A 57,671-nucleotide genomic window follows, 5' to 3' on the forward strand; every position below is an offset into this window, starting at 1 on the left:
CTGGATTACGTGCGATCCGCTGCAGAGTCGATCGTTCCCTGCCTGAAGCCGGGAAATTTGGTCATCGTGGAATCGACGGTGCCGCCGAACACGATCGAACGGTTCATCATACCGATTTTGGGCCAAGCCAAGCTGGAGATCGGCAAACAGTTGTTTGTCGCTTACTCGCCCGAACGCGTCTACCCCGGAAACATATTGAGCGAACTCGTCGGCAACGATCGGATCATCGGCGGAGTCGACGGAGAATCTTCGCGAAAAGCGTTGCGGCTGTACAGCCGTTTCGTCCGGGGAACGATTCATACGACAGACGTCGGAACGGCAGAGCTGGTAAAATTAATGGAAAATACGTACCGCGACATCAATATCGCCTTCGCCAACGAAATGGCGCGAGTCGCCGAGACAGTCGGTGTCGACGTATGGGAGGCGATCCGGCTAGCCAATACGCATCCGCGGGTGCATATGCTGAAGCCCGGACCCGGTGTCGGGGGACATTGCATCGCCGTCGACCCGTGGTTCATCGTCGCCGGCGCGCGAGGGCAAGCGCCGCTCATCTCGCTGGCCCGGACGATCAACGACGGTACGCCGATGCATATCGTCCGGTTCGTCGAATCGATCGTCGCCGGTATAGACGAACCGGTCGTAACCCTTCTCGGGCTATCCTATAAAGGCAATAGCGACGATACAAGGGAAAGTCCGTCCCACGCGATCGGCGCCGCCCTCGAACGGAAAGGCTATTCGCTCAAACGATTCGATCCATACGTCCGGTCAGGCATTATGGGAAATATGGGCAGCGCATCCGAAGCGGCGGAACGATCGGATTGTCTCGTTCTGCTGACGGATCACGACCAGTTCCGCGACCTGGATTTTGGGCAGATCGGGGACGTCATGCGAACCCGTCTCGTCCTCGATACCCGCAATTGGCTCGATGCCGGACAATTGGCGAAACTCGGCTTCACTTGCTACCGCATCGGCACGCCGATGATCGGTTCCGTAGCGGAGCGTGGTTCCGATGAATAACGATCCGTCGGCGACGTACACCCAAATCGTGGAGCAAATCGGCCTCCTGCCGCCGCAGCCGTCGAGCCATTGCGGGCGGCCGGAAATCGTTGTTGCTTGTATTCTGGATCAATTCAGTTTCGAGTGCTTCAAATACGAATGCACGCTCGTTCAGCTGAATATTATGCATTGGCGCGCGCAACTGGACGCGGCCCGTCCGCATTTCGTATTGGTCGAGTCGGCTTGGCACGAACCGGGTTGGGGAATATTCGGCTGGGATAACGCGATAGACATGTACGAAATCGGCAAGCTTGTGCGCTACTGCAAGGAAGCCGGCATTCCGACCGTTTTTTGGAACAAGGAAGATCCCGTCAATTACTTCAACTTCATCGGAACCGCCAAACGGTTCGACATCGTCTTCACGACCGACTCGAACTGTTTGAAGCCGTACCGGAAGGCATGCGGACATTCCCGCGTGTTCAGCTTGCCTTTCGCGGCGCAACCCGCCATCCATAATCCGGCGGGAGCGGACTACAGCCGGAAGCGGAATGTCGCCTTCTCCGGGACGTATTACAAATCCAGCTGGTATCCGGAGCGGGAGGCCGATTCGCAAATCGTGCTGAAGCCGGCTCTGCCATATGGCCTTCATATATACGACAGGCACGGGCAATTGCCCGACTACGAGTTTCCGGAGCTGTACAAAGCGCATATCGTCGGCTACTTGGATTACGCGCAAATGGTCAAAGCCTACAGGCTGTACAAAATTTATTTGAACGTCAATTCCGTCAAATACAGCCCGACGATGTTTTCGCGAAGAGTTTACGAATTGCTGGCCTCCGGCACGAACGTGATCAGCTCGTATGCGCTCGGCATCGCGGAGATGTTCCCCGGCATCGTTCCCATTGCGCAAACCGAGGAGCAGACCGCTTATTTTCTCGAAACGCTGCTCCGCAATAAACGCTCATCGGAGAAGTTAAGCTTGCTCGGTCTCCGGGAAGTCCATGCCAAACATTTGTACAAACACCGTTTCGACGAAATATGGAATAAGCTCGGCATGGGCGAAAAGGCGCAGCTCCCCCTCGTTACGGTAATCGCCCCCGTATCGAATCCGCAGGCAATGACGCGGGTAGCGGAACAATTCGGGCGGCAAACCTGGGAGAACAAACAATTGATCCTGCTTGCCCGCGTTCCGCTCGCCAATGGGCAGTCATGGAGCCAGCCTGCAAAGCCGAACGTCCGTCTTCTTCTCCGTCCTGCGGACGATTCGGTCGAACAATGCTTCCACATGGCCGTCAAATCGGCTTCCGGAAGCCATATTGCCGTCTTTCACGAAAACCATTACTATGCTCCCGCCTATTTGACCGACCTCATGCACGCTTTTCGATACACGGATGCCGACATGGTCGGAAAAGCCGCTTATTTCTCCTGCGGGGACAGCTTGAACGCCATGCATCTCGCCAACGAAAATCGGCAAAACCGTTATGTAACCGAGCTGGCCGAGCATGCCTGGATTATGAAAAAACAATTGCTCGCCGATATGCCGTCCCCGGCCCCTATCGGAAACACGTTTGCCGCTTTTTTGGAGGCTTGCGGGCAGCAAGGCCGCAAGCTCTATTCCTCCGATCCGTTCAATTACGCCAAGCACGCCCCCCCCCCGGCAGTGGATAAAGACGAGCAGCTACGGGACATTACAGTATGAGACAAACCCGGCACCGAGAGGAGGGGACTAGGTGCAATGAATATTCCCGTTATCGGAATTTGCATTTCCATGGACAGAACGTATGTCCTTCCTATCGTGGAGAAGAGACTTCGATCCTACCCTCGCGATCGCGAAGCGGAGTGGGTCTTATTCGATCGCGACTCGATCGACGATGGAGCCGGGACGATTATCGGCCGCCGCTGGGACCCGCAAGCCCAGGCATTCGGAGAGGTAAACGAGTCGCTCCCGCTTCCGCATGCGGTTTACATGCAGTGCATCGCCGACCGGCCTGCCATGATACGGCTGGAAAACTTGCTCGGCCAAAACCGGCTGTTCAACAACTATATGTTCGACAAATGGCAATGCTGGAATTTACTATCAGTAGATAGCGTCTTTCGCGCCCTTGTCCCGGATACGCGGCTGTTCGGTTCGGAATCGGACCTTCGCGAATTTCTTGTCGATTATCGCGATATTTTCATCAAACCGATCGATCCCGAGCACGGGCACAGCAGCAACGGCATTATTAGACTTGTCTTGCAAGCGGACGAAACGGTCCACGCTTCTTACTCGTCGGGCATGCAGATGAACTTCTCGTCTTTCGGGAGCACCCGTCATTTCTATGACTGGTTCGAACCGAGTTTGACGTGCAGACCTTATATCGTACAAGAAACGATCGTAACGGATTTATGGATGAGCGGCGCGGCGGACATTCGGCTGCACATGAACAAAAACGGTGCCGGACAGTGGGAATTTTCCCATGCGCTGTTCCGCATTGCGCAAAACCGCAGTCACGTCATTCCGTCGCAGATTATGATGCTGACCATGGATAAATGGAGGAGTATGTTTCCTGCCGAAACACAACGAATCGACGGCGTCGAACGGGAATTGATTGAGCTCGGTTGCCGGGTAGGCGAACTGATGGATCATACCGGCTACCATATGGCGGATATCGGCATCGACCTGGGGATGAAACGAAACGGCGAGCTGCGGATTTTTGAGATCAATCCGCTGCCCACCCCGCTGCTGAACAAGCTGGAGTCGACTAGCGAAGCGTCATTGACGCGGCCGCTCGATTACGCGCTTTATGTTGTAGGCTAATAAGAATGACGGCATTTCGCTTAGGAACAAACAAACATTCTACTCCAATAGAGGTACAACCTGAATTTATTTTCATATAATAATGCGAAAGGAGGGGATATGTATGGGTACAGGATTAACTTGTCTCGTTACGGTCACGCTTGCTTCTTACGTTCAAACAATTCCACCGCTTCCGCCGGTGACTATTCCCGTGAACGTAAATCTGTTAGTCAATGTCCCGTTTCCGGAAACGGCCGGTACGGTTACAATCGATCTTTTCCCATTGCTAGGCGTTGTCGGCACGATTACGGTCCCTTGTCCGAGCGTCACGACGCAAGTAGTAGCTATTACTCCAATCCTTTCTGCAAACCTGATTATTACCGTTTCCGAAGCACCGTAATTTGCGCCTTGATGTACAGAAAAGCTGCCCCGGTATCATGGGGCAGCTTTTTCATAGTCTTACGAACCCTATTGACATATCCCGCTCATGGAGCCGTCATTTTTTTGCCAACAACCGGCCCACTTTCTGCAACAATTTCCACGTAGCGCTATATCGGATTTTGACGGTGTGAGCTTGCCTGATGTTTTCGTCGTCGGCTTGCATGTGCGACCGCTCCTTTACTCCTCAACGTACTTTCGAAAAGGAAATCCAGCTTAACAGATTGATCCGGGACTTTCTCCCTTTTTCCTTCGCCATACCGAAAAATTGACCGAGAAATTGCTCCCATTTCGGAGCGATCTCTTGTTTGGCCTCCTGATTTTCCAGAACGGTTCGAATGCTCTCGTTCAATGCCGCTTCCAAGTGGACTATAGCCGCCTGCAAATGGTTGTCGATGCTTTGCACTTGGTCGATGCTTTTTCCCTGCATGTCCGATCAACTCCAACAGTTCAAATGGTTTCAACTTCGCCGACATCTTCGGCCAACGGTTCGAGACTGGCGATTTCTTCATCGAAACGCTTCTTTAAACGTTCGAACTGCGCTTCGGCGATAATGTCCTCCACCTCGTCGCGCGCCACCTGCAGCGCATATTTGGCCCGGTCAGCCAACCCGAAAGCGCCTTGCATTCCGCTGAGCGCCAGCGGCTTCAAGGTCGTTCGCGCTATAGGCAGCAGCGCTGAAACCGCCCATGTCATGGCAGCGCCGATAATCATTTTTTCTGTAAGTCGTTGCATCCTGCATCGGCACCTCCCTTTTTTCGACTACGAGCAAGAAAACAAACGGCGCCTATGCCGCAGTCAAGCTGCGGCATAAGACGGAACGGCCGCGGGAGCCGCATGGGCAGGCCGGTCTTTGCCGGACAAGTAGGCAATAATCGGTTTCGATACGAACGAAATCGAAGACGCCACGGCCAGCACCATCGCCCAATGACCCAGTGACAAAGGAGCTGTATGGAACAAACGGGCGACCGGCGGAACGTAAAGGGTAGTCAGCAAAGCGAGCCAGGATACCCCTAAAGCCCCGAGCATAAACCGGTCTTTCCCCAAATCCGAGACGGATTCTTGCGACCCTTCCCGACGCCAAGCGAACGTCTGCATCAGTTGGCCGGCAACTAGCGTGGCGAAGGCGACGCTTTGCGCCACTTGTATAGGAGCGCCGGATGCCAGCGTGAATGCAAACAGTCCCAGAGAGCCGACACCGAGCAGAACGCCGCGCGTCACCACTTTTTGGTAAAGCTGCTTGTCCACGATATCGACGCGCTTCTTCTCCTTCGTCTTGTTGCCGGGATTGACAGCAAGAACCATGGCGGGGAGAGCGTCGGTCAGCAAATTCATCAGCAAAATTTGAATCGGAACGAGCGGGATCGGCAAACCGGCCATAACGGCGGCGCTGGTGACCAGAATTTCCGCCAAATTACCGGTAAGCAGGCAGCCGAGCGCTTTCCGGATGTTGCCGATAATCGTCCGGCCTTCCAAAACTCCCTCTACAATGGAAGAGAAGTCGTCTTCCTGCAGCACGATATCGGCCGTCTCCTTGGTTACTTCTGTTCCCGTTTTTCCCATCGCAACGCCCACGTTCGCCTGCTTGATCGCCGGCGTGTCATTCACCCCGTCCCCCGTCATGGCGACGATATGTCCCCTCCGTTGGAGCGCTTTGACGATGCGCAGCTTATGCTCCGGGGTCACCCTGGCGAAGATGGACACGCGCTCGACCTCTGCATCCAGCTCGTCGTCCGTTAAGAGGTCCAGCTCATGGCCGGACAATGCCCGGCTGCTATCGTCGAAAATACCGATTTGCTTGGCGATGGCGATCGCGGTAATCGCATGGTCTCCCGTAATCATGACAGGCCGGACCCCGATCTCGAAAGCTTCCCGAATGCTCTTCTCCAAATCCGGCTTGGGCGGATCGATCATCCCGACCATCCCGATATAGATCATCTCGTCATGCTCGGCGCCAGGCGACCGATCCGGACTCCCGTCAAGGGGATGATACGAAAATCCGAGCACACGCAAGGCGTCGGCGGCAAGCTTCTCGTTTTGCCCGATAATCCGGTTCCGGATTTCATCCGTAAGCGGCAGCACTTCCCCGTTCGACTGATACGAAACGCAGTGCCGCAAAATAGTCTCCACAGCTCCTTTGGAGAACAAATAACATTGCTGACCGGCTTCGGTATCCTTGCAAACGACGCTCATCTTGGCCGTGCTCGAGTCAAACGGAATTTCCTCGCAGCGATGCCACTGCACCATGTGGTCCGGCTCCAGCCCGGCCTTGGCCGCCATCGAGAGAAGCGCCCCTTCCGTCGGATCTCCTCGTACCGTCCAGCCATCGTCCTGCTGCAGCAGCTTGCTATTGTTGCATAGCAAAGCGATCTGCATAAGACGTCCAAGTTCCGGCTGCAAGCCGAGCGGCGCGTTCTCCAATTGATGCGGGACATGCGCCACGCCGTCATCGGGGCCAACCGGATCGATGGAGCCGACCGGTTCGTACCCGTTCCCGGTAACGGACCAGCGGCAATCGACGGACGCAATTTCTTTTACGGTCATTTCATTCTTCGTTAACGTGCCGGTCTTATCCGTGCAGATGACCGTCGTCCTTCCCAGCGTTTCAAGGGCGGAGAGCTTCCGCACCAGTACGCGCTTCTTGGCCATTCGGAAAATGCCGGCGCTCAGCGCGATCGTAATCGTTACCGGAAGTCCTTCCGGAATGGCCGAAGCTGCGAGCGTGATCGAGGTCGTGATCATTTGCCGAAACGGAATGCCTCGCGATATACCGGCCACGAACACGAGTCCGCCGGCGATGAGCGCCCACTTTATAAATTTCTTGCTGATCGAGGTGACCTTCTCCTGAAGCGGAGTCACTTCCTTCTCGTTTTGCTTCAGAAGCGTCATCAAATGCCCGATCTCCGTGTTCATTCCGGTCTGTACAACGAAGGCCAGCGCCTTTCCCCGGCTGACATCGGTCCCCATGTACAGCATGTTGTTCCGTTCGGACAGCGGGCAATCTTCCGCCACTGTGCCGTCATTCTTCGCAACGGGCACGGATTCTCCGGTCAGGGCCGCCTCGTTCACTTCCAAATTCCAGGCGTTCATAATGCGAAGATCTGCCGGAACACGGTCGCCCGCCTCCAACATGACCACGTCCCCGGGCACGAGAGCCGCAGCGGACAGGCGCTCCTGCCGACCATTCCGCATCACCGTCGTTTCGGGCGGCTGGAACTGGCTAAGACCCTCCAGCACTTGTTCCGCCTTTCGCTCCTGGTGTGTGCCGATAGCCGCATTGGCAAGCAGCACCGCCGTCATGGCAGCGCCGTCGAACACGCCCCCGGTGAAAAAGGCAAGAGCCGCTGTCGCAAGCAAAATAAGCGTCGTAAATTCCTTAAACTGACCTGCATACGAAACGAGCCAAGGGATCGTTTTTTTTCGTTCCAACTGATTGGCTCCATATCGGTCTTGCGCGCTTTTTACTTGGTCCGGCATTAAACCGAAACGTTCGTTCACCTCGAACGCATGCCTCACGTTTTCCCATGGGGCGGCATGCCAGTTCAGCGCTTCTGCCGTAGCGGCCACTTCGCCGCCCGCTCCCCCCGGATGGCCGGCAAAAGCGGTTTGAACCATTCGCTGCGACCTTGACATGAAAACGAGCGAAAGCGCATCGGCGGCCAAATTGACGATCGGCGCGCTCAAAACGCCCAAAAACGCCAGAACGGACCCGGCCACATTCCATTTCTTCGTTATTTCCAAATGCTGATGAACCGCAGATTCCATCTTCCTGGCACCGCTGCTGGCGACGAGAAACGAATCCAGCCGGTCGAAAGCAATCAAGGGCGCGCCCGCCTCCTCCAAATACCGGCTGCGGCCGTTCGGCTCCGGTCCGACCAGCACCAGAACGTCTTCGCCTTGCTGATGGAGGAAAGCGATGCGCTCCACAATTTCCCCCTCCTGGGCGGAAAGCCATTCTCCACTCATCCCGAAACTGGACATTTCGGCAATCCCCATCCCCGCTCCGTCTTGCATAGGGGCTACGGTAAAGCCTTGCTCCGTAAGCTGCTGCAAAAGCTGACGGGCTTCCGGGGAAACCCGCTGCTCGCGGTAAAGAAGCCCTTGGCAAACAGTACCCTGATTCGTTTGCTTGGCGACATACAGCACATCCAATCCTTGCTTCTGAAGACGTTTGGCTTCCAGATAGTAGCTCTCGGTGTCGATTCCGGCACGTTGGCAGTATGCCTTCGTCCCTACCATATAAACCTCGTTGTGAACGGTGCCTTTAAGCCCTCCTTCTTCTTCCGCAACATGGAAAGCGGTACGCAGCGTTCGGCAAGTGTGCTTCGCCTTCTGCCGGATGGCATCCTTCCACGGATGATCGGCTTTCTCCATGATCGAGGCCACCGCGCAAAACATTTTATCCGGATCGTTATCGCGGGAGCTGCAGCCTGTCTCGCCGGACAGCGTTCCGACAAGAAGCGACGTATCTTCAAGCAGAAGCGTTCTCGTGCGAGCCAGACGGGGTAAAGACCCGTTATTCGCCATCCCGTCCCCGTTCTCTTGCAGCTCCGCCTCCGCCTGCTTCCACGCGCACTCCGCCGGGAGCATCGCCGGGCGCGGATTGGCCGCCAGCAGCACGGCGATGCCGCGAAGCGGATCGCGCGTCAGCGCCCAAGTCGCCGCCGCCGCGGCGACCCCAAGCTTGCCGGCCTTTTCGGAGTAATCGCGAATTTCTGGGGATAACGGTATAGGCTGACCGCCGACTCCAAGCCGGCTCCGTTTCCAATTTACATATTGCAGTATGCTTATACCGGCCAACACCACCAAGTTTTCGCGGATAAGCGCCAAGGCCAATGCTCCCGTACCTAGAATAAGATCGGCATTGATACGCTGATCGCGGCCGAGTTGGCCGATCCCTCGTTTCAGGAACGGATATCCGGTTACGACCGCAATCGCCCCGGACAAATAAAACGGAAGCGGACTGCGGGCTATGGACGATTTTCCGAATAAAAGCTGCTTGACCCCAAGCGCGACGAGTCCTCCCATAGCGAGCGCCAGCGGAAGAGGCACGTTCGCTTTCGGCACTAAAGGCGGCCCGGCTCCATGCGGGATCGTCCGCACCGCTTCCGCAATCTCATCCGAAAGAACGCCGGCTGGCACCGCCTCGCCCCCTGGCTCTGGATTATCGCATTCCGATGTAGGGGCTGCTTCTGTTCGAGCGATCGTCGCTTCCGAAAGGATCTTCCTGTCGGTATCCTGCTCTTTCTCTGCCTCATCCGCTGCCGATACGCGGTTTTCCGCAAACTGGCGCTCTACTGTCAACAGCATACGCAGCACATCGTCGGGCGAAATGCGGGTTTTCTCGTAGACGAGCAGCATTCTGCCCGTCACGGTACACGACTCCGCTTTCTGGACACCCGCTACGGATGCAAAAAATTGAACCAGCGTATGGGCGGCTTGCTTGTTACCCCGAAGCCCATACACTTCGATACGGATTCTCCCCGGCAATAACCGGAGAAAACGGTCCGTGCTTGCGATTGCAGACATCACGCATGCTCTCCCTTAATTGGCAAGTATTACGCACATTTCATGCTGAGTATTATCTACAAGGGCTTTGTAATTATTCGCAAAGCGTTTGCCCACAATTTGCATAAAATACCGCTCTGGAAGGCAACTCTATATTCAAGTTTTCCAAATATTCCGCGGAAGGAATCCAACAATGATCAAATCACCAGTAGGACTAGCGTTAAGCGCAGCGGCCTTGCTGCTTGCTCTGTCGCCGGAAGCGAGGAAAACCGCGCGCAAATGGGCCGTCAAAGCAACCGAAATGGCGCTCGATTTATCCGAGCAAGCGAAAACAGCAGCTTCGAGCATCACGAAGACGAAGTAATTTTCCGCAAGATAGGGCAGTTTAATGGATGATCCGGAAGGCGGATCTTACATTTACTCCGAAAGGTGGACTTTTTTTATGCTTCAAGGCGGTTCGTTATGGGCGGGACTTGCATCGGGAGCGATGTCGCAGTTTCAGGACACAAAGAATTTGAATCAAGGTAACATCGATCGTACGGAATATGCCGTGCAGACAGCCTCGAACGTAACCGGAGCGGTCGGCGTTATGGCAGGGGTGGAATACGGGGCGTTGCTCGGAACGTCGGTTATGCCCGGCATCGGGACAGCCGTAGGCGCCGTTATCGGAGGAGTTCTGGGGGATCGGCTCGGCCGGGTTGTCGGGAGACAAACGGGAAGCGCCCTGGTCCAAAGCGATATCGTAAAAAACATCGTACAGCCTGCATCGTCTAAGCACACAGAAGCCATTGGTTAAGAAGAACGAACCATACCACCTTTGTTTCAGCAGTTCAACCGAATAGTCGGAAAAATCAACAAGCACCGTGCGGATAGATTGTCTATCCATGCGGTGCTTTCGTTATTGTTGGTGAGCAAAACGGCGCTGATGACCGGGCCGCCGTACGCGAACATGGCGAAGATTGGCATGCCTTCGCCGGTAAATTGCCTTCGCAGGTAAAGCGCTCGGCCGAGGCTTAACTGTCCGAGAGAAAGCCCCCGAAGATCATCCCGACGAAAGCTTCGAGTTGCCGCCGTTTTTTTCTAGTGAGATTGCCTTTGCGGCGGGAACAGTCATCGTTGCTGTAGTCCCTTCCCCCTTCACGCTCCGAAACTCCAGCTTTCCATGAATGGCATGGACGATCCGGAATGCCGCCATAAGTCCGAGTCCTGTCCCGTTCGTCTTGGTGGAGTAAAAAGGAGTGCCTAATATCTCCAATTGTTCAGGGGTCATACCCGTCCCGTAATCCTGAATGTCGATACAAACCTGATTCGATCGGCGGCACGCTTTAACCGAAATGTGCCCTCCCGGCGCCATGGAAGCATCTATTGCATTTTTGATAATGTGAATAAGCGCTTGTTTTATTTTAAACGGGTTTGCTTCTATCCAAAGGGCCTGTTCGGCATCGACTTGGATGTCTATGCTTTTGGATCGCGCAAGCGGATCTGCCGTTTCCTTCATCTGTTTCAATATTTCGCGCACGGAACATACTTCGATCGTTTCGGTTTGAGGCTTGGAGTAATTGAGAAAATCATCGACGATATATTCCATGCGGTTAAGCTCGGTCATCGAGATTTCCACATATTGTCTCTCTTTTCCTTCGACATTGCGCAGCAGCAGCTGCAAAAAGCCTTTAACGGCCGTTAACGGAGAACGAATTTCGTGAGCTACCGCAGCGGCCAGTTGGCTCGTCACGTTTAGCTTTTCAGTTCGAATAAGCTGATCCTGCATAGAGAACGCTTTAATCGTCACTTCCATCAAAACAACCGACATGCACATCGCGGCCAATTGCAGCAGGCCGATCTGAACGGCAAGCGCCGCAGAGTGAATCTCCTCCGTCGAGGCCGCAATGACCGAGGCGCCCCATAACACGCCCCATGCGGCCAACGCCGCAATCAGGCACAGGGAAAAGCGGAACCGCGGCGTTCTGCTATAAAAACGGGCAGCGCACATATAGGCAGCGGCGCAAATCAGGAAAGAAGCGGCCGCGCTTAGCCAAAACCCGTCCACATCAATGAAGAAACGGCATAGGAAGAAAAATGAAAAAGAAACGATTCCCCCCATGTAACCGCCGTATACAACCGAAATGATCAACGGGATGCTTCTGAGATCCCCGTTAAAGTCGTTCGTTATGACCTCCGGCAAAAGCATGGATAACACAATGGCCGTCCCGCATAGGATACCGAGTAAAATTTGCCTGTGCCGTTCTCTTTCGTAAAACGATTTGTTTGTAATGCAAATGAACTGGTACAGCAATAGCGGAAATAAAATGTCGATCATATCCAAGAGAAGATCTTTTAGCATAAAAATACCTCCCAGGATAATAGTTCGACTTGAACCGTTTTTTTCCTTTTCCTGTAATGACTGTGCCCACAGCATGCAGCAAACCCCGGTCCTCACTCGGCCGGGGTTTGTTTTCTTCATGATGACGCTTAGATCAGTTCTGCCTTTTGCAAAAGCCTGTGGAGAATAGTCGCCGCCTCCGCCCGGGTAATCGGGTTTTGCGGAGCAAGCCGCGCTGCGCTCTGACCGTCTATCAGTCCAAGCGAAAGCCCATCCGTCATGCTGCTTCTGGCCCATTCCGATATTTGCGCGGAATCCTCGAAACGCTTCAGGCCGCTTTCGCCTTCGGCTAACTTTTCCAGATAACGAAGTCCCGTCACTTCCATCGCCCTGCTTACGAGTTGGATCGCTTCCTCTCGGGTAATCCGGTTTGCCGGACGGAACGTACCATCTTCATAGCCGTCTATGAGCTTATAAGCAAAAGCAGCTTGAACGATTCCGCTGTACCAATCGGACGATGCTACATCCGCGAACGCGAAGCCGGCTGCTTGCGGCTTCAAGCCCAGCGCCCGGACAATGACCGCGGCGAATTCCGCTCTCGTCATATCCCGATCGGGCTGGAACAAGCCTTGCTCCGCGCCCTGCACGATCATGCGCGCGCCCATCTCCTCCACTGTCCGTTTTGCCCAATGTCCTTCCAGGTCGGAGAAGCCGATCGGACGATGCACGACGGCATACATACTGTTGGTCAGGCTGCTCAATACGATATGGCGCTTGCCGTCCCGCACAACCGTTTTCGTTGGCACATGGCCGACGGTGCCGTCCTCCGCGATCCGGATTCCCGTTATCGTCTTGTCGGCCATCGCTTCGGTCCATAAGAAGGACCGCTCCACAAAAACCGGGAACTTGTCCCATTCCTTCACGCGTTCCATACCCAGTAATCGCAGCGTAAATTGAACGGGTGGCGCCATCAGCGTGAAGCCCTCCCTGGAAGCCGCCTTGTCCGCGACATCCCGCATAGCCGCATCGGGCTCGGCGATTTCCAGCCGGATGCGAATATTTTCCGGGTCGGCATCCACCCCCAGCTCGCGGGCCCAGGCGCGAATATCGATTGCGGAATCAGGCAGCGTATACGTGACGTCGCCGGTATTTATGCGGATGGATGCTTGCTTCTCCTTCATATTTTGCATGCTCTTCCCGGTTAACTCAAGGATCGCTGCATTCGATTGGGTCTGAACCGGAACTTCGATGACTCCGCCCTTGTCGGTGGAGGCAAGGATGGATTTCAGCTTGTTCTCGCTGATGGTGAATAAGGTCACCGTCCGCCCATTTTCCACCACCGTTCTTTCCAGTATCCATTTCTCTTCCTCATGACTCGGAAAGCTGACGCCACCTTGCATCGGAGGCTCCTGTACGGGGTCAGGATCGTTCCCCTTCTGTTCCTCTCTTGGGACAAAAGGAACGACGGCGTTGGACGGGAGCGAGTCGGGACTTTTGCCTTCGCTGTTAATCGCCTTGACCGTAAATACGTAAGAGACGCTTTCGTTCAGCCCGGAGACGGCGATGGGACTTGCCGACCCGTATACGGTACGGCCGCCGGGGAATGCGGTCGCCTCGTAGCCCGTGACAGGACTTCCTCCGTCGTCGGCAGGCGCGTTAAAGCGAATCCATACTTGCCCGTTTCCGTACACGGCCGCGGTTACGCCCGTAGGCGCGGAAGGATGCGTCTTGGGCGCAGCGCTGACTTCATTGGAGCTGATCCAGGTTCCGTCGCCGTCCTGAGCTTTAACGACGAAATAGTAGGATTGGCCGTTCGCCAGCCCTTCCGCCTTATAGCCGTAAACGTCAGCGTTTACGGTGACAAGCGGCTTGTTGTACATCCCTGCGTTCTCGCTGCCGTAAACCTGGTACATAACCGCTCCCGGAGCGCCAGTCCAGCTCAAGGCGACCGAGCCGGAACCGGCATGAACCGCGCTCAAGTGAATCGAACCCCGTTCCCTGACCGTTACCGACGCCTCGGCTGACCACTCCCCGTTCAGCGTCGTCGCGCGAATGACCGTTTGCCCGATCCCCGCGGCCGTTATATGGCCGTTCCCGTCGACCGTCGCAACGTCTCTATTGCCTGTCGTCCAAACGACTCTGCGGTTCGTAGCATGATCGGGAAGCACCCGGGCCGTCAGTTGAGCGGACTCCCCTGTCGTCAACCGAAGGGAGGACTGATCCAGGGCAAGACTATCCGGAAGCGTCTCGGGTCCGTAGACCCCCATTTCCTTCAGGTCGTAGCCGTCACCTTGCGCATCGGCAAGCATGAGCAGCCGGACATAGCGGGCGCTTCGCTCCTCGAAGGCGATCGTTTCCGCTTCTCCTGTTCCGGTATCCGAAGCGTGTATATCCGTCCATTGCCGAGCATCCTGCGATAATTGAATCCGGTAGCTTTTGGCAAACGCTTCTCCCCAGAACAGGCTAATCTGATTGACCGGCTTGCTGGCGCCCAGATCCACATACAACCAAGCCGGCTCCTGACCGCGATTCCATCTCAAGCCGGTCGTCTTGTCGCCATCGACCGCCAGAGCAGCCGCCGGGCTGCCGTCGGACGAAACGACGGGCTCAAGCAGAGCCAGGTTGGATGCCGGGCGCGGAGGTTTCGGCTGCTGCCGCTCCTCTTGAAGCTTCCACGTATAGTAGAAGCTTGGATTTTTGGTCGAAGCGAGCCCTTTCGTAAACTCGTAATAATGATCGCGATCGAGCATATCGGCATCGTTAATCGCGACATTGAAGCCGAAAGCTTGCTCGTTCCGCAAGGTCAGAGGGACCAGCTCTTCCTTGGGGATCCGGATCGTATAGAGCGTCAGCTTGCGGCTGTCGTCCCTCGTAATTTTGGACCATTCCGCCGGGCGTTTCCCGGGCTCTTTGCCGGCGGCTGCGTAGAAGGCAAAGCTTTCTTCCCCTGCTCCAGTGAGGGCGAACGTATATTCGTACATATTCTTGTGGTAGGCAGTCGTCTTCAGGTTCGTCGTGTCGAAGGCCAGCTGCAAGCTGTCTCCGTTCCAGATCGAGGCCCCGTACATATTGTTGCTGAAATAATCGTCGTACACTTTCGCCATCACGTAAAAGGCGTTCTCGTCCCACATCGTGTATAGTTTGCCGGCCGCATTGCTGTCCATCCATGCCTGCCCGGAGCCCGGGCGGGACGGCGGATTCAGGAAAATCGGATACGCTCTTTCCCAGGCGGAAAGCTGCGAATCGGAGGCCGCCGGGTTTACCGGTTCGGCGGCTTTTACCGATACGAGGAAGGACAACGGGTGCTCATGGTTGTACACCGTATTGCCGCCCGCATCGGTAACGGTTATTTGAAATATGTATTCGTTGAACGGTTGTCCGGCAATGTTCTCCACCGGGAACGACAGCACTTGCTCGGACTGCGGGGCCAGCGTAATCTGCAAGCTGTCCGAGCGCAGCTTCCAACCCTCGGGGGCTTTGACCTGCACCGTGTAAGCGGAGGGCGCCGTAAACAGGTTGCTCAGCTTGACTTGAAGCTGATCCAGATTGGACAGCATCGCTTCGGACGGCATCAGACTCAAGCTCAGCTTGCTCTTCGTGCTTACAGGCAGAAGCTGCTGCTGCAGCACCCGGCCATGTTCGACGAGCTGAACGCGAGCCTTTCCCTCCAGGCCTTCGAACAAGCGCAGACGAACCTCCGTCCGGCCTCCGCCAGCCAAAGACAACTCCTGCACCGTTCCCGCGACGTTCCCGTTCTCGTCGACGATCCGCACCTGACCGGCGACCGGGGAGAGCTGGCTGTCGATCGTCACCTTCAGCTCCGTCTCCTCTCCCTCATACCGTTCCGCGGAAGACGGAGAAACGTGCATGAAAATATCCGTCCGGCTGGCCGTCTCGAATTCGGCCATCTCCCGGGACCAGCGGGACAGCTCCGAAGCGGTGGCATCCCAGGCGTCCGCAAGTCCGTTCCTGCCATTTTGGCCGTATTCGCCGGCCAGTGCGGCGCGTTCTTTGGCATGACGCAATATTTCCGCCGCTCGAGGCAGCGTGCCGCCTCCAAACTGCCGGACCCGTTCATTCTCCAACTGCTGCGCCGCCTCCACCTCTTGCAGCGAAGCCGGCGTTCCGTGTGCGGCAGGCGGATTGCCGCTTACGGCCACCAGACGCGCCCAGCCCTCCCCGGCCCGGTAAAGCTGATACAGCGCGGACATGATTGCCTCCGGAGAAGCTTGGCCTTGGCCGGCCTGGCGAATCAGCTCCGATCCGAGGGCGAAGTGTTGCTTCAATTTATCCGCAGCCTCGGCGTATGCGGGAGGCTGCAGGCGCGCTTTCAGCGCAGCCGCATTATCCGCAAGCTCGCGAATCGCCGGGCGGATGCCGGAGACGGTCGCCTCCCCCAGATCGGCAGCAGTTGCAGCCAGCCAACGGTCGTAATCTTGCACCAGACGGGACGAGATCGCCCTCATAAGCCATGCGTCGCTCAGTCCTTTGACATACACCGGATTGGCGCCGACGGGTACCGCGCCGGCTGCAACGGCCATGGCGTTGCCGTCCATGTCCGCAACCGCGACCGCCTCCTGTCCGAAATTGAAAACGGCGGCGCCGGAATCGGTCCACATCAGCAGCACCGGCCTGCCTTCTTGCAAATACGCATACGTTTTCATACCGGGGGCGAGATGCATCTCTCCAATAAACTGTGCGGTTCCGAGCTCCCTATTGAATTGATTCAGCGCGATCAGGGCTCGCTTGGCGGAATAATCGAAATGGGTGATGCCATAATTATGTTCACTGGCCGTTACATCGGCCCCGTCGTCGCGCCAGTCGTACACGGAGCTTATTTTCAATCCGGCCATCGCGCTTATCGCATAATGCTTGATCAAATAACGCGCCTGAAGCTCCTCGCTGACGCCGCGGGTGCTTTGCGTCGTATGCCAATTGATCTCAGTAACGTAGAGATCCTTCCACCGACCGTAATTTTTTAACGTATTCGCATAACTATCCAGCTTCGCCGCATACGTAGCGTCGGGATCTTCAGGCCAAATGTACGGATGGTACGAGATTGCGTCGATATACGGATAAACGCCCCGTTCCAGCATATCGTTCAAGAAAGCGGTGCCTTGCTGATTCGCGACCGACCCGGCGATAATGACGGCGTCCGGATTCGCCTTGCGGATGGCGGAGGCGACCCGTTTTACCAGCACCGCGTAATCGTTCACGTTGGCTGCAGGCATCCAGAAGCCTACCAAGTTGGGCTCGTTCCAGATTTCAAATACGTCTACCTTGCCCTTGTAATGGGACGCCAGCTCATAAGCATATTGGGAGATCGCGTCCAGCTCCTCCAACGTTTTGGGCCCGTATTTGAACGATTCGGCCGTACCGGCGAGACCGCCGTAAAAACCGGCGTTGCCGTTGACCGTGCCGATGATTTTGATGCCGTTCTCGCTAAGCTTGTTCACCCAGCCGTCGTGACGGGCGAAATCGAACCGGCCTTGCTGCTTTTCCACCTTATGCCATTGCAGCTCGTCCCGCACGGTGCGGAAGCCGGCTTTGGCGATGAGGTCCGCTTCCTCCGGCTTGTTGCGGTTTTCCAGGGCAAAATGCGCGGATATGGCAGTTATTGAATACCGGTCGCCGAATTTCGGCTTATAAGTGGGCATAACGGAAAATTCCTGCTCGAGCGCTTGTACGGTCCGTTCGCCCTCCTTCACCTCAACCCGCAGCTTGTGCAAACCGTTCTTCAGCCCCGGAAGCTCTACGGTGAGCGGGACGTCCGTGTTGGGCGCAACCTCTACCACGGTCGGTGCGAACGGGCGAACATCGGTAGGAACGACGGGCACTACCGTGTACGTTTTGCTTGTGAGCGAATTGTGCCCGAAGGTAAGTCCGATTTTAACCTCTTCCGGATCGAAGATGTACCCCGCTTGCTTAAATGAAATGGTGGCCGTTTCGTTAAACGGGCGAATCGAGAAATCGTCCGCATAGAGGACGCTTCCCCCGTCGCTTAGCAGCTTGACGGACAATTTGATATAGGCGGCGCGCCGGTCCAGCTGGCCGAGCGATACGGCGATTTGTCTCCAGCCTCCGGCTGCCGGTCCTTGCGCCCAATAGAGCGTTTTGGGGCCGCCCAGCACATTGCCCTTGGCGTCCAGTTCGAGCGCATCGAATTGGACGAAAGAGACGGCTGACAGCAGGTCGGTTCGAATCCACGCGGATAAGTCCGCCGGTTCGCCGGGATCGACTTTGAGAAGGGCCGACATTGATGCCGGTACCGGCCCGCCCGTCAGCTTCGCCGCATTCGTCCCGCTATGCGGACTCGAAGCGTCCACCTGCACCTGTCCGGTCCGTTCTGCCCACAATCCGTACTCGAAGCCGCCGTTTCCGTCCCACTCGGCTGGAATGATCGCCTTGACCGCGTCGAAATAAACCGTGCCGGAGCTTTTCCCGGCAAGCATCCGGTCACGCTGAAGGAGCAGGGATATTTTGCCGATCAGCCCCATGGCATCGTCTTTAACGACAATCGCTTCCGTCCACTCCCCGTCTCCATTGGGGAGTACGAGCGGGACCTGCGTCACAAGTCCGTTCGTATCGGTCATTTCCACCGTTACGCCGGCCATGTCGCTCGACGCGAGCTGCAACCTCAACTCCCGGACCTGCAAGGGGACGGACAAATGCTTGTCGATGCGGGCTTCGTTCCGGTTATCCGCAAACTGCACAGTCACTCCGGCGGAAGCTTGCCCCTCGAAGCTGGAGCGCTTACTCTGTGTCAGAACGGCGTTCGGCGAGCTTGACGCCCAGCCGTCGAGACCTTCTTCAAAATCGCTTAGCAGGATCGAGTCCGGAACGGTATACCCTATCTTCTTCAATTCTTCATCCGTATATTGCGCTGAGCCCAGCGCCTGCAGCTGCTCGCGGCTGTAGCGGGCGAGGATGGTCTGCTTGACGCGGCTGCCCATCGTGCTGACCGAAAGTTTCGTCTGAGCGAAGAAGTCCGCATTGAGGTAAAAAACGGGCTTAACGAAAGTGCTCGTATAATTGGCGTAAATTTCATGAGTTTGTCCCAGAGCGGCATCGTCCGTACGCACGCGAAGCATAAGATTCGGAGAGGTGGCGCTCAGCCCGCGGGCTGTACGCAGCCACCATCCCGCCGCAGAGCTGCCTACTCCGTCCCTGACTCCGAATCGGGGAGCGTATGATGCATATTCCGTCTGGGACAGCAAGGAAACTCCCGCTTGAACGGTATAGTCGTTCGGGCAAATGCTGTCCGAACGGCAGCCTTCCGTTGCCCAGACATGGTTGGGATTAATATGCCGGATCACGGAGGAGTGCAGCTTCTTCCCCTTGCTGCCCTCGGTCAAAAATTCGTGATTCAGCCAGTACGCGATATTGTTGCTGTCGGCCGGATCGAACTTCGTCGTATTGTCGGGATCGAAGGCTCTCGAGCCATAAGCCTCCTTGGCCATCACAAAGAAAGCGGATTCATGACTGCCGGTACTGTTCAGCAATATATATGTCTCGTCCGAGCCCGCCACCTGAAACGTATTTTCCGGCGGGGCATCGATCTGCCAGCCCGCCGGAGGCTGGGACAGCCGGTTAACGGCCGCCCATGCCTCGGAGGCGTTCAGCGTAAGCAGGCAGCCGATCAGCGTCATGGCGATTATCCTAATCGTTCTTGTCATCGTTTGTCTCCTTCCAAGCAGCGCCCGGCACCCGGTCGCGCGTCGTCTTTAGCGAATGATTTCGACCATGCGGATGTACTCGGCGCTTCCGTCGTAATTGTTGCCGATCCGCAGATCCGCATAGAAGCTTTGTTGATTCGTAAAATGGGCATTGGAAACGGTGAAACGCGCTGTCTTCCACGTATGGGTATTCGTTTTGGCAATGTACAGATTTTGGTAGGCGCTTGAGGCAGAATTATATTGAATGCGAATGCTATCCGTCCCGGCGTCGAAATACTGCACCCCGATCGTCAGACTGCTGTCGCCTGCTCGGACCAGCGCATCGGACACACGGAAATAAGCGAACTTGTTGTCCCCGCCGATTTTGCCGGCCACGAGGCCGCCTACCGTTTCGGTCGTGGTGAAATTGTCCTTGGTGCTGTCCAAGGTTTTCACCTGCTCCATCAGTTTCTCCCGGTTGGACTCCCGCAGAATGGAGCGCGCCGCGCCCGCCTCCTTGCGAACGGATACCTTCTGCACCGTCAGCGGTCCGGACTCCGCCCACAAACGGAAGTCGGAGCCTCCGCTCTGCGAGTTGGCCAGCCTGCCGTTGTAAACGGCAAAGGTAACCGAATTCCAGCCGTCGCTGCCGGTATTGTGGACCTGGCCCGCTTCCGCATACGCATTGCCGGGAGCGTCGTACTGAAGCCGCCACATCCCCGTGCCGGTATCCTGGTAAGTAACGTCGACGTATACGACGGGGTCGAGTCCGTCGTTCGTTCCGTAAAGCCAGTTATCGTTGATCTTAAAATAGGCGTATTGTCCGGCCGCCACCTGCATGACATTGCCCGTAAAGGAATAGCCGCTATCCACTGGAAGCGGATTCAGCTCAAGCGTCAGCAGCCCCTCCGTCTGCTCGCCGAAAAAAGCATTCGCCCCGTTTGCCGCCTGAAAATGGTAAAACGCTTTCAAAGGCTGCAGGGCCGTATCCGTAAGTCCGAAATTGTGCTCATTCGGGTTTGTCCCACTTACACGGCGAAAATTGTACCAGAACAGCTTCTTGATAGTGGGAAGCGACTTATGCAGCAAATACGTTTCGTCGGCGAAGTCGGCTTTACGGTTCTCCATGCCGCCGGTATTTTCGTACCCGGTCTCCGTAATCCAGATGTCCCGGCCCCCCAGGCCGTAATTGTTCAATATGCTCATCACTCCGTTGTACTTGGCCAGCATGCTGGTTGCCGACCCGTAGGCATGATAGTTGACGATATCGAAATAGGCTCCTCCTCCTCCAGCGAGCAATTGGTCCAGAAACGTGCCCGGACCGTATACGTCCACCGTCCCGTTATTCAAGGCGAGCCCGCCCATCAGCACCCGATTGTCCGGGTTAACCGCTTTCAGCTTGGCATACGCTTTGGCCAGCAGCGTCTGATAATCGGCAACGGAGCTTTTCCAGAAGGTAGGGTGATCGGGCTCGTTCCATACCTCCCAATAGTTCACCTTGCTGTCGTATCGCGAGGCGATAAACTGCACGTAATTTTCCCAATCCGCCCAATCGGCCGGCTTGTAGCGGGTCCGGCCCGCCGTATCCGCGGGATTGGAGGAAGCCCATGGCGCGGTGAAGGACAGAATAAACAGCACATGGATGCCTTTGGCACGAAGCCGGTCTACAATATCGTCCAGTCTGAGAAGAAACGTCGCATTGTGAACGCCCTTTGCGGTCTCGATCGAGCCCCATTCCGGAGAAATGCGAACCCAACGGGTTCCCGATGCCGCAATCCGGTCGATCATATCCGCATAATCGGAATAGCGCTGCAGATGCTCGACTACCCCGTAAAAGTCACTGTCCTCCGCAAGCGCCGGCTTGACCGACAAGGCCGGACAGAGCAGGAGTATACTCAAGAAAACCAGAATCGCTTGTTTTTTCATGGCTTCTCCCTCATCGCACAGGTTTTTTCCTCTACTTGAATTCGGATTTATTTTGTTGATACCATGAATGGACGAGCTGCTCGACGATATCGCCGCCCAAACGCTTCCATTCTTTGCGTATGTCCTCCATGCCTGACGCAGCCGTCATGGAAGCACCGCCCATTACCACCTTGGCTTCAATCTGTTGGGCAATCGGACCGAAAGTGGCTATCAGTTGACTTACCTCGGTAAAGCTGGGACTATAGGGGATATCCCGGCGGTATTTATTTTTGAGGGCAACGGTCAGCGATTTGGCCTTTTCTTTCGCATATTCCTGCGACAACGCATCGGGGGCGGCCATGACCGAAAACCACTCCGGCTTCTGCTCGTATTGATGTACGACTGCGTACTCCTTGGCATACAGGACTTGTTTCCTGAAAAGCGCTGCATCCAGCGTTTGGGGTATGCCGTTGACAGGTTTGAAATGGACGTTCTCTTCGCCGTATCGGATCGGCTGCCAGCCCTTATCGAGCATCCAGTCCAGAAATTGAATAGCCGCTTCGATTTTATCCTCTTTCATTTTGTTGTTAAACGCTACGAAAATGCTGGGGGGCGCTTCTTGAAACAACCCATTCTTCCCGAATTTGGAGGCGACCGGCTCCAAAGCCGTCATTCTGGCTTCCGGAACATTTTTCTTTAAATCGTTGAAAACCGCTTCCATGTTCCATGAGCCCAAAAAAATGCCGGACTTTCCTGTAGTCCAAAATTGAGTGGATCTTTGGAAATTTTTGTCCGTAATATATTCCTTGTCGATCAACCCTTCGTCAAACAAACGCTTTTGGAACGCCAAACTTTCCGCAAAACGGTCGCTCACCCGTCCAAATTCCAGCTTGTCCCCCTCTACATACCATTGGTTTTCATTCGTCATAAATAACGAGCGCATAATGGATACCCCGTTGACATTAAAAGAAATAGGCACCGTATCGGCCTTGCCGTTGCCGTCCGGATCGCCCTCCTTGAATTTGCGGGCAACCTCCAGCAGCTCCTCCACCGTGGTCGGTGTCTTCAGTCCCAGCTTATCCAACCAGTCCTGTCTGATCCACATCCCGTGATTAGCAACGCTCTCGATTCCGCGAATGGTAGTGAGCGCATACATTTTGCCGTTCATCGTCAGGTACGATTTCAGTTCCGGATGAGCCTTCAAGTAATTTTTGAAGGTGGTGCTGTACTTGTCGATATAGGCGTCAATAGGCTGAACGGCACCCTGATTGGCCAGCTGGGCGATATAGTTCCGGTCGTATTCCCAGATCAGGTCGGGCGCGCTGCCGGAAGCAATCAGAGTATTCAGTTTGGTCTGCGCTTCGTTCCGGGGCACCGGCACCCATCTGACGGCAGCCGGCGCCTGCTCGTTGATCCACTTGGTCCAGCGGTTGTTCTCATAATTCCCTTCCTCGGCCGAAACTTCGCCGCGGTCAAATATAGAAATGCTGATTTCCTTCTTCGATCCTGCCGTCGTCATAGGCGTCGGATCGGAGGTACGCAGCACATTGCCGGAGCCGCAAGCGGCCAATACCGACATGGATAGGTACGCAGCGGCAAGCGATGCGGCAACCTTTCCCCACTTTGACAATCGAATCATCCCCCTGTGGTCATCGTTCTTCCTCTAATCAAGGGACTGACGGACCGGCCCCGCGATATCAACCCTTTACCGAACCGATCAAGACCCCTTTGACGAAATGCTTTTGCAAAAAAGGATATACGCACAAAATCGGCGTAATCGCGATCACGACCGCAGCCGCCTTGATGCTCTCCGGAGTCAGCAGCACTGACGACGCGCCTTCGCTCCCTCCCCCGCTGTTCAGCAGACTTTGGTCCACCTGCTTGATCATCAGGTACAGCTTCAGCATCAAGGTTTGCCGATTGGAGCCGGTTATGTACAACATGACATTGAAATAGGAATTCCACCAGCCGACGGCATAAAACAAAGACAGTGCCGTAATGATCGGCTTGCACAGAGGCGTGATGATGAACAGCAAAATCCGCCAGTTGCCCGCCCCGTCTATAGAAGCGGACTCCTCGATTTCATCCGGAAGCCCCTCCATGAAGCTCTTCATCACAAACATGTTATACGTGCCGATCAGCCCCGGCAGCCAGAGCGCCATATAAGTGTCCATCAGTCCCAACGCTTTGATCCATATAAAATTCGGAATTAGGCCGGAGACGAAAATCATCGTGAAGGTAATGAACATCAGCAGCGGCCCCCGCCCGTACAGCCTTTTGCGGGACAACGGATACGCGGCCAGAATGGTCATGATCATATTCAGCACGGTGCCGACCGCCGTCACCGCCACCGTATTGAACATGGCCCGGAAAAGCTGGCCGTCCTCGAACAGCCGCTTGTACGCTTCGGCATTGAATTCCACCGGCCAAAGGAACACCTCGCCGGAGGCAATGGCTCGGCTGCTGCTGAAGGAAGCCGCGATCTCATACCAGAAGGGGTACAGAGTGATCATGGACAGCAAGCCCAAAAACACATAATTCAACGCACTGGCGGAGAGCGCCCATACGGATACCCGCCGTGATACGGGCCTCATTCTCACCAAAGCCCCCTTTCGCCAAGCAGGCGAACGATCCAGTTGACCCCCAAGACCAGAACCAGACCGACCAGAGACTGAAACAGACCTAGCGCCGTCGTGTAGCTGTAATTCATGTTTTGCAAGCCGATACGGTATACGTATGTGCTGATGACATCGGCTACATCGAGCACGGAATCGTTTTGCAGTGCCAGCGTCTGCTCCAGGCCTACGTCCATCATGCTGCCCATCCTCAGAATAAGCAGGATGGCGATCGTGCTGCGAATGCCCGGCATCGTAATATGCCATATCTGCCTCATTTTCCCCGCTCCGTCCATCTTGGCCGCCTCATAGAGCTGAGAATCGATCGACGACATCGCGGCGAGGTAAAGAATGGTGCCCCATCCGGCTTCCCTCCAAATAGAAGAAACGGTGTACGCTACCGGCCACCAGCCGGAATGTGCCATGAAATAAATCGGCTCCAGACCGAATACATGCTTCAGGAGCAAATTGACCGCGCCGGAGCTCGGGGACAGCAAGGCGATCAGAATCCCGCCCAATACGACCCACGATATAAAATGAGGAATATAAAGAAGATTCTGCACCAGCCGCTTGTACCCCTCCGCCCGGACCTCGTTCAACAGAAGCGCCAATACAACCGGCACCGGAAAGCCGAATACGAGACTATACAGATTCAGCAAAAGCGTGTTGCCGAGCACTCGCCAAAAATCCGCGCTTTCCAGCAGCATCCGGAAATGCTTCAGCCCCACCCATTCGCTTGCCCATATGCCGGCCGCGAAACGGTAGTTTTTGAAGGCGATAACCTCCCCGAGCATCGGGGCATATTTGAACAGCAGGTAAAACAAAACAACAGGTATTAGCATAACGTACAAAGACTTGTCCCGCTTTATTCGCCTCCACAGGCTTCCGCGAGGCCTGGAGACAGTCGGGACCGATTGCAAAAATGCTCCCTTGGGGGCCGGCCGGTTGTTGCCTATGCCTCTCATCCTTTCCCGATATTGCAAGCGCACGCTTGATAACTGAATGGTAACGGACGCGAACCCGATTGCCTACAGTCTCCTTCTGGCATAGGACACTTTTCTTGGTTTCCCTGCCTCACTTTTTTTGCAGTATGGTGATTTTTTTGTGAAATGAAGGATTTCATCGCAAAAAAGAGGCTTCTCCACGCGGAAGAAGCCTAGCTTTCTCCTGATCTAAGCCTGAGCTAGTTGACCGATTCGCGTTCGCGGCCGGACTCGGCATTGTCCCGATATTCCGTAGGCGTAAGTCCGGTATACTTTTTGAAGGTCCGCGTAAAGCTGCGGCTGTACGTATAGCCGATCGAATCGGATATATCGTTAATCTTGATCGTTTTGTCCTTCAGCAGCTCTTTGGCGGCTTCAATCCGAATCTTGATCAGATAGTCGATAAAGTTATCTTCCACCTGTTCCTTGAAGAGCTTGCTGATATAAGTCGGATGCAGATCGAACTCTTCAGCCAGACGGTCCAGGGAAAGCCCACTGTCCCGGTAGTTTTCCTCAATGTACTGAAGGATTTTGCCGATATTATCGTTCTTCCCCCGTTGGCTACGCTTCAGCTCGATTCGCCCGGCCAAACCACTCAGCACGGAATCGACTATTCGCTCCATTTCCTTCCAGCTTTCACAGCCGTTGATTCGTTCGTGCAGATTTCCGATTTCGATGAAGGACTGCTCCGTATCGATCCCGATGGATTCCATCATTTGGGTAGAGCGCATAACCAGCTCAAAGGAGAACTGGCGGATCAATTCGGGGGCCATGTTGCTCTTCACCGTCTCCTCGAACGTTTCGCGCAGCTGCTCGATCCTTTTCCCGATATCCCCTTGCTTGAGCGAATCGACAATTCGGTCTATCCTCTGTACGATGCGATAATAATCCTGATTGTCGGGAGGCTGGACATCCAGTATGGAAATGACGGCATGATGACCCGTGATCATCCGGTATTGAAGCGCCTGCTGCGATTCGGCATACGAAACCGGAATATCCTTCAGTTCTCGGCAGCCGCGTCCAAGACCGGCAATAACGGTCAAGCCGAATTGTTTAACCATCACATCGAGAACTTGTTCCAGCAAAGCCGTCGCGCGAAAGTGATTCTGCTCCTCGTCTCCCGCCGCGAAACTGAACACGATCACGACGCGGCCTCCTCCCAAGTCAATTGCCGCCCCCATGTTCTCCTGGTTGATCACTTCCTCCGCCACGTTGCACAGCGCATACGTGTACAGCGTCCGGTCCTCCGGACGGATACCGCCCTCCTTGCCGATCTCCGCCGTGCAAACCACATACCTTTCCGGATGCAGACGTACTCCCGAAAAGTCCAGATGCGGCGCAGCCAGAACATAATCGGTCCTGTAACCGCCGAGGATGTCCATAACAATGCGCCATTTCAACATTGGTTTGGAGTCGCGAACTTGTTTCTCCAAGTTCTCACGTTCTACGAACATTTGATCGAATATACGCTCAAGATACGAAACTCCTTGCGCCTCCAGCGCCGGTGCATGATCCCCATGCGGTGGAGTCGGCTTGTAAGCGCGGGAAAGCTTGCCGATCATCCGGTCAATAGGGGTAAACGTACGTTTGTTAATAAAGAAAATGACAACAAACGCTAACACGAACATGACTGCCGCAAAAATCGCGAGCAAGTTCCGCGTAACCGTCAGCGGCCTGTACATATGGCTCTTCGGGACGATATTGACGATTTTCCAGCCCGTGTAAGCCGAAAGCTTATAGGATACGGTCTGCTTGACACCATCAATATCGGAGCTGAAGAAGCCGCTGTCCTTGCCTGCCAGCACTTGTTGAATATAGGGAAGCTCCGTCAGCTTGCCGTAAAGCTTGCTATTGTCGTCATGGGCGATCACTTCCCCGTTTGTATCGAGAATAAAGGTATGGCCTTTGAATTCCTCATCGTAAATATCATGAATCATGCGGTACAGCACATCCACATCGATATTGGCCGCCACCAAACCTTTTCTGTAGCCGGGAGCGCTTAAGGCAGGATAGGAGCGAAGCAGGGTGACCACATCCCGGTTGACATAACCGTCCCATATCCGATGGGTCGACAGCCATTGAAAATAATCCGGCATATTCAGATATTGGGCGATCCAACTATTTTCGGAACGGCTCTTGTTCGTAAACACTTTATCCGTATAAATGTCTCCGCTTACATCCGAGTATACAAATACGGACGAGAATTGGACGTTGTTATTGAGAAACTGGGTCAGCTTGTTGTTAATGGCAAAAAAATTGGCATACTTCTGAGCATCGTCCTTGTAACTATCATTCATGAAGTAAACGAATTCCAGCTCGTTCGTTAATTGCAGCAAATTAGTTTCCGTTTGCCGGAAGGACGTCTCGATCTTCTGATCGATCTGTTTCAGCAGAGCCATATTGGTATTGTTCAATTGCTGTTCAAGTCTGCCAACGGTCCCCATATAAGAAAAAAGGAATGTCAAGGATATAACAAGCAGAAGAACCCCGCCGTAAAGGAGCATGATCCTTCCCGTGATGCCAAATTTCATAATTAGCCCCCCCGAGCGTAGCGCGCAGGAAGGCCGGCTATCGCGAGCTTGGCCTCCCCCCTGTTTGACCATCACAATGAATGTAACTGCTTCCAATAATAGAGAAGATAGAGTTGTATTGCAACGATAATCCGCGTTCGGTTTCAACTCTTGTTCGCGCTTCTGACGGATCGACTGATTCCCCTACATAGGCCCAATGCCGCAAGCCCCGGTCCGCAATCGGCCAGGGCTTCATTAGGTTTATTCGATCATGCGGATCCGGATCGAATTGTCAGGAAGAGCTTAGTACGCAGCCCTTAGCGCTGCTACTCTTGTTTCCAATCGGTAATGACCGGTTTATCCGTATACCGGATCGTATACTGTACGGCGGAATACATGCCCATTTCATAGGTTTCTCTAATGACAATATGATCTTTGTCGAATTCCACCTTCACTTTCCCGCCATCCTGCTCGCCGCCAAGCACGACGAATATATATCCCGCGTCCCCATCCGGCACTTTCCACACATTCCCCGTTTTGTCGTAGAGCGAGTCGAAAATCTTCCGGCTCAACTCGGGCGAGAAATACGTTTCGTACTTTTTCACAATTTGGTCCCTCGAGGTCGTTTCCAGCGGTATAGTTTTCACGTATTGATGAACTTCTTTTAAAAAGGCGAAGACTTTCTTCTCGTCCCACGTTGTTAAATCGATTTCCGTGCGGTTCTGCCCACAGCCTGTCAGAAAGGTAACCAAAACCAATACGACAGCCATCAAGCGCTTGTTCACATCCCATGCCTCCCTTGTTTACTTGAATTCGAGATGTTTCATTGTTTACTTCCAGTATAAAGGACTCGCGTTCGCTTTGGAAAAAAAGCGCATCCTATTCATAAGGCGATTAAAAATTGGACAGAGTGTAACCATGAACCCTATTATTCCTTTTGAACCCGTCCTGTCCGAAAGCGTCCCTCTGGACAGCCGTTGGCTGTTTCAGGTGAAATGGGACGGCGTCCGCATCCTGACGTATCGGGATGGAACGTCGACCCGGTTGTTCAACCGCAAAAAGCATGAGCGGACGCATCAATTCCCTGAGTTGCTGAACCCGGCATGGGTAGCCGCAGATTCGTTTATTTTGGACGGCGAAGTGATCGCTCTTGCCGCAGATGGAAAACCTTCTTTCCACGAGGTAATGCGGCGTGACGGCATTCGCCGACTGGAGCGGGTGCCTCAAGCCCGTCGGCAGGTTGCCATTTCTTATATGATTTTTGATATCCTTTATCTGAACGGACAATGGCTGACGGAATGCCCTTTGGAGGAAAGGCAGCGGCACTTGGCTGAGATCGTCACTCCAAACCGTCATGCGCAGCTGGTCGAATCGCATACGGATGGGGCAGCGTTATTTAAAGCCATTCAACAACAAGGAATGGAGGGCATCGTCGCCAAGGATGGTTCCAGCGCTTATGCCATCGAAGGCAAAGATAAACGCTGGGTCAAGATCAAAAATTACGGCGATATCGTGGCGGTAATCGGCGGATTTACCGTTGGGGACGGCGGCGTGGTCAATGCGGTGCTGGCAGGCTTGTACCATAACGGAGGACTCCTTTTTATAGGCAAGGTCGGGACAGGAAAGCTCACCGGAAACGACTGGAGGACTCTAACGTCCGTAGTCCGAACGATTGAAACGCCGGTTTGTCCGTTCGCCCATCGACATCCGGATATGCGCGGCGCCTATTGGGTCAAGCCGGTATTAACCGCCAAAATCCAGTTTACCGAATGGCGGGTTCATGAAGGGAGAACGCTGCGCCAGCCCAGCATTCAAGCCTTTGTGAGCGTCCCTCCGGAAAGCTGCGTGTTTGAATAAGCGACGGACATTTGCCAACTAACTAAAAAAAGCCTGCAACAAGCTAACGTCGAATCCGATCGACGTCAGCTTGTTAGGCTTTCAACGCGTGCTTGATCGGGATGCCTTTATTTCGCCAGTAGCGAAACCTGCCCCCATATCTCGACTTCCCGGAATCTTTTGCCCAATTCATCGCGGTTGCCGTGCTCAGCCATAGATTCGACGGAAACCCGTCAGGTCAAGACTGACGGTAAATCGGCGCTCCCAACGGTGAACCGCCCGCACCCCCATCGACGCTGATTTCCGCCCCCTGGATAAAGGACGAATCGTCGGAGGCCAGGAATAAAGCGGCTTTCGCTACTTCCTCCGGCTCGCCCAGCCGGTTAAGCGGAATCGAGCGGCCCAGAACGGACTCCAGCTGCGCCATCCCTTCCGCCGTCGTCTGACCCCAGATCGGCGTTCGCGTCGCGCCCGGCACAACCGTGTTCACGCGGATGCCGCGCGGCGACAATTCGGCCGCGAGCACTTTCGCCATGCTGCTGACTGCCCCCTTGCTGGCCGAATAGGCGGAGCGTCCGGGACTGCCCGCATTCGCCAGCACCGAACCGACCAGAATGACCGAAGCGCCGGCTCGAAGATGCGGCAGAGCGGCCTGAACGGTGAAGAAAGGGCCGGTCACGTTCACCTTGAGCACTTCCTCGAAGATGGCAAGCTCCGTCCCGCCGACCGGCGTGGGAGCGACAATGCCCGCATTGGCAAAGACGATATCCAAACCGTCAAACGCCTCCACCGCTGCGGCCACCGCTTTATCCGCACTTGCAGGGTCGGTCGCATCCGCTTGAACGGCCAAGCCGTTCGCGCCCAGCTCCTCCGCCGCCGTCTGTAACGTCGCCGAATTCCGTCCGGTGATGACGACCTTGGCCCCTTCCGCCGCAAACAGCTTAGCCGCGGCAAAACCAATGCCGCTGTTTCCCCCTGTAATCAAAGCCACTTTCCCGTCAAGCTTTCCCATGTAAATCGCTCCTTTTTGTTTAGTTATCGAGAACGATCGTTCTCAAAATAGCAAAAAAATTTAACGATGCTTCAAAACGGATAACGTGGTTTCGATAATTTGGTTTAATTTTTCGTTATCGTCCGTTGTTTTGCCCAACACCCGCAGCCCAGTGAACGCATTGTTCAAGTAAGCCGACAGCATGTCCGCATCAAGCGACGCGTCCAACTCGCCCGAGCGCTGCCCTTCGGTAATGATGCCGCGCAGTAGCTCTTCGAAGCCGTTCAAGCCTTCCTTGACCCAAGCTTGGAATTCCTCGTCGTGCAGGGCGAGCTCCACCGCGGTGTTGATCATCAGGCAGCCTCTGGGCGTCCCGTCTTCCCGCTTGATCGTCATCTGCAGCAGCTTGCGGATTGCGTCTTCGGCCGAACCGCTGTTTTTCACGATGCGCGCCGTCCATTGCTGGATAATGTCGCCGTATCGCTTCAAGGTCTTCATATACAAGGAATGCTTGTCTCCGAAGGTGTCGTACAGGCTCCTTTTGTGAACGCCCATATGAGAAACCAGGTCAGCCATCGATGTCTTCTCATAGCCCTGCTCCCAAAACAAGCGCATCGCTTTAAGCAGCACCGCATCCTCGTCGAACTCCTTGGTTCTGGCCAATCGGGTTCACCTCCTTGTTCCATTTGAATCTTACCATATCGAGAACGGTCGGTAAATAATTATTTTGTATCAATCGTTCTCATAAGCGTTGTTCTGGAATAACCGGTTCCTTCAGAGCTGCGCTCCCGTAAGCCTATTGCGTTATTTGATAAACACTTTGTCGAATAATGAAATTTCGTACGCGCGAAATTAGTTCTTTTGTCTCAATCAAATGGAATAAATTGTTTGGATGTAACGCGATAGCTGCTGTTATGCTTACAATGTCATGATTCGCAATACCTATATCGTCGCGAACATGAATAAACGAGCGAAGAGGAGCACCCGTTATGTCCTTATTCACCTCTCCAAAAGCCAGAATCTCCAAACTGGCTTTACTTCTGAGCCTTTTCCTGGTCGTCCTGTCCCTGGCATTGCCTTCGGCAGAAAACCAGGCTTGGGCAAGACCGGCCCCGCCGCCCGATTTTACGGGTCCCGGCACTTGGGCCAACTACACGGCCCCGTCGATTTCCGACTCCCCACTCTTCATAACTGCAGCGCCCTCGGGACTTTATGTAACCACCAGGACACTCTCGAACGGAAAAGTATTACGAATTTCCGACAGCGCAACTGTGACGGATATTACGTACGGCGCTTTTACGCTTTCGCCTTACGGAATCGCCGTGGATCACAATGAGAATGTATACGTTACTGAAACCGCCAACAATTCGTTGACCCCAAACAACAAAATACGCAAGCTGACTCACGGCACGAACGTATGGTCCGATATTACATACGGCAAGACATTCCTCAATCCGTTCGGTATCGGGGTGGACAGTTCCGGTAACGTATACGTGGCCGATGCCCCCTTTCAGAACGGCAGCGGAAAGATTTACAAGTTGGAGGCCCTGGACCCCGGCCACAATTGGGTAGATATCTCGTATAATTATACGTTCCAAAGGCCGCTCGATATTGCCATAGACAGCAACAATAATGTGTACGTTACCGACGTTAGTCACGTTGGAAGTTCAGGCAAGATTGTACAACTTACGCCGGGCGCAACTACTTGGAGCGAGATCCCTTTTACTTCAAACACCATGGGTGTGCCATACTTCTTAACCGTCGATTCGTACGACAATTTGTATGCCACCCAAGTAACGGACGGTAAAGTGTTCCAATTGAAGTCCGGCTCGTCCGACTGGGTGCAAATAGCCTCGTTGGAAAATACGCCGCTTATGGACATTGCGGTCGACAGCCGCGGTGCGGTCTTTGCTCTGAACAACAGCATGTTTACCAAAAATATCCTTCAATTGAAGGCAGGTCTTCATTACGACGGCAACGACAGCACAGACGGCACCCTGCCGTCTCATGTTTCTCTGCACAATGTCGGGGAGACGGTCACCGTCTTGGGCAACACCGGCGAGCTGGTTAAGACCGGCTTCAAATTCGGCGGCTGGAATACCGCGGCCAATGTAACCGGGACGACTTACGCGCCGGGCGACTCCGTCACCTTGACGCAAAGTCTGAAGCTATTCGCGATTTGGAAGCCGATCGGTACGGTGACTTACGTCGGAAATGGAAGTACGGGCGGAACCGTTCCGGTCGATTCCACGCAGTACGATCCGGGCCAATCCGCTATCGTAGCCGACAATTCGGGCAGTCTGACCCGAACCGGCTATACGTTCGCCGGTTGGAACACATCGCCCATCGGCCTCGGCACGCCTTACTCGCCGGGTAGTGCGCTGCCCCTGACGGGCAATGCGACCCTGTACGCCGTGTGGCTCCCGCTGCCGTCGTATACCGTATCCTACGCAGCCGGTCAGGGCGGTACGATTCAAGGCGTTGCCAGCGAGAACGTCTACGTCGGCAGCAAACCGACATCCGTTCCGACAGCGACGCCAGACTCGGGTTACGTGTTCCTCGGCTGGAGCAGCGACGGAGGAACGACGCTGCTGACTTCGCAGCAGGTGGCCGATACGTCTCCTACCGGCCCTATCGTCTATACGGCCTACTTCCAGCCGCCGGTTTATTTGACGGGTATTACGCTGGACATCGATGCCTACACGCTTGTAGTCGGACAAACGCATCAGACGGTCGCGAACGCGGTCTATTCGGATCGCAGCATCGTTCCTCTTTCGGCGGGCGTTACCTACTCGTCGGATAATCCGGCTGTCGCAGACGTAACTCCGCAAGGGCTGGTTACGGCTCTCGAGCGGGGGCAAACAGTCATTACTGCGACTTACAGGGAAAAGCAAGCTCAGGTTACCGTGACTGTGTCGCCTTTGCCCGCTTCGGGATTGACTGTTACTTCGAGCGATCCGAGCGGAACGGGCTTTGACGGAAATACGACGATTGCCGTAGCCGAGCCCGTCGGAGAGGGGCTTCAACGCCTGTTCTTTAATTTCGGCTCGGGCAGCGTAACGGTGCCTTATGTCGGCGACGCATTGACCGGATATGCCGCTCTGCCGGCAAACGGCCTGCTGCGAGCGGCAAACGGCGATAAAATCGGCGTAGCCGACGTTGATGCGAACGGCAAAGCGATCAAATTCGGCTTTACGGTCGCGAAAGTGGCAGACGAGCCTGTATCGGACGACAATACCGTCGGCGGACCGGGAGGCGGCTCCTCCTCTCCTTCCGGACCAAACGTTCCGTCGCAGCCGCGTGAAGAGAATGTAGACGTTCTCGTCAACGGTAAAGCGGAAAGCGCGGGCAAGGCGACGACAACGGAATCGAACGGCGTCCGGACGACTTCGGTGCTGATCGATCCGAACAAGCTGCAAGCGAAGCTGGATGCGGAAGGCAAGCATGCGGTCGTCACGATTCCGGTTCAGTCGACCTCCAACGTTATCGTCGGAGAACTGAGCGGGCTTACGGTTAAAAATATGGAAACGGCGGATGCGACGCTCGTGCTGCAAACGCCCAAAGGCTCCTACTCGTTGCCGGCTTCGCAAATCGACATCGGCTCGGTATTGGCCAAGCTCGGCGACTCTGTAAAGCTCGAAGATATTAAAGTACGGATTGCGATCGCCGAGACGCCCGCTGCAATGAACAGCGTCATCCAAGAAGCGGCGGACAAATCCGGCTTTACCGTAATGGCGCCGTCCCTAGACTTCGTCGTTACGGTCGAGCTCCAGGGCAAAACGGTGGAACTTAACGACTTCAGCGCCTATGTCGAGCGCACAATCGCTCTTCCGCAGCAAGTCGACCCGAACAAAATTACAACCGGGGTCGTTATCGATCCGGACGGCACCGTTCGGCATGTGCCGACAAAGGTCGTCAACAAGGACGGCAGTTCCTTCGCCGTCATCAACAGCTTGACCAACAGCTCCTACTCGGTTGTCTGGCACCCGCTAGCCTTTGCCGACGTCGAGAAGCATTGGTCCAAGGAAGCCGTGAACGATATGGGCTCGCGTATGGTGGTCAACGGCGTGAGCGACGCGTCGTTCCGTCCCGATGCGAACATCACGCGCGCCGAATTCGCGGCCATCGTCGTACGCGGTCTCGGCTTGAAGCTCGACAAGAAGTCCGCTTCGTTCTCGGACGTAGCCGCCGACGCGTGGTACGCCGGAGCCGTGCAAGCAGCAGCGGCCAACGGCTTGGTCGCCGGATTCGAAGACGGCACCTTCCGCCCGAACGACGCCATTACGCGGGAACAAGCGATGACGATCGTCGCCAAGGCGATGAAGCGTACCGGCCTCGCCGACAAGATCGGCCCAGTCAACCCGGCTTCGACGCTCGCGGCATTCGCCGACGGCGCGTCTTCCGCCGATTGGGCGAAAGACGGCATCGCCGGTGCGGTGAAGGCGGGACTCGTGTCCGGACGCGACAACGGTATGCTGTCGCCAAAAGCTTCCGTCACCCGCGCCGAAGTGGCGACGCTTATCCAGCGTCTGCTGCAAAAATCCGGATTGATCTGAAAAAAGCCGTAATCTGAAGAAAGAACGCCGGATCGCCTCCTCTTGGGGCGGTCGGGCGTTTTGTTCGCGAAGGCGTTGTTTTCGGGCGCGCCTCAGCGTGACAAAGCCCGAATGTCCTTGACCATCTGCTTATACGGCGTCTCCTGCCCGTCGTAGCGCGAGACAACCGTACCCGTTTGGTCGATCAAATAAAACGAGGTGCCGTGAATGACCTGATCGGATTCGCCATCCTTTTGGACCGCGGCTTTGAAGCTGCTGCGCGAAAAGCTTTGGATTTCCGGGAACGAATAGCCCGTCAAGCCGCGCCAGTTCGACCAATCCTCGGTAAACTTGCCGATATACGTCTTCAAGGCGTCCGGCGTGTCATTCTCCGGATCGACGGAAAACGATACGAGCTGGGCTTGAACGCCGGCTTGTTTCAGCTCGCTCTGCAGCTTGGCCATATTGGCCGTCAACGTCGGACACACCGTCGTGCAATGCGTGAAGATGAAATCGGCCACCCACACTTTCCCCTTCAAATCATCGAGCGCATAGGGCTGTCCGGTCTGATCGGTAAACCGGAACGGCTCCACCGTGTAATTCAATTGGCTCGGTTTGCCGCCTCCGCCGCATGCGACAAGTCCAAGCGCGCATGCCAGCAGCAGCGCTGCGGCCATCCATCTTCGTCTATACTTCATTGCCATTCATCCTTTCTGTGCCTGTCAGCCGCGTGGCTTGGCGCGCTCAATGGTACGTGCTCTTGTCGGGGTCGGCTTCCGCCTTGGCGATGTCTTCCGCCGATACTTGCCCTACGACCAGTTGACGGCGCGGCATGCTGTGCATATTCCAACCGTTGGCGTGCGCGACGACGTAGTAGATGCCGTCGGAGGGGAACGTCGTCTCCACGGCGTATACGCCGTCGCCTTGATGCTTGCCCGCGATCGTCCGGTGCTTCGTCTCCCCGCGTTTCCACAATTCGAAATCGACCTTTTTGGCATCGTCGACCGCTTCCCCCGCCTGCGTAATTCGCGCTTCGACCTTAACCGGCTTTCCCGACGTCAGCGTCTCGGGAACCGTCCGGATCATCACCTGGATAATTTCCGCCACCCCGTCGCCGTCTACAGCGCCGGAAGGAGCGGAAGCGCATCCCCCCAAAGCGGCTATACCGACAGCCGCCAGCAGCACGAGCGCCGCCGCGCCCCTTTGCATCTTCTTCAACTCGGCACGTCCTTTCTAAATGTCATTGAACCATCTCCCGCCTCTAAAGCGTTAAAGCGATATGACGCTTACATCAGCAGACAATTGTGTTGCAGCGTCCCGCTTTGCCGGAGGCTATTTGATTGTAGCAATACGGTCGGGGCAGACGGATGACTACTAAGTGCTAGAGATGTTACCGATTGATGAACGATGGGGAAAAACAAGGGGATCGCGGAAGCCGTAACGGGTGCAACGAACAGAAAAAAGACGACTCTGCGCCGCCGCGCAAAACCGCCTCGTCATTGCTCATCCATTCATAAACCGTCTGTCGGCAAAATGCATTTCCTCATTCCGGCGCTCTGCCGCCGTAGTGATCGGACAACGTTTGCAGAAACCTTAGAATAGCGCTCAGCTCCGTCTCCGAGAAGCTGCCCATAAGCTGCAACAACCGCTGTTTCTCCCGCTCGTGCAGCTTTTCGTGCAGTTCGAACACGCGCTTGCCTTTGGCCGCCAAGCTGAAAAATACTTCCTTCCGGTTATCGTTCAACTGGCTCCGCTTGATGTATCCGTCCTCCAGCAGCTTGGCGCTGATTTTGGTAATGCTCGCCTTCGACAAGCTCAGTTTCTCCGCAATGGTCGTATTGTTAATCGGTTCATAGCGGCCGATACAGTCCACGACGTGCACGCTGGTCAAATTTTTCGGAACGGTCGACAGCCCCAGCTCTTGCGCTAGCCGGGTAAACTGGTCCCGCTCCATCTCGAACGTTTGTTCGCTCAGATGCGCAAAATGGACAACCTGCGCTTGAACGAGCCGCCGAAGCATGTCAACGGAATTAGTCATTTCATACCCCTTGTTTATCTTTCAAGAATCTTGAAACCATTTTAGCACAAACCTCTTCCGATTCCGAGTTACATACGTCGATGCCAGCCACAGCCCGAGCTCTTCCTGATTCCGAACCGGCAGCGGCTCCGCGAGACGGGCTACCTTGGAGAAGCTGCCTCCGGACATCGACGCATGACGCGGGCGGCATCATCTGCGCCCCTGGCCTTACTTTTCGCTCAAGGCGATTTTGAGTCCGATCGCCGCGAGCAGCGTGCCTTGAATGTAATTCAGCCTTCTGGAGATCGCCGGGCTTTTGGTCAACAGACCGCGCACTTTTTCCGAAAAATAACTGATGGCCGCAAAAATGACCATAGCCTGGACGATAAACACCATCCCGAGGACAAGCATCTGAACGGGCACGCGGCCGGCGGCGTGATCGACAAACTGAGGCAATAATGCCAGGAAAAACAACGATACCTTCGGGTTCAAAACGTTCATCAGGATGCCTTTTCTATACAAAGCGCGAACCTGCAGCGGCTGCTGGCCGTTCAAGACTAGTCCGGACTCCTTGTCCCGAAACGATTTCCACGCCAAAAACAACAAGTAGGCCGCTCCGGCATATTTTACGATTTCAAAAGCGACGGCAGATTGATACACGATTGCGGAAATCCCGAGCGCGGCGGCAGCCACATGCACGATTAACCCCGTGCACAACCCCAATGTCGTGACGATCCCGGCTTTCCTGCCTTGCGAGATGCTCTGCGCCAGTACGAACAAATTGTCCGGGCCCGGCATGACCGTCAACAGAACGGCCACTCCCAGAAAAGAGGCGATGGCGATAAAATCCACTTGTCTCAGCTCCTGTACGAAAGATTTGACGTTTGCTATGATAGATGGTAGAGAACGATAAGGGAGTAAGCGAGATGGACACATTCACACAACTTATAGCCGAGCGACGAACCTATACCGATGCTCCATGCACGCATTCCCACGCCCATGCCCAATTGATTATACCACTTCAGGGCGAACTTTCTATCCGCACCGGGGCGCAAGATTTGCGGATGGATCAGGAAACGTTGTTTTTTGTGCCTCCGGAATGCGAGCATACCTACTATTCCGCGGCGCGCAACGAGTTTCTCGTTCTGGATATTCCGCGCCATATGATGTCTTCGAACGGACTATCCAACGACGGAGTTCCTTATTCATTAAACAAGCAGTGGAAAGGGATTCGCTATCTGATCCTGAATGAAATGGACCGGCCTTCTTTGCACGGCCCCGCTCTGACAGAGCTGTTTCCTTATATCTCGCATTGCCTGCTTCAGGACCGTCTGCCGGCATCGATCCGGTACATCCACGAGCATTATCAGGAGCCGTTGACGGTACAACAGTTGGCCTCGCTGGAGCACTACAACCGTTCTTATTACGCGGACTGGTTTTGGAAGCAGACAGGTAAAACCCCCACCGCCTATATCCAGGAAGTGCGTCTCCGCAAAGCGAAGGAATTGCTCCGTACGACCAGCCTTTCCATTTTGCACATCGCCATTCAAGTCGGTTTGGAGCATCAATCTTCCTTGACGCGTTTGTTTCAAAAATACGAGCACGTTACGCCAAGCGAATACCGCCGGATGCCGTCCTGACGACATCCGGTTAAAAACATATGCCGTTCGGTAAAAACCCGCCTACCTGCAACGGGTACAATTAAGAAAAGAATTTTTTATTTTCTTTTTTGAAGGAGCGGCAAATGGAAACGGTACTGGGCTTGTTTTTTACACTTTTATGGTCGTCTGCGGCAATCGCGACGAAATTCGGCCTGCATTCGGCCACCCCTCTGGCATTGGCGACCTCCCGCTTCCTGCTGGCGGGAGGCTTGCTGCTGACGTATGCGTATGTGTTCAAGAGAACCTATCGATGGCCGCGGGCCAACGAATGGGGACCGCTCGTCGTGTTGGGCGTCTTGAATACGACGCTTTATTTGGGCGCGACCTTCTGGGCATTGAATTATGTATCGGCAGGCTTGTTTAATCTGTTTGTAACCACGAATCCGTTTCTGGTTGCATGCCTGTCTTACGTTTGGCTAAAACGGCGCATTGCGGCCAGAGAGTGGTTGGGGATGGGCGTTGCGGCGATCGGACTGCTCCTAGCCACATGGCCGTCGATCTTGAGCGGCAAAGCGACGATAGGCGGTTTTATCGTATTGGGCGTGGGCATGGCATCCATGGCGATTGGAAGCGTTTATTTCAAAAAGGCGAATATCGGGCTGCCGAGTATCGTGATCAATGCCTGGCAGCTGTCGATCGGCGGCATCGTTACGATCCCGGTTGCCTTTATGCTGGAGAAAGAAACGTTTGTATTTCGGCTGGATTCCTATTTGGCGGGATCGCTGATCTGGCTCGTATTCGTGATTTCGATCGGCACGATGCTGCTTTGGTTTTATTTGCTCCGACGGGATGCGGTAAAAGCCAACAACTGGCTGTTTATGACGCCTATTTTCGGCTATATGCTGGCCGCGCTTTTTCTGGACGAAGCGGTTACCCGGTTTGATCTCGCGGCTACCGTATTCGTTATTACGGGCTTGCTGCTGTCCGGCAATATTGCCTTTCGCCGCACAGACAAGCGATCGAAGCGGCCTTGACGGGCCGCACGGGGCGAGTTATCGGCAGCTTGCCGTCTTCGAATACACGTTATGCGACTATCCGGATACGTCAATGCATATTCTGGGAGAAACATGATACCCGGGATGTGATCCTCATTAACAGGAGCCTCGAAAAACCGAATTTCCTCGTATTTCTCGTCGATGAAGAACGATATCCTCCCGTATACGAGAATGCGGACATTCGCCGGTGGCGCGAACAACATTTAGTGACCCAGCAGCTATTGAGAGCGAACGGACTGGAATTCCACAGGCATTACATCGGCAGCGTCGCTTGCTGTCCCAGCCGGGCTACGCTGATGACCGGGCAATATCCGTCGCTTCACGGCGTTAGCCAAACGAACGGAATCGCCAAGCAAGCGTCCGACTCCGATATGTTTTGGCTGGATCGCAACACCGTCCCTACGATGGGCGATTACTTGCGCGAAGCCGGATACGAGACGTATTACAAAGGAAAATGGCATGTCTCCTATGAAGATATCATCGTGCCGGGCACGCATGAAGGACTCTCCAGCTTTGATCCGGTAACAGGCGTACCCGATGGGAAGCAGGGATTGTACGATCGGGCCGACCGCTTGGAAAATTTCGGCTTTTCCGGCTGGATCGGTCCCGAGCCTCACGGCAAAAACCCGCGCAACTCCGGCTCCTCGGCAGCGATCGGTTTAAGCGGCCGGGATGAAGTCTATGCGGAGGAAGTCGTCGAGCTGATCGAGGCGCTGGACCGCCGACACAACGAAAGCGACAAGAGCTCGCCCTGGCTCCTTGTCGCTTCGTTCGTCAACCCCCACGATATTGTATTGTACGGCGCTTTGACGGCTCAACTGCCGGTATTCCGGTTTCACGTGGACCCGATGCCGGAGGTGTCCCCTCCGCCGACGCTCGATGAGAATTTGCTTACGAAGCCCCGCTGCCAAGCCAGCTATCGGGATATATACCCGAAGGCGCTGCAGCCCATCGTCGACGAGCCGTTTTACCGCAAGCTATATTACCAACTGCAAAAAAACGCCGACCGTCAAATGTACAAAGTGTTTCAAGCTCTTACCCGTTCCTCGTTTTACGAGAATACGATCGTTATTTTTACATCCGATCACGGAGATTTGCTGGGCTCCCATGGCCGTTTGCGCCAAAAATTTTATTGCGCCTACGAGGAGATGCTGCACGTTCCCTTTGTTATCCATAACCCGAAGCTATATTCTCGGCATGAGCATTTCCACTCGCTTACAAGCCATGTAGACGTGCTTCCGACTCTGCTGGGACTGGCCCGTGCGGACACCCCCGAGATACGGCGCCGGCTTCAGAGCCGGTTCAGCGAAGCTCGTCCTTTGGTCGGCCGCAATCTGGCGCCGTTTCTAGGGGAGTCGAGCTTACCTGCGGCGGCGGAGGAGCCGATTTACTTCATGACCGACGACGATGTAACCCGGGGCCAGCATCAAGTAAATCCGTTGGGTGAGCCGTATCCGTCCGTCATTCAACCGAATCACATCGAGACGGTCATCGCTCCCTTGTATCGAAACGGCAAAAAAGAGCTGTGGAAATTTTCCCGTTATTTCGATAACCCCCAGTTTTGGAGCATCCCCGGAGTCAAAGACGAAACCGGCCGTCCTATCGCCGATCGGGCTAACGGACAAAACATTTGCTGGGCGACTCAGGTCAAGACGACACCGGACTTCGACGAATATGAACTCTATGATCTAACCGACGATCCTTTGGAGACGTGCAACCTTGCCCATCCTGCCTATGCCACCCCGTATACGGCAAGCGTGCAGGCCTGGATGATGCAGCTGATGGAGCAGCAGCGCAGCGAAAAGCGTCTGACTCCCGCCAGGCAAGGAATGATCTAACTCGCGTAGCAGGCGTGCCGCCTAGGAATCGAAACCTGCCGCTAGCACATCGTCAAACGTAACGATGCCGACGAGTTTATCATCCGGGGTTAATACGGGAACAGCCAGCAGGCTGTATTTTTTTATGATCTCCAGAACTTCCATCCGGTCCGTTGCCGTTGATACCGATATCACCTTCGTATTCATCTCGTCCCGGATCAAGCTCTCGGCAGGCCTCCTCCTGATCCATGCGCGTCAAGAAAAAATCGGCTTCTTGGTCAGGGAGCAGTCCGAAAAAATCGGCCGCATCGTCGGACGGCAGCTCGTTCAGCATCCGGACGGCATACTCCCGCTCCAGCTCCACGATGATATGCTGCTGGATCCCCGGCTTCAGCTCGCTGAATATGTCCCCGAACTCCTCCGGGGATAGAAAGGCGTACATGCTCAAGCGCCGGTTGTGATCCTGACTGAGGAAAAACTCGGTCTGATCGGTCGGATGCATCGCCAAAAAGTCTTTGCGAAAAGCATCTTTCCTCCCCTCCTTCAACGCTTGCAGCATGTAGTACGTATATTCCTCTTTATACTTGTATTGACGCAGTTTGATCATGACGCAGCCCTCCTTTGCAGCTAATATTACGTTTTTTATAGATGCTCCACTTCCACGCTCAGCACGTGGTCGATTTTTTTGATCGCATAATAAATTTCCGTCGTGTATTGCTTGTCGGGCACCGATAAGGTCAGCTCGATCGATTGACTGTTGTTAGCCAGATCCTTCAGCTTCATGTACCGGATTTTGAATTCCCGCTTGACCGCTTTTTCCCCTTGCCCTTTTCGTTCAATCATCTGGATCAATTCCGTCATCCGATAGTTTGGCTCGACCACGATTTTGACAGCCACATCGCGACGGCTGAGCACTTCCGGACCTACGGCTTTAATCATAAGCGGGATCACGTTAACCGCCGCGATCAGCAGGACGACACCGGTTGCCGCCTCCATGTAAAACCCCGCCCCGATCGCAATGCCGAGAGCGGACGCCGACCAGATTAGCGCCGCCGACGTCAGCCCGGAAATAACCTCGTTGCTTCTCCGGAGAATGACACCCGCCCCGATAAAGCCTACTCCGCTAACAATTTGCGCGGCCAGCCGCATCGGGTCCATATTCGGATGATTCGTCCCTCCGAATTTGCCGAACGCGTGAATCGACACGATGGTAATCAGGCAGCTGGCTACACAGATGACCATGCTGGGCCGCAATCCGAGCTGCTTATGCTTCATTTGTCTATCGATTCCGATCAGCATGCCGAACAGCAAGGCGAGACCGAGCTTCGTTATCATCTCCAGTTCCATCATCATCGCAATCGCTCCTTCGCATAAAATGTTCCTCGGCGTTCCAACCCGACGCCGCTTTTTTCCAAACAAAAAAAGGCTTCCCTGTAAAGAGAGCCTTTGGCTTCATTCCGACAACCGCCGATCCGCAAGTCAAATAAACGCGCCCGAACGCACCCGTCCCCTTAAGCGGGAGCGATGCTTTTTCCAGCACGAAGGACACGGAAGCAGCAACCGTACAGAAGAGGGTCTCTTTGCCGTATAATCGTGTTCGATATGCGCGTTGTTTAAACTTCGACTGCTGTCCATGCTTCCGTTCCCCCCTTTGCAGCATAAAGCCCCGCAACCATCTGTCGATGCGGCCGGGCCGTTCTTATCCGTTTTCGATCACAAGGTGGAGTTTATCCTGTAGACGCTCCGGTTGTCAATAGGCTCCATCCAGCAAATTTCCTGTTGACAAATGAAAAACCAAAGTTTACGATGGCAGAGGAATTGAATACGTCCTCGTTAGGTGAGGCTCCTATACGAACATAGGCCACTGCCCAGAACTATCGAAAGATACCCATGGGTAGAACAGGGATTGCCGGATTAAGGCTTTTCATAAGGTGGCTAAGAGAACTGGTTCTCTTTACGTTGTATAGTGCCAAAGCTCGACTAGGGGGAAACGAAAGTGTTTTTTTTGCGCGCTTTTTTAACCCTCTAGCTTGCTGGAGGGTTTTTCTGTTTTCCATGTTTCCATTTCATTTTGCAAAGGGGGAATGCCGCGTGGACAGCAGCAGTCCGAGTTGTACGCATCATCAGGTCAATCGATTAACCATCAATCCGCACAGAGGGAGAACCGCCTTCCCGCTGCTCTACGGTCACGGCCTTACTGGATTCCCTGCGAAAAAAACGACTTCCGCCGGGTTTATTTAAGTATGTGCTGCTGACGTAACGGGCGCATCGGACGGTTCTATTCAAGCTCTCTCTGGTATCCGGGGAGAGCTTTTTTGGCATTGCATTCGAAGGAGGCATTACGATGAACAACGCAACGAAAGAAAAAGAAAAATGGACCAAAGACATTGCCGAACGTCTCATCGAAGTATCCCAGTACGCTCAAGAGGATGTCTTGGACGATCTCGGCACCCGGCGTCAAGGGCTGTCCGCCGCAGAGGCGAAGAAGCGCTTGGAGCAGTACGGAAGCAACCAGATTGCCCACGATAAAACGCCGGCCTGGTACGTACAGCTGCTGTCCTGCTTCAAAAACCCGTTTATTCTCATATTGCTGTTCCTGGCCGGCTTCTCCTACTTCATGGACGACGATGTGGAGGCCGTCATGATTATATCGATTATGGTTTCCGTGAGCGTCATAATCACATTCACCCAAGAATTCCGTTCATCGCGGACCGCGGAGAAGCTAAAGGCGATGGTCAAAACAACGTCGACCGTCAGCCGCGATTCGGAAAGGATGGAGATCGATATGGAGCAGCTGGTTCCGGGAGATCTGATCCATTTGTCGGCTGGCGATGTGGTTCCGGCCGACGTCAGGCTGCTTGCGTCCAAAGATTTGTACGTGGGCGAATCGGCCCTGACGGGCGAAGCGATGCCGGTCGAGAAGATCGACACGGTTCCGCGCGGGGAACACAAATCCGTTCGCAAACATCACAGACCGGTGAACGCGCTCGAATTGAATAACATGTGCTATATGGGCACCAACGTCATCAGCGGTTCGGCCACGGCGGTCGTCGTCGCGACCGGCTCGCGGACTTATTTCGGCTCTATGGCCCGTTCGCTGGTCGGAAAGCCGCCTCTTACGAGCTTCGATAAAGGCGTCAAAAGCATTACGTTCGTGCTGATCCGCTTTATGCTCGTGATGGTCCCGATCATTTTTTTCCTCAACGGCTTTACGAAAGGCGACTGGTGGGAAGCTCTCCTGTTCGGCTTGTCTGTAGCGGTCGGCTTGACGCCGGAAATGCTCCCCGTTATCGTCGCCGGCAACCTGGCCAAAGGGGCGGCCGTAATGACCCGCAACAAGGTCGTCGTCAAAAGGCTCAACGCGATCCAGAATTTCGGGGCTATGGATATTTTGTGCACGGATAAGACCGGAACGTTAACCCAAGATAACATTATTTTGGCAAAACATCTCGATGTGCATGGCAAAGAAAGCCGCAAAGTGCTGGAGTACGCGTTTCTGAACAGCTACTATCAGACCGGTCTGAAAAACCTGCTTGATGTGGCCGTGCTGGAGCATGCCGGGCAAGCCTCCATTTCCGGAATCCAAGACTCGGTGACCAAAATCGATGAAATCCCGTTCGATTTCAACCGCAGACGGATGTCGATCGTTGTGGAAATCGCGGATCAGAACCATCTGCTCGTCTGCAAAGGGGCCATGGAAGAAGTGCTCGGCGTTTGCTCCTATACAACGGATCAGTTGGGAAATACGGTCCCGCTTACGGCGGAGCGCGCCCAAATCGTCCAATCGCTTGTCGGTCGGCTGAACACGGACGGTCTTCGCGTGCTTGCCGTCGCGATCAAGCAAAGCAAGGCCAAAGAGGATGCATACGGCATTCAAGATGAGAACGGACTCGTCCTTGTCGGGTATCTCGCCTTCCTCGATCCGCCAAAGGAAACGGCCAAAACCGCCATTCGAGCGCTGAAAGAAAACGGCGTGGACGTCAAGGTCATCACCGGGGATAACGAGGCGGTTACGCGCAAGGTATGCAAAGATGTCGGCATTCAAGCGAACGACATCCTGCTTGGCCAACATATCGAGTCCTTGACGGACGCGCAGCTGGCGGAAGTAGCCGAGAGGACGACGGTATTCGCCAAGGTGAACCCGCTGCAGAAGGCGAGAATCGTCCGCGCGCTGAAAAGCAAAGGCCACACCGTGGGCTTTATGGGGGACGGCATCAACGATGCGGTATCCTTGAAGGAAGCGGACGTAGGAATTTCCGTAGATACGGCGGTCGATATCGCCAAAGAATCCGCGGACATCATCCTGCTGGAAAAAAGCCTGATGGTTCTGGAGCAGGGCGTCGTGCAGGGACGGATTACGTTCGGGAATATGATCAAATATATGAAAATGACCGCCAGCTCCAACTTCGGCAATATGTTCAGCGTGCTGGTAGCGAGCGCCTTTATCCCGTTCCTGCCGATGCTTCCGATCCATCTGCTCATTCAAAATCTGTTTTACGATATTTCGCAGCTCTCCATCCCGTGGGACCGAATGGACAAAGAGTATTTGCGCAAACCGCAAAAATGGAACGCCAAGTCGGTCAGCCGGTTCATGGTCTTCATCGGTCCGATCAGCTCGATATTCGATATTACGACGTACGCCCTGATGTGGTATGTGTTCTCGGCCAATTCGGTCGAACACCAGACGTTGTTCCAGTCCGGCTGGTTTATTGAAGGACTGTTGTCGCAAACGCTGATCGTGCATATGATCCGTACCGAGAAAATACCGTTTATTCAAAGCAGGGCAAGCGCTCCGGTCGTTCTGCTGACAGCGGCCATAATGGCGCTCGGCGTCTATTTACCCTTCAGCGGATTCGGGGCGAGCATCGGCCTGCAGCCGCTGCCGATGGCGTATTTCCCTTGGCTCGTCGCTACTTTGCTGGCCTATTGCGTGTTGACGCAGCTCGTCAAAAGATGGTACATCCGCAAATTCAACGATTGGCTTTAAGAGGTGCGACAATCCACAGCATCTCGCGACCATACGGCGGCGAGGGACCCAGGCAATCCGGGAAATCGCCGCCTTCCCGCGATCATCGCGATAATCTTTGCTCCCCGGATACGGCTCTGGCCGGCCGGTTGACGAGAAATATGCCGAGACCGATACACGCCGCTCCTCCTATAATGTAGCTGTGCAGCGATTCGCCGAGAATGGCCCATCCCCCCAGCGTTCCAAAAAAAGGAATGAGGAACAGAAATACGTTGGCCCGCTCGGCGCTCGTACGGCTCAGCACGGTAATACCAGCTTACGAATTGGGCGATCGAGCGCATCAAAATCATCCACAACAGGACGAACAGCTCCAGGCCGAGCTGCGTGGCGCTCCATTCAAAATACGGCTGCTCCACAAACGGACTGGCCAGCAGCAGCGCCGCTCCGCCGATCAGCATCTGGTATGCGGCCATGACCCAGACGTCGAACGATTGCCCCAGCGCGCCGTCAGCAGCGTGGCGATTCCCCATGCCATGCCGGCGCCGACCGCGTAGAAGAATCCTTGCTGGAGCTGGATTTCAAAACCTTGCGTCATCACGACCCCAACAAAACCGAGCAGTACCCCGGCCCACTGCAGGACCCGATACTCACGATTTGAGAGTGTTTCGCGCGGTCGTCCGCGAGGGCAGCATGACGAGAGCGGCGGCCTTGCTCGGCTATGTGCAGTCGAACGTAACGGCGCGCATTCAGCATAGCCTTATCACCCGGAGCTGGCCGTCATCCGGACGTTTCAGGAGGAATTGGTTCTCGTCACCGAGCCGTCCGTCCCCGATTTGCGCGAAGCTCTCGTCAAGCCGATGCTGCTGACGGGCAAAGGCTGCTACTATCGCGATAGGCTGGACCAATGGCTCCACCAGGAAAATCTCGGTCCGCTGAATATCATGGAATTCGGCACGGTGGAAGCGATTCTTCGCGGCGACGCGGGCGGACTCGGCGTATCGCTCATCACCCGTTCGGCCGACAAGGAATGGGAAGCTTCCGGCAAAATAACGTGCCACCGCATCCCCGAGCCGTTCCGCGACTCGGCGGTCAGCTTCGTGTTCCGGCGCGACCTGTTCCGGACGGACGCCTTTGCCAGCTTTACGACGCTGATCGGGCAGTCGCTCGCGGAGCCCGACCTATGCGAAACGGTCGATGGACGCGCCCGGAAGGACTGCTCCAGCCCGGGAGCGGGCTTATAAGCGATGCCGGAAGGGCGCTCCCGGGTTCTGCTTCAGCTTCGTCACGCGGCTACGGTTAAGCGGCATGCTTTCGCCGCCGAACCGGCTCTATTCGTCCGGATCGTCGAACGAGGCGATCCGCTCGAACCACGCGTCGGCCACGCTCGCTGTGCATTAAGCGTTACGGCCGTTCGAGCCGGATGACCGTATCGGTCAGCTCGCGTCCGTTTACAACCAGCGCAATCCGGTGTTCGCCGGGGTAATGGCGGCGGGTCGTCAAGTCCGCCCAGCGGTGCGTGCGCGTGCCGGTCAGGACGGCTCCGCCGGGAACCGTCTTATCCGACAGCAAGAACAGCTTGCGCGAGCGGCGGTCCCCCGCTTTGACGAAATCGATTCCGTATTCGATGCGCAGATGGACCGGCTCGCCTTCCCGGACGCGCAGCTCGTAGCGCAGCTCGCAGCTGTCACCGATGCGCAGCGCTGCCGGACTCGCCGTCAACGAAGAGTATGTCGCAAGCGGCGCGTCGTCCCCCGCCTGCGCGTAGCCGAACAACGCCAGCGCCTGCGGCTCGGCTCGGCGGATCAACGTCCGGCAGCCATGCCGGATGATCCAGTCCGTCTCGGGAGAAGCGCCCTTCCAACGGCTGGCCGTCTCCAGCACGACGGAGGGATGATCCTTGGCGATGTCGTTCAGATGGTTGGCGACGCTCTTGCGCACGTACAGGGAAGAATCGGCTTTCAGCAATTCGAGTATCGGCAGCAGCGGCGCCGGATCGCGCTTGAATAAGGGAAGCGCTTGTCCCCACGGCAGGCGGGGCCGGCTGCCTTCGCTGGCCAACCGGCGCACGTGCTCGTTCGGATGCGTCGCCCATATGGTCATTTGTCGCACCATCCGCTCCGGGTCGCGCAGCAGAAACGGACGAACGGCGAATTCCGCCGACGAACGCGCAGTAAACCTTTCCAGAGCGCCCATCGAGCGTTCCCAATGCTCCTCCGCTTGGCCGTATACCTCCACAAAATCAGGAAAAAACAAATAGGGAAACCCGATGCACGTTTCATCAATCGCGTATAAAACGTCCAGCGCCGCCTCATACCCGGCCGGAAGATGCGTCCCCAACGTGACGGTTATTTTGCGGATGCGCTCCTTGAGTTGAAGCGCGTCCCAATCGCCGTCCATCGTTGCGGCGACGAACGATTCCGTATCGAAGGCGTCGTATGCGGTCTGCACCTTCTCGCCGAATTGACGCAGGAACGCTTCGTGATACATATCTTTTAACGGTTCGGCCACGCTTGACCCTCCTTATGTTCAAAAAAATAGAGCCCTTATCGGGCTCAGGTGGAAACGGCTTCCGCCTTGATCCGCTTGCTGCGCAGCTGCCCGCAGGCGGCATCGATATCCGCTCCGTGCTCCAAGCGCACGCTGCAGCTAACCCCTTGCTTCTTGAGGGTGTCGTAAAAAGCGCTCACCGTCGACCGATCCGTTCTCTTGTATTGACTATGCTCGTCCACCGGGTTGTACGGGATCAGATTGACGTTGACGAGCGGCCTCCTGTCGGCGATCAGCTCGGCCAGCTCCAGCGCATGCTCCCTCTGGTCGTTGACATCCTTCAGCAAAATGTATTCCAGCGTAATCCGGCGTCTGGTTTTGGCCAAATAATAATCGATGGCCGGCATCAGCTTTTCCAGCGGAATCGCCTTATTGATCTTCATAATCCGGGTGCGCAGCTCGTTATTGGGCGCGTGCAGGGAGATGGCCAGATTCACTCTCAGATCGGCATCGGTAAAGTCATAAATTTTATCCGCCAGGCCGCTGGTCGAAACGGTAATGTGCCGGGCCGCTATCGCCAGTCCCTTCTGATGTTTGACAATGTTCAGGAAATTCACCAGATTGACGAAGTTATCGAACGGCTCGCCGATCCCCATCACGACGATATGACTCACCAGTTCGCCTTGACCTGCGGCGTCAAGATGATGCTGCACGTGCATCAACTGCTCGACGATCTCGCCGCTCGACAGGTCGCGGCTTTTCTTGATCAGGCCGCTGGCGCAGAAGCTGCACCCGATGTTGCAGCCGACCTGCGTCGTCACGCAGACGGACAAGCCGAACTTGTGCCGCATCAGCACCGTTTCGATCAGATTGCCGTCCTGCAGCCTGAACAAAAATTTATTCGTTCCGTCCACCGACTCCTGCTTGTAATGCTCGCTCATCGTACGGAGCGCGAAATGGTCGTCCAGCAGTTCGAGGCACTCTTTATGAACATCGGTCATCTCGGCAAAAGAGGCAACCCGTTTGCGATACAGCCCTTCCCACACAAGCGCGGCGCGGGATTTCTTATGCCCCCGCTCCGCGAGCCAGGCGGTCAATTGTTCGAATGTCAGTCCGTAAATCGAATCTTTATTCATTTCCAACCTCTTTTCGGTAAATGGCCGGAGCCTGCAGTCTTTTCTCTATTGTCCCAAAAAAGCGGCAGATACACAAGAAGGTACGGCTTCGGGTCGATTAAAGGAATAATAAATATTTCGTCGAATGTTACGGGTATGATACGGTTACGAAACTACCGAAGCCAAACGGCACTGAAACATATCGCGATTTCTCTCCTGTTCCTAGGCGCGCTGCTCGGCCTCCGGACGTTCTGGCATGCCCTTCACGCCACTCCCGAGCCCCTGCTTGCGGTCGGGGGCGTGCTGGACTTGACCGGCCGGGATCTGGAGCGTTCCCGCCCGATCTCGCTCGACGGGGAGTGGGAGTTTTACCCCGGCGCCTTCGTCCCTTCCGGCGCCGCGTCGGCCAGCCCGCGCCTGCTGCACGTTCCGGGCGATTGGAGCAGCGGATGGCCGGAAGAGAAGCATTCCTCCTTGGGTTATGGCACATACCGGCTGCGCATTTTGATCGATCGACCGATGGAGCAGCCTTACACGTTTTGGGTTCAAAAAATCGAGGCCTCTTCCGCCCTTGTCATTAACGGCCGTACGGAGGCCTCGTTCGGGCGACTCGCGGAGACGGAGGAAGGCTATTCGCCGCGCATGGTTTCCTACACCGCTTCCTACCCGGCCGCCGATGTCCGGGAAATCGAGCTGCTGGTGCGCTCGGCCAATTTCGACAATCCCAAGTCCGGCGGCATGATCCGCTCCATCAAGTTCGGCTCGCAGGCGGCTATCGACTCCATGCGCTGGTATTCCATCGGCTTCCAATTGGTGACATTCGTCGTGCTGCTTCTGCATGGCTTGTATGCAGGCATTTTGTATGCGTTCAAGCCTCAGGATAAGACGCTTCTGATCTTCTGCCTGCTGCTGCTGGCGGGCAGCTTGACCGTCGTAACGGACCACGACAACCTGCTGATGCTTTGGCTGCCTCTCAATTACACGTGGACGCTGAAGGTGCGGATTCTCGCCTACATGTGGTTTTCCTTTCTGGTTCTGCTGCTGTTCCGCAAATTCGCTTATAAGGAAGCGGGGAGCCCGCTCTTCACCGCTTATACGGCCGCATTCGTCCTGTATACGGCGTTCGTGCTGGCAGTCCCGGTCACTATCGTTCATGTCTCGGCGCATTTCAAAGTGTTCACTTTCTTCTATTTGTTTCCGCTTGTCTGGTTTTTCCTGCTCATCGTCGGACTGATCGTCCGCAATCACCGCGACGCCGTCTTCCTACTGTTCGCCGCGGCGAGTCTGGCCACGAACGTGATCTGGGGCGTTATTCTTTATAAGGAAGGCGGAGAAAACGTCTATTACCCGCTCGACATACTCGCGGCCATTGTCAGCTTCTCCGCGTACTGGTTCAAACGGTACTTCCGCAATGCCGAGGAGAACGCCAAGCTGAACGAACAGCTGAGGGCGTCAGACAGGCTCAAGGATCAGTTTCTCGCCAATACGTCGCACGAGCTCAGAACGCCGCTGCACGGCATCATGAACATCGCCGAGATGGTCGCGTTCAAAGAGAAGGAGGCGATGAACGCGAAAAGCTTCAAGGACATGGAACTGCTCATCACGATCAGCCGCCGCATGTCGCATATGCTCGACGATCTACTGGATGTGGCTAAGCTTCAGGAAAAGCGCATAACGCTGCATAAAGAACCGCTGCGCATTCAATCGGTGGCGGCCGGCGTCCTCGATATGCTTGCCTACATGACAGAAGGAAAAGCCGTTCGTCTGAAGCTGGATATCGCCGAATCGATGCCGGCCGTATGGGCCGACGAGAAGCGGCTTGTACAAATTTTATTCAATCTGCTGCATAACGCGCTCAAATATACGGAAGCCGGTACGATCGCTATTTCCGCCGAAGCACGGGGCGGCAATGCGGTCATTCAAGTGTCCGATACCGGGGCGGGCATGGACGAGCGGACGCGGGCGCGGATATTTTTACCCTATGAGCAAGGGCTTAACACCGGCGGAGGCATCGGGCTCGGCTTGAGCATCTGCAAGCAGCTGGTCGAGCTGCACGGCGGCGAGCTGGAGGCGTTCTCCGAGCCCGGAAAAGGCTCGGTCTTCCAGTTCGTCCTTCCGTTGGCCAACGACGTGCCCGTCCGCCACCTGTCGGAACGACTCCGGGATACGGACCGGAGCCTGGACGACCGGGACCCCTGGATCGCGGCGGATGCTCCGGAAGAAGCGTGGTCCGTTGTGCAAACCGCGGCTCCTGCCTTTGCCGGAAAACCGATGAACATCCTCGCCGTGGATGACGACCCGGTCAACCTTAAGGTGCTGGCCAGCATCCTCTCGGCGGAACCGTATAACGTCAGGCTGGCCGGCTCCGCCTTCGAAGCGCTCGACTTGCTCGGGTCGGTTCAATGGGACTTGCTTGTCGTCGACGTCATGATGCCCGGCATGTCCGGCTACGAGCTGACGCGCAAAGTGCGGGAGCGCTTCTCCCTTTCCGAGCTTCCGGTACTGCTGCTGACTGCGCGCAGCCAGCAGGCGGACATCTACACCGGTTTTTTGGCCGGAGCCAACGACTACGTGACGAAGCCGGTCGACTCCATGGAGCTGAAATATCGCATTTGGTCGCTGACTACGCTGAAGCAATCCGTACATGAACGGTTACGGATGGAGGCGGCCTATTTGCAGGCGCAGATTCATCCGCACTTTCTGTTCAATACGCTGAATTCGATTATGGCGCTGAGCGATATCGATTCGGAGAAGATGCGCAAGCTCGGCAGCGCCTTTTCATCGTATTTGCGGATCAGCTTCGACTTTTTGAACACCGGGGAGCTTGTCGAGCTTTCCCATGAGCTGGAGCTCGTCCGCGCTTACTTGTACATCGAGAAGGAGCGGTTCGAAGATAGGCTGTCCGTGCAGTGGGACCTCGATCCGGATATTCGGCTGCACCTCCCTCCGCTCACCGTTCAGCCGCTTGTCGAGAATGCGGTCCGTCATGGCTTGCTCAGCCGGATGAAGGGCGTTACGGTACATATCCGGATTACCCGGCAGGACGATTCCGTATTGGTCCAAGTGCAGGATGACGGCAGCGGGATCGAACCGGAGAAAGTCCGGCAGCTCCTCCAGCCGTCATTCAAGGACAAGGGCGGAATCGGGCTGACCAATACGAACCGGCGGTTGACGCAATTGTACGGGAAAGGCTTGTCGATCGAAAGCGCTTTGGGAGAGGGCACCACCGTTTCTTTCATCATTCCCGATCTGGACGATACGGAACGCCTTTGACCCGCTCGCCGCGCCCTATTCGTTAAACGAAAGCCATTCCCGGGAAGACATTTCGTTCAAAGCTTCTATATCATTATAAAAGGTCCGGGTACGCGACGAATGCCGGTCCCGGACCTTGCTTATTTACAGCAAATCGAAGCGGAGCCGGCCGGGAGCCGTCTCGGCAGCTCTCTGCGGCGTATCCGCGTCTCCAAGCTCCAGTACGGCGACAATCCGCTCTGCGTCGCGTACGCCGAACGATCGGCCAAGCTCCCCGTCGTATATCCACTCCGGCATCGTCCGTTCGACCGCTAGCCCCCGCTCCCAGGCGAGCAGCCGCACATTTTGGATCAGACAGCATACGGCCGCAAAATCCTCCCGCTGCTTGAACGGGTCCGCCTCTTCGTTCATGACGACAATCAAGCGCGCCGAGGTTGTAGCAGACCGGTCCGGCAAACCGCCCATGCTCCCCTGCTCGACGAATATAAATCTCCACGGCTCCCGGAGTCTATGATTGGGTGCCCAGACGGCATCGTTCAACAGCTCGAGCACAAGCTGCTGCGTTATCGGGCGGCGGCTTTCCGGCAATTCCCGGCGGCGTTCCATGTTCACATCGGCCAGCCTCATTGTGCTTCGCCTCCTTTTTTCGCTCGTGAAACGACTTCTGCTTTCTCCCTATCGCGCATCCGCCCGAAAGACCGTCCACTTCTTCTCGGCCGGAGTCCGCCCCCGTCCTCTTGGCGTCTTGTCGAAATACCCCATATGCATAATGCCAACGAACTGCTCGCTTGCTCCAATACCAACGTTTTCGAAGAAAAGCTCATTCTGGATGAGGCGCTCCGTATCCCACGCCATGCCGAGCCCCCGCTCCCAACCCAGCAATTGGAGCAATTGCAGGGTGCCGCAGGCCGAAGCATAATTCTCCTCCTGTCTGCGGCGGTCCGGATCGGCGTCGGCGACGACGATCAAGCTGGCAGGGATATCGGCGAATTTTTGTATAAAGCTTTCTACCATTTTATTCGGTATGAGCTTAACCAGCCTGCTCTGGCGCGTCTTGGCTATCATGCTATCAGCCAGCCGCCGTCTCGCTTCTTCCGTTCCCGCATAGATGCAGCGCCATCGCGGCTCCTCGTCGGCTCCGTACAGCCGCACCGCCCTTTGCAGCAGTTCGACCACCAGTTCCTGAGCGACCGGCTGCCGGTTAAACCTGCGGATGCTTCTTCGTTCCCTGATCAACTGCGCCAAGCTCATCGGCTTCCCCTCCTTGCCGTTTCGTATTACTTTGGTTATTTCCTAAATAACCCGTTTACCTTTATAAACAGGGGTTAGTTTCCATTCATTTTTTAATATTGTTTACTTGTAAACAAAAATATCATATTGCCATCCAAGTTGCAACTGTCGCCTTTATCCGGTAACCGCAAAGCAAAAAAACGAAAAGAAAAGCCGGTAAGCCGACCGCTTCTGCGGCCGCGCTCCGGCTATTGGGGGTTTGCCAGCTTGTCCAGATAAGGAAGCAGGTAATCGACCGGAACGGCCAGACCCACCTTCTCCTTCCGTCCCGCAAGCTCGATCTCCGTGGTCGCGAATACGACCGCAATCGCCTCGCCGCTTTCATTGATGACCGGACTTCCGCTGTTGCCTTTGTAGATCGGCGCTTGCAGCGCCATCGCCGGAACGTCTAGGCCATGGACGGGAATTTCTCCGGCTATCGTGCCTTCGTTCGCGATACGGCTGAAAAACAGTGGGTTGCCGATCACATACACATGCTCCCCGGCTTGCCAGGTCCGCTTCCGCTCCACGGGCAGCGTCGTACGCCGCTCCTTGTCCGGGGCGATTTTCAAAACGGCCAGATCGAGCCCCGCTTCGCTAACCACCACTTCCGCTTCATAGCTGAGTCCTTTGGAGAAACGGACGAACGCTTTCTTGTTTCCTTCGATTACGTGATGATTCGTCACGATATAGCCGTCCGGGGAAATGAGGAAACCGGTCCCCTTGCCCTGCTCGGTGCTGACCGTTACGATGGCCTGCTTGTACTGCGATATCGCATCGTTGCGGGACAGCTCCCGGGATACGGAAAGGAAGCGGATCGCATCGAGGTTGTACAGCAGCGGCCAGAAAGCGAATACGTTGGCGAGCAAGGCGACGACCATAAACACGGCAATCGCTTTTTTCAGCCTTTGGCGCGTTCTTGCCTTCCGTTCGAAATAGTCGCGATCTTCCTCTTCATCCGCCTCGCTCCATGAAATGTCGTCCGCTTCGTCCCGCTCTTCGTCTTCGTGGCGGTATTGGTTTTCGTGCTCCACCTCATGGGAACGTTCACGCTGTTCTCCGCGGCCGCCTTCCCGCTCGGTCTCCTCCGCTTGCACACGCTCGTCCTCACGTGCGCTCTCCTCGCCGTTCCCATTCCTCCGGTTATCCGCATCGGACAAACGATCCTCGTCTTTTTTCATCGGCCCCTCCTGTCCCGCCGTTCCCGCTATTGGATTATCTTGTATTATAGCACGAACGCGCGGGTTCCCTCACTCCCGCACTGCAGGCCGGCCAAAACCCAGGAGCATGTCGGCAATGACGCTCATCGTCTCCTCCAGCGCCGCTTCCGCATCCGGACATTGCGCGATCCACAGCGCGGCTTCGTTTAGGGCACCGGAGAGAATGTGAACGGTTGCCTCGACGGACGCGGGCTTAAAGCTCCCTAGCCGCTGCATTGTCAGGAGCTGCTCGCGCAGCAGGCGCATCGAGTGACGCTCGTCCAGCGCGCGCCAGGTCTCCCAGCCCAGAACGGCCGGTCCGTCCAGCAGCATGATGCGCTTGCTTCGCGGCTCCACCGCGGCCGCTACAAAGGCGCCGCACCCGTTGTACAGCTGCTCCCAAACCTCTTCGCTCTTCGCGGCTTCCGCTTCCACCCGCTCGGCGATCTCTTTCTGAACGGCCTCCAGAACGATGCGGAACAATCCTTTTTTGCTGCCGAAATGGTGGTACAGAGCGCCGCGAGTCAGGCCGGCCTCGGCTACGATATCCTCCAGCGCCGCTTCCGCATATCCCTGCTTTGTAAAATGAGTCCTCGCCACTTCGATGAGCTTGGCCATCGTTTCGGAGGCGTCTTCCTTTGTTCTTCTCATGGTCCGTCCGCTCCTAATTCCCCTTATAGGCCTCTCTGTATGCCTCCGAGGGAGGGATGACCTGGATCACATCGATCAGCACGCCGTTCGGATCGCTGGTGATGAAGTGCCGCTGCCCGAACTCCTCGTCCCGGATATCCTGAAGCAAGGGAAGCTGTTCCGCCAGGATCAGCCTTTCATATTCGGCATCCGCGTCGTCCACTTCAAAGTTGAGAATAAGCCCCTTTACGGCATGTCGGTAAGCTCCGGGGACGGTCGGATGAGACTTGTCCAGAATAGCCAGCTCAAAAGCCGCTTGTTCGTCAGCCAAGCGCAGGCTGACGTACCAGTCTGCCTCGAATACGGGCTCGAATCGGAAATGCTCGATGTAAAACCGCGCGCTTGCCGCCACCTGCTCCGTCAAAATAACCGGGTAAAAACTTTTTGCTATCATGGACTTCATCTCCTTTGGTTTCGTATGCCGTTATACTAACATACATACTGTATGTATGTAAATAGCCGCATAAACAGAAAATCCCCTTCCTCGCCTTCCATGGACTGCCCTGCTTAACCCCATGTAACCACATGTCAAACAACGTTTCGGGATAATTCGATTATGATCATCTATTCTCAAGTTATTATCGGGAAGTTTTGCTACTCTGGAATGGGACAATAAAAGAAGAGCGTTTACTTTATGGAATCGGAGAGATGGAAGCTATGCGAGATCGGGAAGAAAGCAAACCAACCGCCGCCCTTGAATGGATGAACATGCATGTAGAGGCGCTGTTTACGCAAGACCACAACATGCGGCTTCACACGATAAACGAGCCATGGCCCGGCGAGGCCCCCGCCCCTCGGTTTTTCTTGGGGCGAACGATAGACGGATCGGCCCTCTGCCGGTTCAGGTATGACGTCCCCGAGGCACTTGCCGGGTCATTGGAGACATTATGCGCGGACGAACCGATCTTAAGCGATTTCCCGACGAGGCCGAAACATTTCGAGGCATACCTGAACCTTCTTCAAAGCGAACGCTTCACGATGGGGCCCTGTTATCTAGTTCCCGACGATACCGTGCCGACCATACCGGTGATCCGCATCTCGCGGGACAACACCGAGCTTTTGCATGGCGGTTTCGAATCGCTGATCTCCGAAATCGACTACGCGCAGCCCTGCATAGCACTTGTCCGCGATGGTC

General features: G+C 55.3%; 44 protein-coding genes, 1 pseudogene and 1 riboswitch (2 of these 46 cut by a window edge). Of the genes and pseudogenes, 16 read left to right on the top strand and 29 right to left on the bottom strand.

Going from position 1 to position 57,671, the window contains the following annotated elements; translation table 11 throughout:
- The 4 genes from ABD796_RS17615 to ABD796_RS17630 all read left to right on the top strand — a co-directional run.
- Positions 1-1,017 carry the 3' portion of a nucleotide sugar dehydrogenase gene (locus ABD796_RS17615; RefSeq protein WP_344909894.1) on the top strand. It extends 273 nt beyond the left edge of the window, so only the last 1,017 of its 1,290 coding nucleotides appear in the window; its start codon lies beyond the left edge, outside the window; it ends in the stop codon at positions 1,015-1,017.
- On the top strand, positions 1,010-2,695 hold the full coding sequence (locus tag ABD796_RS17620; RefSeq protein WP_344909896.1) for a CgeB family protein: 1,686 nt from the start codon (positions 1,010-1,012) through the stop codon (positions 2,693-2,695). Before ABD796_RS17615 ends, ABD796_RS17620 begins: the two co-directional genes overlap by 8 nt.
- Before the next feature lie 36 nt (positions 2,696-2,731).
- A complete protein-coding gene (locus tag ABD796_RS17625) occupies positions 2,732-3,793 on the top strand; it encodes a YheC/YheD family protein (protein ID WP_344909898.1) in 1,062 nt (353 codons plus the stop codon).
- A 103-nt stretch (positions 3,794-3,896) separates the two neighbouring features.
- On the top strand, positions 3,897-4,172 hold the full coding sequence (locus ABD796_RS17630) for a hypothetical protein (RefSeq protein WP_344909901.1): 276 nt from the start codon (positions 3,897-3,899) through the stop codon (positions 4,170-4,172).
- Between the two features lie 225 nt (positions 4,173-4,397).
- On the opposite strand, the gene ABD796_RS17635 is transcribed toward ABD796_RS17630, so the two are convergent.
- The 3 genes from ABD796_RS17635 to ABD796_RS17645 all read right to left on the bottom strand — a co-directional run bounded on the left by ABD796_RS17635 (position 4,398) and on the right by ABD796_RS17645 (position 9,739).
- A complete protein-coding gene (locus ABD796_RS17635; protein ID WP_344909904.1) occupies positions 4,398-4,640 on the bottom strand; it encodes a hypothetical protein in 243 nt (80 codons plus the stop codon).
- A 20-nt stretch (positions 4,641-4,660) separates the two neighbouring features.
- Positions 4,661-4,945 (bottom strand): DUF5132 domain-containing protein, encoded by a 285-nt coding sequence (locus ABD796_RS17640; RefSeq protein WP_344909906.1) that lies wholly within the window; start codon positions 4,943-4,945, stop codon positions 4,661-4,663.
- Between the two features lie 63 nt (positions 4,946-5,008).
- The gene (locus ABD796_RS17645; RefSeq protein ID WP_344909908.1) at positions 5,009-9,739 is read right to left on the bottom strand and encodes an HAD-IC family P-type ATPase; all 4,731 of its coding nucleotides are present in this window, start codon (positions 9,737-9,739) and stop codon (positions 5,009-5,011) included.
- A 172-nt stretch (positions 9,740-9,911) separates the two neighbouring features.
- Here ABD796_RS17645 and ABD796_RS17650 point away from each other — a divergent pair, with 172 nt between their 5' ends.
- Both ABD796_RS17650 and ABD796_RS17655 read left to right on the top strand, forming a co-directional pair.
- Positions 9,912-10,082 carry a hypothetical protein gene (locus tag ABD796_RS17650; RefSeq protein ID WP_344909910.1) on the top strand — a complete coding sequence of 57 codons (171 nt, stop codon included), beginning with the start codon at positions 9,912-9,914 and terminating at the stop codon, positions 10,080-10,082.
- A 78-nt stretch (positions 10,083-10,160) separates the two neighbouring features.
- Entirely contained in the window at positions 10,161-10,514 is a 354-nt protein-coding gene (locus tag ABD796_RS17655; RefSeq protein WP_344909912.1) for a glycine zipper domain-containing protein, read from the top strand.
- 246 nt (positions 10,515-10,760) lie between these two features.
- Here ABD796_RS17655 and ABD796_RS17660 read toward each other — a convergent pair whose 3' ends face one another.
- The 8 genes from ABD796_RS17660 to ABD796_RS17695 form a co-directional block, all read right to left on the bottom strand.
- The gene (locus tag ABD796_RS17660; protein WP_344909914.1) at positions 10,761-12,059 is read right to left on the bottom strand and encodes an ATP-binding protein; all 1,299 of its coding nucleotides are present in this window, start codon (positions 12,057-12,059) and stop codon (positions 10,761-10,763) included.
- 128 nt (positions 12,060-12,187) lie between these two features.
- A complete protein-coding gene (locus ABD796_RS17665; RefSeq protein WP_344909916.1) occupies positions 12,188-19,714 on the bottom strand; it encodes an S-layer homology domain-containing protein in 7,527 nt (2,508 codons plus the stop codon).
- 48 nt (positions 19,715-19,762) lie between these two features.
- On the bottom strand, positions 19,763-21,619 hold the full coding sequence (locus ABD796_RS17670; protein ID WP_344909917.1) for a cellulase family glycosylhydrolase: 1,857 nt from the start codon (positions 21,617-21,619) through the stop codon (positions 19,763-19,765).
- Positions 21,620-21,650: 31 nt separating this feature from the next.
- Positions 21,651-23,228 carry an extracellular solute-binding protein gene (locus ABD796_RS17675; protein ID WP_344909919.1) on the bottom strand — a complete coding sequence of 526 codons (1,578 nt, stop codon included), beginning with the start codon at positions 23,226-23,228 and terminating at the stop codon, positions 21,651-21,653.
- 67 nt (positions 23,229-23,295) lie between these two features.
- Complete coding sequence (locus tag ABD796_RS17680; RefSeq protein ID WP_344909921.1) at positions 23,296-24,192, bottom strand: carbohydrate ABC transporter permease; 897 nt, start codon at positions 24,190-24,192, stop codon at positions 23,296-23,298.
- Between the two features lie 2 nt (positions 24,193-24,194).
- Positions 24,195-25,055, bottom strand: coding sequence for an ABC transporter permease (locus ABD796_RS17685; protein WP_344910305.1), 861 nt, complete (start codon positions 25,053-25,055; stop codon positions 24,195-24,197).
- Between the two features lie 341 nt (positions 25,056-25,396).
- A complete protein-coding gene (locus tag ABD796_RS17690) occupies positions 25,397-27,727 on the bottom strand; it encodes a cache domain-containing protein (RefSeq protein WP_344909923.1) in 2,331 nt (776 codons plus the stop codon).
- A 305-nt stretch (positions 27,728-28,032) separates the two neighbouring features.
- Complete coding sequence (locus ABD796_RS17695; protein WP_344909925.1) at positions 28,033-28,491, bottom strand: hypothetical protein; 459 nt, start codon at positions 28,489-28,491, stop codon at positions 28,033-28,035.
- Between the two features lie 133 nt (positions 28,492-28,624).
- On the opposite strand from ABD796_RS17695, the gene ABD796_RS17700 reads away from it, so the two are divergent.
- Positions 28,625-29,563, top strand: a complete 939-nt coding sequence (locus tag ABD796_RS17700) for an ATP-dependent DNA ligase (protein WP_344909927.1) — start codon at positions 28,625-28,627, stop codon at positions 29,561-29,563.
- Positions 29,564-29,780: 217 nt separating this feature from the next.
- Here the strand turns inward: ABD796_RS17700 and ABD796_RS17705 are convergent, their stop codons facing one another.
- The 3 genes from ABD796_RS17705 to ABD796_RS17715 all read right to left on the bottom strand — a co-directional run bounded on the left by ABD796_RS17705 (position 29,781) and on the right by ABD796_RS17715 (position 31,683).
- The gene (locus tag ABD796_RS17705; RefSeq protein WP_344909929.1) at positions 29,781-30,554 is read right to left on the bottom strand and encodes an SDR family NAD(P)-dependent oxidoreductase; all 774 of its coding nucleotides are present in this window, start codon (positions 30,552-30,554) and stop codon (positions 29,781-29,783) included.
- Positions 30,555-30,614: 60 nt separating this feature from the next.
- Positions 30,615-31,196, bottom strand: a complete 582-nt coding sequence (locus tag ABD796_RS17710) for a TetR/AcrR family transcriptional regulator (RefSeq protein WP_344909931.1) — start codon at positions 31,194-31,196, stop codon at positions 30,615-30,617.
- 133 nt (positions 31,197-31,329) lie between these two features.
- Positions 31,330-31,683, bottom strand: a complete 354-nt coding sequence (locus tag ABD796_RS17715) for a hypothetical protein (protein WP_344909933.1) — start codon at positions 31,681-31,683, stop codon at positions 31,330-31,332.
- Positions 31,684-31,804: 121 nt separating this feature from the next.
- Here ABD796_RS17715 and ABD796_RS17720 point away from each other — a divergent pair, with 121 nt between their 5' ends.
- A complete protein-coding gene (locus tag ABD796_RS17720; protein WP_344909935.1) occupies positions 31,805-35,089 on the top strand; it encodes an S-layer homology domain-containing protein in 3,285 nt (1,094 codons plus the stop codon).
- A 92-nt stretch (positions 35,090-35,181) separates the two neighbouring features.
- Here the strand turns inward: ABD796_RS17720 and ABD796_RS17725 are convergent, their stop codons facing one another.
- The 4 genes from ABD796_RS17725 to ABD796_RS17740 form a co-directional block, all read right to left on the bottom strand.
- On the bottom strand, positions 35,182-35,766 hold the full coding sequence (locus ABD796_RS17725) for an SCO family protein (RefSeq protein ID WP_344909937.1): 585 nt from the start codon (positions 35,764-35,766) through the stop codon (positions 35,182-35,184).
- A 46-nt stretch (positions 35,767-35,812) separates the two neighbouring features.
- On the bottom strand, positions 35,813-36,277 hold the full coding sequence (locus ABD796_RS17730; RefSeq protein ID WP_344910307.1) for a FixH family protein: 465 nt from the start codon (positions 36,275-36,277) through the stop codon (positions 35,813-35,815).
- Between the two features lie 334 nt (positions 36,278-36,611).
- Positions 36,612-37,106: a MarR family transcriptional regulator gene (locus ABD796_RS17735; RefSeq protein ID WP_344909939.1), complete on the bottom strand. Its 495-nt coding sequence runs from the start codon at positions 37,104-37,106 to the stop codon at positions 36,612-36,614.
- A gap of 207 nt (positions 37,107-37,313) precedes the next feature.
- Complete coding sequence (locus ABD796_RS17740) at positions 37,314-37,937, bottom strand: LysE family translocator (RefSeq protein ID WP_344909941.1); 624 nt, start codon at positions 37,935-37,937, stop codon at positions 37,314-37,316.
- A 74-nt stretch (positions 37,938-38,011) separates the two neighbouring features.
- Here ABD796_RS17740 and ABD796_RS17745 point away from each other — a divergent pair, with 74 nt between their 5' ends.
- The 3 genes from ABD796_RS17745 (at position 38,012) to ABD796_RS17755 (ending at position 41,579) form a co-directional block, all read left to right on the top strand.
- Positions 38,012-38,725: a helix-turn-helix transcriptional regulator gene (locus tag ABD796_RS17745; RefSeq protein ID WP_344909943.1), complete on the top strand. Its 714-nt coding sequence runs from the start codon at positions 38,012-38,014 to the stop codon at positions 38,723-38,725.
- A 104-nt stretch (positions 38,726-38,829) separates the two neighbouring features.
- Entirely contained in the window at positions 38,830-39,720 is an 891-nt protein-coding gene (locus ABD796_RS17750) for a DMT family transporter (RefSeq protein ID WP_344909945.1), read from the top strand.
- 107 nt (positions 39,721-39,827) lie between these two features.
- Positions 39,828-41,579 carry a sulfatase family protein gene (locus tag ABD796_RS17755; RefSeq protein WP_344909947.1) on the top strand — a complete coding sequence of 584 codons (1,752 nt, stop codon included), beginning with the start codon at positions 39,828-39,830 and terminating at the stop codon, positions 41,577-41,579.
- Between the two features lie 21 nt (positions 41,580-41,600).
- On the opposite strand, the gene ABD796_RS35670 is transcribed toward ABD796_RS17755, so the two are convergent.
- From ABD796_RS35670 to ABD796_RS17765, 3 genes and pseudogenes are all read right to left on the bottom strand, one after another.
- On the bottom strand, positions 41,601-41,765 hold the full coding sequence (locus tag ABD796_RS35670; protein WP_379119651.1) for a CBS domain-containing protein: 165 nt from the start codon (positions 41,763-41,765) through the stop codon (positions 41,601-41,603).
- A gap of 37 nt (positions 41,766-41,802) precedes the next feature.
- Positions 41,803-42,165: pseudogene (locus ABD796_RS17760) on the bottom strand (magnesium transporter MgtE N-terminal domain-containing protein); the annotation flags it as partial.
- Positions 42,166-42,200: 35 nt separating this feature from the next.
- The gene (locus tag ABD796_RS17765) at positions 42,201-42,911 is read right to left on the bottom strand and encodes an MgtC/SapB family protein (RefSeq protein WP_344909951.1); all 711 of its coding nucleotides are present in this window, start codon (positions 42,909-42,911) and stop codon (positions 42,201-42,203) included.
- 469 nt (positions 42,912-43,380) lie between these two features.
- Positions 43,381-43,552, top strand: a riboswitch (M-box (ykoK) riboswitch).
- A gap of 350 nt (positions 43,553-43,902) precedes the next feature.
- Here ABD796_RS17765 and mgtA point away from each other — a divergent pair.
- On the top strand, positions 43,903-46,545 hold the full coding sequence (gene mgtA / locus ABD796_RS17770) for a magnesium-translocating P-type ATPase (RefSeq protein ID WP_344909953.1): 2,643 nt from the start codon (positions 43,903-43,905) through the stop codon (positions 46,543-46,545).
- Here mgtA and ABD796_RS17775 read toward each other — a convergent pair.
- On the bottom strand, positions 46,542-47,054 hold the full coding sequence (locus ABD796_RS17775) for a hypothetical protein (protein ID WP_344909955.1): 513 nt from the start codon (positions 47,052-47,054) through the stop codon (positions 46,542-46,544). The two genes, mgtA and ABD796_RS17775, sit on opposite strands and share 4 nt — an antisense overlap.
- Between ABD796_RS17775 and ABD796_RS35675 the strand changes: the two genes are divergently transcribed.
- Both ABD796_RS35675 and ABD796_RS17785 read left to right on the top strand, forming a co-directional pair.
- Complete coding sequence (locus ABD796_RS35675; protein WP_379119685.1) at positions 47,053-47,391, top strand: LysR family transcriptional regulator; 339 nt, start codon at positions 47,053-47,055, stop codon at positions 47,389-47,391. The genes ABD796_RS17775 and ABD796_RS35675 overlap by 2 nt on opposite strands.
- The gene (locus ABD796_RS17785; RefSeq protein ID WP_379119688.1) at positions 47,295-47,765 is read left to right on the top strand and encodes a LysR substrate-binding domain-containing protein; all 471 of its coding nucleotides are present in this window, start codon (positions 47,295-47,297) and stop codon (positions 47,763-47,765) included. Before ABD796_RS35675 ends, ABD796_RS17785 begins: the two co-directional genes overlap by 97 nt.
- A gap of 160 nt (positions 47,766-47,925) precedes the next feature.
- On the opposite strand, the gene ABD796_RS17790 is transcribed toward ABD796_RS17785, so the two are convergent.
- Both ABD796_RS17790 and rlmN read right to left on the bottom strand, forming a co-directional pair.
- Positions 47,926-49,032, bottom strand: coding sequence for a DNA alkylation repair protein (locus tag ABD796_RS17790; protein ID WP_344909959.1), 1,107 nt, complete (start codon positions 49,030-49,032; stop codon positions 47,926-47,928).
- Positions 49,033-49,076: 44 nt separating this feature from the next.
- Positions 49,077-50,147, bottom strand: a complete 1,071-nt coding sequence (rlmN, locus tag ABD796_RS17795; protein ID WP_344909961.1) for a dual-specificity RNA methyltransferase RlmN — start codon at positions 50,145-50,147, stop codon at positions 49,077-49,079.
- Between the two features lie 135 nt (positions 50,148-50,282).
- On the opposite strand from rlmN, the gene ABD796_RS17800 reads away from it, so the two are divergent.
- Positions 50,283-53,399 (top strand): ATP-binding protein, encoded by a 3,117-nt coding sequence (locus tag ABD796_RS17800; RefSeq protein ID WP_344909963.1) that lies wholly within the window; start codon positions 50,283-50,285, stop codon positions 53,397-53,399.
- 123 nt (positions 53,400-53,522) lie between these two features.
- On the opposite strand, the gene ABD796_RS17805 is transcribed toward ABD796_RS17800, so the two are convergent.
- From ABD796_RS17805 to ABD796_RS17825, 5 genes are all read right to left on the bottom strand, one after another.
- Positions 53,523-54,005, bottom strand: a complete 483-nt coding sequence (locus tag ABD796_RS17805) for a nitroreductase family protein (protein ID WP_344909966.1) — start codon at positions 54,003-54,005, stop codon at positions 53,523-53,525.
- A 48-nt stretch (positions 54,006-54,053) separates the two neighbouring features.
- Positions 54,054-54,629, bottom strand: coding sequence for a nitroreductase family protein (locus ABD796_RS17810; protein WP_344909968.1), 576 nt, complete (start codon positions 54,627-54,629; stop codon positions 54,054-54,056).
- A gap of 227 nt (positions 54,630-54,856) precedes the next feature.
- Positions 54,857-55,828, bottom strand: a complete 972-nt coding sequence (locus ABD796_RS17815; protein ID WP_344909970.1) for a S1C family serine protease — start codon at positions 55,826-55,828, stop codon at positions 54,857-54,859.
- A gap of 69 nt (positions 55,829-55,897) precedes the next feature.
- Positions 55,898-56,497, bottom strand: a complete 600-nt coding sequence (locus tag ABD796_RS17820; RefSeq protein WP_344909972.1) for a TetR/AcrR family transcriptional regulator — start codon at positions 56,495-56,497, stop codon at positions 55,898-55,900.
- A 13-nt stretch (positions 56,498-56,510) separates the two neighbouring features.
- Positions 56,511-56,930, bottom strand: coding sequence for a VOC family protein (locus ABD796_RS17825; RefSeq protein WP_344909974.1), 420 nt, complete (start codon positions 56,928-56,930; stop codon positions 56,511-56,513).
- A 263-nt stretch (positions 56,931-57,193) separates the two neighbouring features.
- On the opposite strand from ABD796_RS17825, the gene aac(2')-IIb reads away from it, so the two are divergent.
- On the top strand, positions 57,194-57,671 hold the 5' portion of the coding sequence (aac(2')-IIb, locus tag ABD796_RS17830) for a kasugamycin N-acetyltransferase AAC(2')-IIb (protein ID WP_344909977.1). 242 nt of this gene lie beyond the right edge of the window; only the first 478 of its 720 coding nucleotides appear in the window; the start codon lies at positions 57,194-57,196; its stop codon lies beyond the right edge, outside the window.

This window comes from Paenibacillus hodogayensis (genome assembly GCF_039536325.1).
GTDB classification, from domain to species: Bacteria; Bacillota; Bacilli; order Paenibacillales; family NBRC-103111; genus Paenibacillus_AB; species Paenibacillus_AB hodogayensis.

What these genes read in the sequence shown, in the direction of transcription:
- ABD796_RS17620 (WP_344909896.1), top strand. Translation starts at nt 1,010, where the DNA reads ATGAATAACGATCCGTCGGCGACGTACACCCAAATCGTGGAGCAAATC.
- ABD796_RS17625 (WP_344909898.1), top strand. Translation starts at nt 2,732, where the DNA reads ATGAATATTCCCGTTATCGGAATTTGCATTTCCATGGACAGAACGTAT.
- ABD796_RS17630 (WP_344909901.1), top strand. Translation starts at nt 3,897, where the DNA reads ATGGGTACAGGATTAACTTGTCTCGTTACGGTCACGCTTGCTTCTTAC.
- ABD796_RS17635 (WP_344909904.1), bottom strand. Translation starts at nt 4,640, where the DNA reads ATGCAGGGAAAAAGCATCGACCAAGTGCAAAGCATCGACAACCATTTG.
- ABD796_RS17640 (WP_344909906.1), bottom strand. Translation starts at nt 4,945, where the DNA reads ATGCAACGACTTACAGAAAAAATGATTATCGGCGCTGCCATGACATGG.
- ABD796_RS17645 (WP_344909908.1), bottom strand. Translation starts at nt 9,739, where the DNA reads ATGTCTGCAATCGCAAGCACGGACCGTTTTCTCCGGTTATTGCCGGGG.
- ABD796_RS17650 (WP_344909910.1), top strand. Translation starts at nt 9,912, where the DNA reads ATGATCAAATCACCAGTAGGACTAGCGTTAAGCGCAGCGGCCTTGCTG.
- ABD796_RS17655 (WP_344909912.1), top strand. Translation starts at nt 10,161, where the DNA reads ATGCTTCAAGGCGGTTCGTTATGGGCGGGACTTGCATCGGGAGCGATG.
- ABD796_RS17660 (WP_344909914.1), bottom strand. Translation starts at nt 12,059, where the DNA reads ATGCTAAAAGATCTTCTCTTGGATATGATCGACATTTTATTTCCGCTA.
- ABD796_RS17665 (WP_344909916.1), bottom strand. Translation starts at nt 19,714, where the DNA reads ATGACAAGAACGATTAGGATAATCGCCATGACGCTGATCGGCTGCCTG.
- ABD796_RS17670 (WP_344909917.1), bottom strand. Translation starts at nt 21,619, where the DNA reads ATGAAAAAACAAGCGATTCTGGTTTTCTTGAGTATACTCCTGCTCTGT.
- ABD796_RS17680 (WP_344909921.1), bottom strand. Translation starts at nt 24,192, where the DNA reads ATGAGGCCCGTATCACGGCGGGTATCCGTATGGGCGCTCTCCGCCAGT.
- ABD796_RS17685 (WP_344910305.1), bottom strand. Translation starts at nt 25,055, where the DNA reads ATGCTAATACCTGTTGTTTTGTTTTACCTGCTGTTCAAATATGCCCCG.
- ABD796_RS17690 (WP_344909923.1), bottom strand. Translation starts at nt 27,727, where the DNA reads ATGAAATTTGGCATCACGGGAAGGATCATGCTCCTTTACGGCGGGGTT.
- ABD796_RS17700 (WP_344909927.1), top strand. Translation starts at nt 28,625, where the DNA reads ATGAACCCTATTATTCCTTTTGAACCCGTCCTGTCCGAAAGCGTCCCT.
- ABD796_RS17705 (WP_344909929.1), bottom strand. Translation starts at nt 30,554, where the DNA reads ATGGGAAAGCTTGACGGGAAAGTGGCTTTGATTACAGGGGGAAACAGC.
- ABD796_RS17725 (WP_344909937.1), bottom strand. Translation starts at nt 35,766, where the DNA reads ATGAAGTATAGACGAAGATGGATGGCCGCAGCGCTGCTGCTGGCATGC.
- ABD796_RS17730 (WP_344910307.1), bottom strand. Translation starts at nt 36,277, where the DNA reads ATGCAAAGGGGCGCGGCGGCGCTCGTGCTGCTGGCGGCTGTCGGTATA.
- ABD796_RS17735 (WP_344909939.1), bottom strand. Translation starts at nt 37,106, where the DNA reads ATGACTAATTCCGTTGACATGCTTCGGCGGCTCGTTCAAGCGCAGGTT.
- ABD796_RS17745 (WP_344909943.1), top strand. Translation starts at nt 38,012, where the DNA reads ATGGACACATTCACACAACTTATAGCCGAGCGACGAACCTATACCGAT.
- ABD796_RS17750 (WP_344909945.1), top strand. Translation starts at nt 38,830, where the DNA reads ATGGAAACGGTACTGGGCTTGTTTTTTACACTTTTATGGTCGTCTGCG.
- ABD796_RS35670 (WP_379119651.1), bottom strand. Translation starts at nt 41,765, where the DNA reads ATGAATACGAAGGTGATATCGGTATCAACGGCAACGGACCGGATGGAA.
- ABD796_RS17765 (WP_344909951.1), bottom strand. Translation starts at nt 42,911, where the DNA reads ATGATGATGGAACTGGAGATGATAACGAAGCTCGGTCTCGCCTTGCTG.
- mgtA (WP_344909953.1), top strand. Translation starts at nt 43,903, where the DNA reads ATGAACAACGCAACGAAAGAAAAAGAAAAATGGACCAAAGACATTGCC.
- ABD796_RS35675 (WP_379119685.1), top strand. Translation starts at nt 47,053, where the DNA reads ATGCCATGCCGGCGCCGACCGCGTAGAAGAATCCTTGCTGGAGCTGGA.
- ABD796_RS17775 (WP_344909955.1), bottom strand. Translation starts at nt 47,054, where the DNA reads ATGGGGAATCGCCACGCTGCTGACGGCGCGCTGGGGCAATCGTTCGAC.
- rlmN (WP_344909961.1), bottom strand. Translation starts at nt 50,147, where the DNA reads ATGAATAAAGATTCGATTTACGGACTGACATTCGAACAATTGACCGCC.
- ABD796_RS17800 (WP_344909963.1), top strand. Translation starts at nt 50,283, where the DNA reads ATGATACGGTTACGAAACTACCGAAGCCAAACGGCACTGAAACATATC.
- ABD796_RS17805 (WP_344909966.1), bottom strand. Translation starts at nt 54,005, where the DNA reads ATGAGGCTGGCCGATGTGAACATGGAACGCCGCCGGGAATTGCCGGAA.
- ABD796_RS17810 (WP_344909968.1), bottom strand. Translation starts at nt 54,629, where the DNA reads ATGAGCTTGGCGCAGTTGATCAGGGAACGAAGAAGCATCCGCAGGTTT.
- ABD796_RS17815 (WP_344909970.1), bottom strand. Translation starts at nt 55,828, where the DNA reads ATGAAAAAAGACGAGGATCGTTTGTCCGATGCGGATAACCGGAGGAAT.
- ABD796_RS17820 (WP_344909972.1), bottom strand. Translation starts at nt 56,497, where the DNA reads ATGAGAAGAACAAAGGAAGACGCCTCCGAAACGATGGCCAAGCTCATC.
- ABD796_RS17825 (WP_344909974.1), bottom strand. Translation starts at nt 56,930, where the DNA reads ATGATAGCAAAAAGTTTTTACCCGGTTATTTTGACGGAGCAGGTGGCG.